This is a genomic window from Microbulbifer sp. MI-G (assembly GCF_030440425.1).
GTDB classification, from domain to species: domain Bacteria; phylum Pseudomonadota; class Gammaproteobacteria; order Pseudomonadales; family Cellvibrionaceae; genus Microbulbifer; species Microbulbifer spongiae.
Window position 1 is genome coordinate 288,357 of the sequence record NZ_CP098023.1, and the last position, 57,671, is coordinate 346,027.

The 57,671-nt window shown below is 57.3% G+C and carries 48 protein-coding genes and 1 riboswitch (2 of these 49 cut by a window edge); of the genes, 34 read left to right on the forward strand and 14 right to left on the reverse strand.

The genetic code is table 11. The annotated features are described in order from the left end of the window. The 11 genes from M8T91_RS01225 to M8T91_RS01275 all read left to right on the forward strand — a co-directional run. Window positions 1-1,024, forward strand: the 3' portion of a protein-coding gene (locus M8T91_RS01225) for an alginate export family protein (protein ID WP_301416035.1). It extends 185 nt beyond the left edge of the window; the window shows 1,024 of its 1,209 coding nt (coding positions 186-1,209); its start codon lies beyond the left edge, outside the window; it ends in the stop codon at window positions 1,022-1,024. 140 nt (window positions 1,025-1,164) lie between these two features. After that, window positions 1,165-1,315, forward strand: a riboswitch (molybdenum cofactor riboswitch). Beyond that, a complete protein-coding gene (gene moaA / locus M8T91_RS01230) occupies window positions 1,304-2,281 on the forward strand; it encodes a GTP 3',8-cyclase MoaA (protein ID WP_301416037.1) in 978 nt (325 codons plus the stop codon). It overlaps the preceding riboswitch by 12 nt. Before the next feature lie 5 nt (window positions 2,282-2,286). Beyond that, window positions 2,287-2,886, forward strand: coding sequence for a molybdenum cofactor guanylyltransferase (gene mobA / locus M8T91_RS01235; protein ID WP_301416039.1), 600 nt, complete (start codon window positions 2,287-2,289; stop codon window positions 2,884-2,886). Further along, entirely contained in the window at window positions 2,886-3,431 is a 546-nt protein-coding gene (moaB, locus tag M8T91_RS01240; RefSeq protein ID WP_301416042.1) for a molybdenum cofactor biosynthesis protein B, read from the forward strand. Before mobA ends, moaB begins: the two co-directional genes overlap by 1 nt. Window positions 3,432-3,434: 3 nt before the next feature. Next, window positions 3,435-3,926: a cyclic pyranopterin monophosphate synthase MoaC gene (gene moaC / locus M8T91_RS01245; protein ID WP_301416044.1), complete on the forward strand. Its 492-nt coding sequence runs from the start codon at window positions 3,435-3,437 to the stop codon at window positions 3,924-3,926. Between the two features lie 20 nt (window positions 3,927-3,946). Next, complete coding sequence (gene moaD, locus M8T91_RS01250; RefSeq protein ID WP_301416046.1) at window positions 3,947-4,192, forward strand: molybdopterin converting factor subunit 1; 246 nt, start codon at window positions 3,947-3,949, stop codon at window positions 4,190-4,192. Window positions 4,193-4,202: 10 nt separating this feature from the next. Next, window positions 4,203-4,682, forward strand: a complete 480-nt coding sequence (gene moaE / locus M8T91_RS01255; RefSeq protein WP_301416048.1) for a molybdopterin synthase catalytic subunit MoaE — start codon at window positions 4,203-4,205, stop codon at window positions 4,680-4,682. Further along, window positions 4,667-5,449 (forward strand): molybdate ABC transporter substrate-binding protein, encoded by a 783-nt coding sequence (modA, locus tag M8T91_RS01260; protein WP_301416050.1) that lies wholly within the window; start codon window positions 4,667-4,669, stop codon window positions 5,447-5,449. Before moaE ends, modA begins: the two co-directional genes overlap by 16 nt. Further along, window positions 5,446-6,168, forward strand: coding sequence for a molybdate ABC transporter permease subunit (gene modB, locus M8T91_RS01265; protein ID WP_301416051.1), 723 nt, complete (start codon window positions 5,446-5,448; stop codon window positions 6,166-6,168). The genes modA and modB overlap by 4 nt, the downstream gene beginning before the upstream one ends. Further along, a complete protein-coding gene (locus tag M8T91_RS01270) occupies window positions 6,168-7,286 on the forward strand; it encodes an ATP-binding cassette domain-containing protein (RefSeq protein WP_301416052.1) in 1,119 nt (372 codons plus the stop codon). The genes modB and M8T91_RS01270 overlap by 1 nt, the downstream gene beginning before the upstream one ends. A 100-nt stretch (window positions 7,287-7,386) precedes the next feature. Next, window positions 7,387-8,577, forward strand: coding sequence for a hypothetical protein (locus M8T91_RS01275; RefSeq protein ID WP_301416055.1), 1,191 nt, complete (start codon window positions 7,387-7,389; stop codon window positions 8,575-8,577). Window positions 8,578-8,632: 55 nt separating this feature from the next. On the opposite strand, the gene M8T91_RS01280 is transcribed toward M8T91_RS01275, so the two are convergent. Next, window positions 8,633-10,246 (reverse strand): MFS transporter, encoded by a 1,614-nt coding sequence (locus M8T91_RS01280; protein WP_301416057.1) that lies wholly within the window; start codon window positions 10,244-10,246, stop codon window positions 8,633-8,635. Window positions 10,247-10,444: 198 nt separating this feature from the next. On the opposite strand from M8T91_RS01280, the gene narL reads away from it, so the two are divergent. From narL to M8T91_RS01295, 3 genes are read left to right on the forward strand one after another with little or no spacing between them, the layout of a single operon-like run. Beyond that, the gene (narL, locus tag M8T91_RS01285; RefSeq protein WP_301416059.1) at window positions 10,445-11,110 is read left to right on the forward strand and encodes a two-component system response regulator NarL; all 666 of its coding nucleotides are present in this window, start codon (window positions 10,445-10,447) and stop codon (window positions 11,108-11,110) included. Between the two features lie 46 nt (window positions 11,111-11,156). After that, window positions 11,157-12,386, forward strand: coding sequence for a molybdopterin molybdotransferase MoeA (gene moeA, locus M8T91_RS01290; RefSeq protein ID WP_301416061.1), 1,230 nt, complete (start codon window positions 11,157-11,159; stop codon window positions 12,384-12,386). A 48-nt stretch (window positions 12,387-12,434) separates the two neighbouring features. After that, window positions 12,435-12,935 carry a GrpB family protein gene (locus M8T91_RS01295; RefSeq protein ID WP_301416063.1) on the forward strand — a complete coding sequence of 167 codons (501 nt, stop codon included), beginning with the start codon at window positions 12,435-12,437 and terminating at the stop codon, window positions 12,933-12,935. 128 nt (window positions 12,936-13,063) lie between these two features. On the opposite strand, the gene M8T91_RS01300 is transcribed toward M8T91_RS01295, so the two are convergent. Both M8T91_RS01300 and M8T91_RS01305 read right to left on the reverse strand, forming a co-directional pair. Next, complete coding sequence (locus M8T91_RS01300) at window positions 13,064-14,209, reverse strand: beta-ketoacyl-ACP synthase III (protein WP_301416065.1); 1,146 nt, start codon at window positions 14,207-14,209, stop codon at window positions 13,064-13,066. A 159-nt stretch (window positions 14,210-14,368) separates the two neighbouring features. Continuing rightward, a complete protein-coding gene (locus M8T91_RS01305; RefSeq protein WP_301416067.1) occupies window positions 14,369-15,058 on the reverse strand; it encodes a ComFC family protein in 690 nt (229 codons plus the stop codon). Window positions 15,059-15,225: 167 nt separating this feature from the next. On the opposite strand from M8T91_RS01305, the gene bioB reads away from it, so the two are divergent. The 3 genes from bioB to bioC are packed head-to-tail and all read left to right on the forward strand — an operon-like array spanning window position 15,226 to window position 19,009. Further along, a complete protein-coding gene (gene bioB / locus M8T91_RS01310) occupies window positions 15,226-16,275 on the forward strand; it encodes a biotin synthase BioB (RefSeq protein ID WP_301418981.1) in 1,050 nt (349 codons plus the stop codon). Then, complete coding sequence (gene bioF / locus M8T91_RS01315; protein WP_301416069.1) at window positions 16,272-17,465, forward strand: 8-amino-7-oxononanoate synthase; 1,194 nt, start codon at window positions 16,272-16,274, stop codon at window positions 17,463-17,465. The genes bioB and bioF overlap by 4 nt, the downstream gene beginning before the upstream one ends. Further along, window positions 17,462-19,009 carry a malonyl-ACP O-methyltransferase BioC gene (bioC, locus tag M8T91_RS01320; protein ID WP_301416071.1) on the forward strand — a complete coding sequence of 516 codons (1,548 nt, stop codon included), beginning with the start codon at window positions 17,462-17,464 and terminating at the stop codon, window positions 19,007-19,009. The genes bioF and bioC overlap by 4 nt, the downstream gene beginning before the upstream one ends. Here bioC and M8T91_RS01325 read toward each other — a convergent pair. Next, window positions 19,000-19,488, reverse strand: coding sequence for a L,D-transpeptidase family protein (locus M8T91_RS01325; RefSeq protein ID WP_301416074.1), 489 nt, complete (start codon window positions 19,486-19,488; stop codon window positions 19,000-19,002). The genes bioC and M8T91_RS01325 overlap by 10 nt on opposite strands. A gap of 236 nt (window positions 19,489-19,724) precedes the next feature. On the opposite strand from M8T91_RS01325, the gene bioD reads away from it, so the two are divergent. The 7 genes from bioD (at window position 19,725) to creD (ending at window position 26,967) form a co-directional block, all read left to right on the forward strand. Then, on the forward strand, window positions 19,725-20,411 hold the full coding sequence (gene bioD / locus M8T91_RS01330; protein WP_301416076.1) for a dethiobiotin synthase: 687 nt from the start codon (window positions 19,725-19,727) through the stop codon (window positions 20,409-20,411). Window positions 20,412-20,517: 106 nt separating this feature from the next. Continuing rightward, window positions 20,518-22,299: an acyl-CoA dehydrogenase C-terminal domain-containing protein gene (locus M8T91_RS01335; RefSeq protein WP_301416078.1), complete on the forward strand. Its 1,782-nt coding sequence runs from the start codon at window positions 20,518-20,520 to the stop codon at window positions 22,297-22,299. Between the two features lie 108 nt (window positions 22,300-22,407). Beyond that, window positions 22,408-22,599 carry a DUF3094 family protein gene (locus tag M8T91_RS01340; RefSeq protein WP_301416079.1) on the forward strand — a complete coding sequence of 64 codons (192 nt, stop codon included), beginning with the start codon at window positions 22,408-22,410 and terminating at the stop codon, window positions 22,597-22,599. Window positions 22,600-22,607: 8 nt separating this feature from the next. Beyond that, window positions 22,608-23,276, forward strand: coding sequence for a nitroreductase family protein (locus M8T91_RS01345; protein ID WP_301416081.1), 669 nt, complete (start codon window positions 22,608-22,610; stop codon window positions 23,274-23,276). 107 nt (window positions 23,277-23,383) lie between these two features. After that, window positions 23,384-24,070, forward strand: coding sequence for a two-component system response regulator CreB (gene creB, locus M8T91_RS01350; RefSeq protein WP_301416083.1), 687 nt, complete (start codon window positions 23,384-23,386; stop codon window positions 24,068-24,070). Window position 24,071: 1 nt separating this feature from the next. Next, window positions 24,072-25,496 carry a two-component system sensor histidine kinase CreC gene (gene creC / locus M8T91_RS01355; RefSeq protein ID WP_301416085.1) on the forward strand — a complete coding sequence of 475 codons (1,425 nt, stop codon included), beginning with the start codon at window positions 24,072-24,074 and terminating at the stop codon, window positions 25,494-25,496. 118 nt (window positions 25,497-25,614) lie between these two features. Then, complete coding sequence (creD, locus tag M8T91_RS01360; protein WP_301416087.1) at window positions 25,615-26,967, forward strand: cell envelope integrity protein CreD; 1,353 nt, start codon at window positions 25,615-25,617, stop codon at window positions 26,965-26,967. A gap of 52 nt (window positions 26,968-27,019) precedes the next feature. On the opposite strand, the gene M8T91_RS01365 is transcribed toward creD, so the two are convergent. Beyond that, window positions 27,020-27,481: an EVE domain-containing protein gene (locus M8T91_RS01365; RefSeq protein WP_301416089.1), complete on the reverse strand. Its 462-nt coding sequence runs from the start codon at window positions 27,479-27,481 to the stop codon at window positions 27,020-27,022. Window positions 27,482-27,597: 116 nt separating this feature from the next. Here M8T91_RS01365 and M8T91_RS01370 point away from each other — a divergent pair, with 116 nt between their 5' ends. From M8T91_RS01370 to M8T91_RS01390, 5 genes are all read left to right on the forward strand, one after another. Then, window positions 27,598-28,686: a sensor histidine kinase gene (locus M8T91_RS01370; RefSeq protein WP_301416091.1), complete on the forward strand. Its 1,089-nt coding sequence runs from the start codon at window positions 27,598-27,600 to the stop codon at window positions 28,684-28,686. A gap of 4 nt (window positions 28,687-28,690) precedes the next feature. Beyond that, window positions 28,691-29,509 (forward strand): LytR/AlgR family response regulator transcription factor, encoded by an 819-nt coding sequence (locus tag M8T91_RS01375; protein WP_301416093.1) that lies wholly within the window; start codon window positions 28,691-28,693, stop codon window positions 29,507-29,509. 130 nt (window positions 29,510-29,639) lie between these two features. Further along, entirely contained in the window at window positions 29,640-32,735 is a 3,096-nt protein-coding gene (locus M8T91_RS01380; protein WP_301416095.1) for an efflux RND transporter permease subunit, read from the forward strand. Next, window positions 32,732-33,856, forward strand: coding sequence for an efflux RND transporter periplasmic adaptor subunit (locus tag M8T91_RS01385; protein WP_301416098.1), 1,125 nt, complete (start codon window positions 32,732-32,734; stop codon window positions 33,854-33,856). The genes M8T91_RS01380 and M8T91_RS01385 overlap by 4 nt, the downstream gene beginning before the upstream one ends. A gap of 308 nt (window positions 33,857-34,164) precedes the next feature. Beyond that, complete coding sequence (locus M8T91_RS01390) at window positions 34,165-34,713, forward strand: hypothetical protein (RefSeq protein ID WP_301416100.1); 549 nt, start codon at window positions 34,165-34,167, stop codon at window positions 34,711-34,713. 517 nt (window positions 34,714-35,230) lie between these two features. Here the strand turns inward: M8T91_RS01390 and map are convergent. Together map and M8T91_RS01400 are read right to left on the reverse strand one after the other, a co-directional pair. Beyond that, a complete protein-coding gene (gene map / locus M8T91_RS01395) occupies window positions 35,231-36,025 on the reverse strand; it encodes a type I methionyl aminopeptidase (protein ID WP_301416102.1) in 795 nt (264 codons plus the stop codon). After that, window positions 36,018-36,224, reverse strand: coding sequence for a ParD-like family protein (locus M8T91_RS01400; protein ID WP_301416104.1), 207 nt, complete (start codon window positions 36,222-36,224; stop codon window positions 36,018-36,020). The genes map and M8T91_RS01400 overlap by 8 nt, the downstream gene beginning before the upstream one ends. Before the next feature lie 150 nt (window positions 36,225-36,374). Between M8T91_RS01400 and M8T91_RS01405 the strand changes: the two genes are divergently transcribed. Beyond that, a complete protein-coding gene (locus M8T91_RS01405; RefSeq protein ID WP_301416106.1) occupies window positions 36,375-38,078 on the forward strand; it encodes a phytoene desaturase family protein in 1,704 nt (567 codons plus the stop codon). Between the two features lie 91 nt (window positions 38,079-38,169). Here M8T91_RS01405 and M8T91_RS01410 read toward each other — a convergent pair whose 3' ends face one another. The 4 genes from M8T91_RS01410 to M8T91_RS01425 form a co-directional block, all read right to left on the reverse strand. Next, a complete protein-coding gene (locus M8T91_RS01410; RefSeq protein WP_301416108.1) occupies window positions 38,170-38,739 on the reverse strand; it encodes an OmpA family protein in 570 nt (189 codons plus the stop codon). Window positions 38,740-38,884: 145 nt separating this feature from the next. Then, window positions 38,885-39,529 carry an HAD family hydrolase gene (locus tag M8T91_RS01415; protein WP_301416110.1) on the reverse strand — a complete coding sequence of 215 codons (645 nt, stop codon included), beginning with the start codon at window positions 39,527-39,529 and terminating at the stop codon, window positions 38,885-38,887. 15 nt (window positions 39,530-39,544) lie between these two features. Continuing rightward, window positions 39,545-39,910, reverse strand: a complete 366-nt coding sequence (locus M8T91_RS01420) for a hypothetical protein (protein WP_301416112.1) — start codon at window positions 39,908-39,910, stop codon at window positions 39,545-39,547. A gap of 183 nt (window positions 39,911-40,093) precedes the next feature. After that, on the reverse strand, window positions 40,094-40,840 hold the full coding sequence (locus M8T91_RS01425) for a 16S rRNA (uracil(1498)-N(3))-methyltransferase (protein WP_301416113.1): 747 nt from the start codon (window positions 40,838-40,840) through the stop codon (window positions 40,094-40,096). Between the two features lie 1,334 nt (window positions 40,841-42,174). Between M8T91_RS01425 and M8T91_RS01430 the strand changes: the two genes are divergently transcribed. Next, a complete protein-coding gene (locus M8T91_RS01430; protein WP_301416115.1) occupies window positions 42,175-43,461 on the forward strand; it encodes a M12 family metallo-peptidase in 1,287 nt (428 codons plus the stop codon). A gap of 472 nt (window positions 43,462-43,933) precedes the next feature. On the opposite strand, the gene M8T91_RS01435 is transcribed toward M8T91_RS01430, so the two are convergent. After that, window positions 43,934-47,065: an efflux RND transporter permease subunit gene (locus M8T91_RS01435; protein ID WP_301416117.1), complete on the reverse strand. Its 3,132-nt coding sequence runs from the start codon at window positions 47,063-47,065 to the stop codon at window positions 43,934-43,936. Further along, on the reverse strand, window positions 47,065-48,309 hold the full coding sequence (locus M8T91_RS01440; RefSeq protein WP_301416119.1) for an efflux RND transporter periplasmic adaptor subunit: 1,245 nt from the start codon (window positions 48,307-48,309) through the stop codon (window positions 47,065-47,067). Before M8T91_RS01440 ends, M8T91_RS01435 begins: the two co-directional genes overlap by 1 nt. 293 nt (window positions 48,310-48,602) lie before the next feature. On the opposite strand from M8T91_RS01440, the gene M8T91_RS01445 reads away from it, so the two are divergent. From M8T91_RS01445 to M8T91_RS01455, 3 genes are all read left to right on the forward strand, one after another. Next, window positions 48,603-50,942, forward strand: a complete 2,340-nt coding sequence (locus tag M8T91_RS01445) for a Tex family protein (RefSeq protein ID WP_301416121.1) — start codon at window positions 48,603-48,605, stop codon at window positions 50,940-50,942. 578 nt (window positions 50,943-51,520) lie between these two features. Further along, entirely contained in the window at window positions 51,521-54,778 is a 3,258-nt protein-coding gene (locus M8T91_RS01450) for a TonB-dependent receptor (RefSeq protein ID WP_301416123.1), read from the forward strand. A 61-nt stretch (window positions 54,779-54,839) separates the two neighbouring features. After that, window positions 54,840-56,804, forward strand: a complete 1,965-nt coding sequence (locus M8T91_RS01455; protein WP_301416125.1) for an alpha/beta hydrolase family protein — start codon at window positions 54,840-54,842, stop codon at window positions 56,802-56,804. Window positions 56,805-56,934: 130 nt separating this feature from the next. Here M8T91_RS01455 and ptsP read toward each other — a convergent pair whose 3' ends face one another. Then, window positions 56,935-57,671, reverse strand: the 3' portion of a protein-coding gene (gene ptsP / locus M8T91_RS01460) for a phosphoenolpyruvate--protein phosphotransferase (RefSeq protein ID WP_301416127.1). The gene runs 1,531 nt beyond the window's last position; only the last 737 of its 2,268 coding nucleotides appear in the window; its start codon lies beyond the right edge, outside the window; its stop codon occupies window positions 56,935-56,937.

Sequence of the window (57,671 nt, forward strand, 5' to 3'; positions counted from 1 at the left end):
GGATGCCACGGCATCCACCCTGAGAACCCGTTTGAACTGGAGAAGCGGCAGCTATCGCGGTTTTGACGCTTTTCTCGAAATGGATGATGTCACCGATATCGGGAATGATAATTTCAACTCCACGGTCAATGGCAAAGGCCAGTACCCGGTGATTGCCGATCCAAGCGGTACCGAAGTCAATCAGGCTTACCTGCGCTACCGGGGAGACAACTCGGTGGTTACCGCCGGGCGTCAGCGCATCAATTTGGATAATCAACGCTTTGTCGGCGGTGTCGCCTGGCGCCAGAATGAGCAGACCTACGATGGGGTGCGCTACCAGTATGGCAGTGCCGACAGTCTGCAACTGGACTACAGCTACATTTACAAAGTCAATCGTATTTTTGGCGAGGACAGCGTCAATGGGGACTTTGAGGGGGATATCCAACTGTTCCACGCCGCCTACCCGGTGGCCGATGGCCACAGCCTGACCGGTTTTCTCTACAACCTGGACTTGGAAGATGCGGTGAATAATTCCAGCCGCACTTACGGCCTGGATTACAAGGGGACATTTGGCCCGGTGAAGGCGAAGTTGAGTTACGCGCGCCAGACCGATATCGGTGACAGCCCTCTCGACTACAGCGCCAATTATTACCTGGTGGAGCTGGCCACGGCGCTGGGCCCGGTTGACACCAAACTCGGCTACGAGGTGCTGGGTTCCGATAACGGTGTCGGATTCAAAACGCCACTGGCCACCCTGCATAAATTTCAGGGCTTTACCGACCAGTTTCTGGCAACACCGGGCGAGGGGATCGAGGACCTGTATATCGGCGGTGCCACAAAAATTGGCGAGGGCAAGTTGAGTGTGAACTTCCACAATTTTAAAGCCCACGATGCCTCGCTGGATTACGGCAACGAGTGGAATATCACCTACAGCCGCAAAATCACCAAGGAGGTCTCTGCGCTGATCAAGTACGCCACCTATGATGCCGATGAATACAGGGTGGATACCGACAAGGTCTGGTTGATGCTGACCGCCAATTTCTAGCGTGTGCAACAACCCGGGCCGGGCGTACCCGGCCCTGCGCCCCGCAGGCACCGGCCTTTCCCTCCCCGGTGTCGCGGCGGCAAGGGCGAAAGGGGTACCACCTTTGCCCCATGCATAAATTGACCACCTTGATACACTGACACCAGTTTAAACACCGAGTCCCGCCGCCTAACCAGCGCAGAGCTTTGATACCGCTGCAGGGTGTCGGGACCGTGGCCGTAACGGCCACCAGGGTCGGGCGGGAAACTGCACGGCCTCCCTTATTTGGAAAGGCGTTTAATGTTACAAGACCGCTTTGGCCGCAGGTTTTACTACCTGCGCCTGTCCGTCACGGACATCTGCAATTACCGCTGCAACTACTGCCTGCCCGAGGGCATCGGCTGCGGTCGTTCCCTCATGGGTGAAAACCCCCTGTCGGTGCCGGAAGTGGCCACCCTGGTGCGCGCTTTTGCCTCCCTGGGCACAGAGAAGGTGCGCCTCACCGGTGGCGAGCCCTCCCTGCGCAAGGACCTGGTGCCGCTGCTGGAAGCGGTGCGGGCCAGTGAGCGCATTCGCCGCCTCGCCATCACCACCAATGGCTACCGCCTGCCCAGCCAGATCGATGCCTGGCACCGCGCCGGCCTGGACCAGATCAATATCAGTATCGACAGTCTGGACCCGGCCCAATTCCGCCATATCACCGGCCACAACCGCCTCGGGACCACCCTGCAGGGCCTGGAACGCGCCCTTACACTGGGTATGACTACCAAGGTCAATGCGGTGCTGCTGCGCCAGTACAACCTGGCCGAGCTGGATAACTTCCTCGCCTGGATTCGCGAGACTCCGGTGACCCTGCGTTTTATCGAACTGATGCGCACCGGTGACAACCGCGCATTTTTCGCCAGCAACCATGTAGCCGGCAGCGATATTGAAACCCTCCTGCTGCGCGAAGGCTGGGAGCAGGTGATCCGCAGCCGCGATGCCGGCCCGGCGCGGGAGTACTTTCACGCGGATTACGCCGGGCGTATTGGCCTGATTACCCCCTACGGCAAAGACTTCTGTGCCAGCTGTAACCGCCTGCGGGTATCGGCCCAGGGCAAGCTGCACCTGTGCCTGTTCGCCGATCAGGGCTTCGAGATGCGCGAGACGATCGCCGCCGGCGACAGTGAGGCCCTGGCCGCGCACATCCGCGTACTGATCGGCGGCAAGGCCGCCGGCCACCAACTGCACGAGGGCTTCACCGGCGCCACCCGCAACCTGGCGATGCTGGGGGGCTAGGGGAAATGGCCAGGGCTGTTGTTGGTCAAGCGACAATCGGCGTGGTGCTGGCCGGCGGCCGCTCCCGCCGCATGGGCCGCGACAAGGCCCTGCTGGCACACCCCGAGTGCGGCAGTTTCCTGGAGCACGCCGAGGCGTTGTTGCGTACACTGCCACTGGCGCAAGTAGTGACCAGCGGCGCGCGCCCCGGAGGTATCGAAGACCTGGTGCCAGAGCGCGGCCCCTTGGGCGGCCTCTATTCTGTGGCGCTGGCCACCGGTGCCGATGCCGCTTTGGTGATCCCGGTGGATATGCCACTGCTGAGGCGGGCGCATCTCGCAGAATTGTTGCTGGAGGGACAGCGCAGGGGCTGCCCCTGTTATTTTGAAAACTGCTTTTTTCCCCTGTGGCTGCCGCTCAACCAGCCGTGTCTGGACTATTTGTGCCGTGCAGTGGCGGGGAGTGCGCACAACTCTGTAGGTGCACTGCTACGCCACCTGGGCGCCAAATCCATTTCCCTGACAAATGACGGCAAGTGGCATCGCAATATCAATACGCCGGCGGATTATCTTGGCCTGGGAATGCCGGATAAAATTTCTGAAAACCGTTTTTTGAGAGACCACTGATGACATCCGCACATGCCAGTAAAGCATTTGTACCGCTCAATATCGCGGTGCTCACCGTATCCGATACACGCACTGCGCAGACCGATACCTCCGGCCAGTATCTGGAGCAAGCCCTGACTTCCGCCGGCCACCGGCTCGCCGACAAGCGCATTACCCCGGACGATATTTACCAGATGCGCGCGGTGGTTTCCGCCTGGATTGCGCACCCCGAAGTACAGGTGGTGCTGGTGACCGGCGGCACCGGCTTTACCGAGCGCGATTCCACCCCGGAGGCCCTGAGCCCGCTGTTCGATAAAACCGTCGATGGCTTCGGCGAGCTGTTCCGTCATATCTCCCTGGAGGAGATCGGCAGCTCCACCGTGCAGTCCCGCGCACTCGCCGGGCTTGCCAACCGCACACTGGTGTGCTGTATGCCCGGCTCCACCGGCGCCTGCCGCACGGCCTGGGAGGGGATACTGCTGGAGCAGCTGGATGCCCGCCATAAGCCCTGCAATTTTATTCCTCACGTGCGCTTTGCCAGCGCGCCCTGCGAGAGTCGGGGGTAATTGGTGAGCCGGTTAACCCACCTCAACCAGCGCGGTGAAGCCAGCATGGTGGATGTCACCGGGAAAGACATCACCGACCGCAGCGCTTTGGCCGAGAGCCGTATCTGCATGAGTGCGGAAGCTTTTGAACTGCTCAGCCAGGGGGCCCACAAGAAAGGCGATGTGTTATCGGTGGCCCGCATTGCCGGCATCCAGGCGGCCAAGAAAACCTCGGATTTAATTCCCCTGTGCCACCCCCTGGCGCTGACCAAGGTGGCACTGGAGTTTGAATTGCAGCCGCACCAGCACAGCGTACAGATCACCGCTTTCTGCCGCCTGGCCGGGCGCACCGGTGTGGAAATGGAGGCATTAACCGCAGCCTCGGTGGCGGCGCTGACCATTTACGATATGTGCAAGGCGGTAGACCCGTCTATGGCAATCGGTCCGACCCGGTTGCTGCAAAAAACCGGCGGCAAGCGCGGCCACTGGCGCGGCGCCGGGTCGGACAAAACGTAAAAATTCAGAGGTAAAAAGCGATGGTGAAGGTTCTGTTTTTCGCGCGCCTGCGCCAGCAATTGGGCAGGGGCGAGATGACTCTGGCAGATTTTTCCGGCAGCCTCGGTGACCTGCGTGAAACCTTATGTGAGCAACACCCGGATTGGCGTGCACACCTGCAACGGGAGGATATCCGTATGGCAGTGAACCAGGCGCTGGCGGACACCGGGGAACGGGTGCAGGCCGGGGATGAAGTCGCATTTTTCCCACCGGTCACTGGCGGTTAGTGGTGTCCGTATGAATGCCGTTGATCGTATTGCAGTGTGTGAAACACCGCTCGATGTGGCTGGCGAATATGCGGCTCTGCAGGGCAGCAGCGGCGATGGTGCCTGCGCCCTGTTTGTGGGCAGCGTACGCGATTTCAATGCCGGTCGAGATGTCTGCGGCCTGGCCCTGGAGCACTATCCGGGTATGACCGAAAAAAGCCTGCAAGGCATTATTGTTGATGCGCGCAGCCGCTGGCCCCTGGGTCGTGTGGCCATTGTTCACCGGGTTGGGCCCATGCAGATCAACGATGAGATTGTTTTTATCGGTGTCACCAGCCCCCATCGCCAGGCTGCCTTTGCCGCCTGCCAGTACATGATGGACCGCCTCAAAACCGAGGCGCCTTTCTGGAAGCGCGAAACCGTTTCAGATCAGTCCGGTAACACCTCGCAGCGCTGGATCGAGGCCCGCGCCAGCGATGCGGAGGAGATGGACAAGTGGTCCGCCGGCTGAGTCTGCTGCTGCCCGCGCTGCTGGTGGCAATGGCGCTGCCGGTGAATGCCGATAATTGCACCTTGCGAGTGGCGGTAGCGGCCAGCTTCCGCCCGGCGCTGGAGCAGGTGTTGCCGGAATTTGGCCGTCGCCATGCCTGCCCGGTCCAGCTCAGCAGTGGCAGTTCCGGCGTGCTCTACCAACAGATAGCACACCGCGCCCCCTTCGACTTATTCCTCTCCGCCGACCGCGAGCGGCCCGAGTTGCTGGAAAAACAGGGCGGTGTGCTGGGAAACAGTCGCCAGACTTACGCCCTGGGATTGCTGGCGCTCTGGCACCCGAAGTCAGAATCGAATATCGAACAGCTAATGCAAACGTGGCCCGATACAATCGTCTTGGCGGATCCCAGGGTGGCGCCTTTTGGCAATGCTGCCCGGCAGGTATTGGAAGGCCTGGGCTTATGGGAGAAAAAGCAAACCCAGCTGGCGCGAGCCCACAACGCCGGTCAGGCCTACTTAATGCTGGATTCCGGCAATGCCCAGTTGGGCTTTGTCGCAGCCAGCCAGATGCGCGCAGCCGGGCGCACTAACTTCTGGTTGCTGCCGCAGCATTGGTATCACCCGATTGAACAGCAACTGGTGATTCCCATTCAGAGCCGTCGTCCCCAAAAAGCACAGGCTCTCGCCGATTATTTGCGTTCGCCGGAAGTGCAGGCGCAACTGCGTCGCCTGGGTTATGGCGTTTTACCGGCAGCAGATCGGGGGAGAGAGGGAGGGCGCGGGCTATGACGATCACCGCTGCCGACTGGCAGGCCCTGTGGCTGACCTTAAAGCTGGCCGGGCTGACGACCTTACTGCTGTTTGTGATTGGTGTGCCCCTGGCCTGGCAGTTGAGTCAATGGCAGAGCCGCTGGCGTCACGGTATCGAGGTCTTGATTACCCTGCCACTGGTGTTGCCGCCGACGGTGCTGGGTTTTTATTTGCTGTTGTTATTTTCCCCCAATTTCGCCCCCGGTCAGTGGTTGTCACAGCTTTTTGGTGGCCCCCTGGTATTTTCTTTCACCGGCCTGGTGTTTGCCTCGGTGATTTATTCCCTGCCGTTTATGGTACAACCGCTGCTGGCCGCGTTTCACGCCAACGGCCAGCGCCTGACCCATGCCGCTGCTGCACTGGGTATTCCACCCTGGGTGGCGTTATGGAAAGTACTCTTGCCCGCAAGCCGCGCCGCAATTGTGAGCGCCTGCGCGCTGACTTTTGCCCACACCCTGGGTGAGTTTGGCGTGGTGCTGATGATCGGCGGCGCTATTCCCGGTGAGACCCAGGTGGTTTCTATCGCGCTCTACCAGCATGTGGAAACGATGGAGTATGGTGCGGCGCACCGGCTGGCCCTGATGTTAATGGGGCTGACCACCGTACTCTTGCTGGTGGCTCGTTGGTTGGGATATGTCCTGGCGCCGCGCAGCTCGAATGCAGCGCCTGCCAGGCCGGTAGTGGGGGTATTGGGCTAATGGAAATCACCCTGTCCCTGTTCGGTACCGCCACCACCGTCTCTGACTCTACCGGGCTCAGCGTCGAAGGGCTGGTGACCTCCTTCAATGCTGCTACCCCCTGGCAATTAAGCCTGCCGGCCAGTGGTGTTTTCGGCCTGACCGGCCCCTCCGGCAGCGGCAAGAGTACATTGCTGGCGGCCCTGGCCGGCCAGCGCCGCTGCCGCGGTAAAATCTCTTTTGCCAATACCGTCTGGCAATGTGGGCGCCGCGCGCTGTCTACCCACAAGCGCGCGCTCTCTCTGGGTTTCCAGGACAGTTGCCTGTTTGCCGGGCAGTCGGTGGCAGATAACCTGGCGCTGGCCCGCCGCTACAGCCGCAGGCCCGTGCCCGGGGAAGAGTGTGACCAGCTTTTGAAGGCTTTTGGTATTGCGCCACTGCTACATCAGCCGGTAGAGCTATTATCCGGTGGCGAGGCCCAGCGCGTGGCGCTGTTGCGCCAGCTTTTCCACAATGCACCGCTGCAGTTGTTCGATGAACCGCTGTCAGCAGTGCAGCGGACCCAGGTGTTGCGCTGTCTGTTGCCGACCCTGCGGGATTTCTGGGCCCGCTACCCGGCACTGGTGATCTGGACCAGTCACGACTTTGACGAGATACAATTGCTGGCCCAGCGCTGTTTATGGATGGACGCTGCCGATTTATCTGCGCCGCTCACCCTGCCTGAAGTTGCTCGGCACCTGGATACTCAGGGTGTGGGGGATAGCTGCCGCAGCCGCATAGAGGCGCGGGTGGAATCCCTGCAGGAGAGCCTGCTCACCCTGGATTTGGGGGGGATTGCCCTCTATGCAGACAGAGTCGCTGGCCATTACCGCAAAGGCGATACGGCGGCTTTTCTGCTGGAAGCCGGCGATATCAGCCTCAGTGCAGAGAGGCCGGGCCTGTCCAGTATGCTCAACTGCCTGCCGGTAATGCTGGCTGCAAAACTGCATCTGGCCGATGGCCGCATACGACTGCAATTAACTGCCGCAGGGCAGGTGTTGTACGCGGATATTTCCCGCCTCTCCTGCGAGCGCCTGCAACTGCGCGATGGCGCAACCTACTTTGCCCAATTCAAGGCCGGCAGTCTTGCCGGTTTGTAAGTGATCTTTGAGAAAATGGTTGTGCGAAAAATAGTAACTAGCTAAAACCCCGGATGATTTTTTGCTATGTTTGAATGCCAGCTAACTAGATGGTACTCATATGGGCGTTTTAATAGGAATTTCCCTCTTTAACGAGGGCGATAAGTGTTACAGGGAAAAAGCACAGCATGAGGGCATACCCATAGCGAAAGCGGTGCGTGTTGAGGATTTATATCCGGTCCTGGCCCGCTGTATTAAAGAGAATGGCCACCATTATCGCTTAAACCGCTCGGGACCGGATACCCTGGAAATAGAGGAGGAGGTTCAGGATTGTGAGCCCTACCGGATCAATTATTTCCAGTACCATATTTGCCGAAAGGACGATACTGTCGTTATTCGCTCTACCTACAAAGACGATGGCCTGTACTTTTACCTGGCTTGCCGCGCCGCCAGCGGGCAAAAGGTCAAGATCGCTTTTCATGGTGAACACCCGTTTTATAACCAAGACTCTATTGCTGAATATCAGGGAGCGGGTAACTACCACCTGGCCTCCTTCTTCGATCTTGAATACTTGCCCGGTTATATCGAAGCGCACTGCCAGCGTTTCAGTCATTATTCAGAATACTGGTCTTATCATTTCTTTATTCCGAATTTGGGCAGGGTTGGATTGAATAATCACACATCCGATCCAACACAAGCTGTCTACAATCTCGATTTCGATCACCCGGAACGAAAGTTGAAAATATTCCAGTCGGCTATTGAAAAGGATGGCTGTTACTATTTTCGCAACACCCTCACGACAGAAAGACTTGTGGAAGTACTTGAGGAAATGAAGGCAGAGTTACAGCCGAAAGGCGTTACGACGATCTTGGGTTGTTTTGAGGCTGTCCACCAGAATTATTTTGACATTGAAAGCACCATCGAGACTGATACCAGTCTGGCCTCGGTTGTGCAAGAGCTTACCGCGTACCGACAAATTGTCCGTGAAGGCCCCGTTCAATTTGCGGTAACGGAAAACGCAGATGGGTCTTTTACCGTGCATGCTTACTATTTCCAGGAGCCTGAGGGTTACAGTTATACGATCAGTGATGAGGATATCTCTGACGGCCATATTTCTCTGGATAAGTTCCACGATATGGATTTTTACGAGGATATGTGCCGCGCCATTGCCAGGCATCTATGCCCGACGATGCCAACGGTAGAAGATTTGGACGAGGTGGCAATCTATTATCACAGGGATTCAGATCGAAAGCTGATCGCCAGCCTTTTTGAGGAAACGGATATCACTCCGATGTTGACTCAGGTGAAATAAAAAAGGGGAGGTGAAGACCTCCCCGAATTTACGTTATCCCGTGAGTGAAACCGAATTACGGATTATAGAATTCGCCGTTCTTGCGCAGGTAGAACCAGTAGTTAATCACCAGGCATACCGCATAGAAGATGGCGAAGCCTGCCAGTGCGTATTCCGGGGTGGTGGCCTTGATTTGCTCACCGAAGACCTTGGGAATATAGAAGGCACCGTAGGCGGCGACCGCTGAGGTCCATCCCAGCACCGGGCCTGCCTGCTCCTTGGGAAACACCATGGCAATGGTGCGGAAAGTGGAGCCGTTGCCGATACCGGTGGCGGCAAACAGGATCAAAAACAGCAGGAAGAAGGGCAGGAAGAATGTTTCCGGAGTGGCTGAAGCGTAGGCGGCTTTCATATAGTAGGCCACACCCAAAGCGCTCGCCACCATAATGACCGCGCAGATCTGGGTGACCAGGGCTCCGCCGATACGGTCGGAAATCCAGCCACCCACCGGGCGGATCAGGGCGCCGATAAAGGGACCCATCCAGGCGTACATCAGGGCACTGGGGCCGTTGTTATTGATGGTATCATGGGTCATTACCCCATCCACCATGACATGGCTGTAACCGAAGATGACCTTGATGGCCAGCGGGAAAGCGGCGGCGAAGCCGATAAAGCTGCCGAAGGTCATGGTGTAGATCACACTCATCACCCAGGTGTGCTTGTTGTTGAAGATGCGGTACTGGCGCTGCAGGCTGGTTTTGATCTCGCCGGGCAGGAATTTGAGGCCCAGCACCGTAGCGGCAATCACCAGCACCAGTACCACTTCCTTGGGCACCCCCCAGCCGGAACCGTTGGCTGCCTCCGGCAGCAGCAGCCACAGACCCACCACGGCGGTAAACAGGCCGATGCCCAGCATCATGGTCATCTTGACCATAGCGCCGAGGGCGCTGCCCACATCCGGGGAGACCTCTTCGGTGCGCAGGTTGTTCATACCGAACCAGCCGATAAAGGCCAGGGGGAGCAAAAACAGCAGCCACACAAAGCCGGCATTCTGAATCCATGCCTCGGAGCCCGCCGGTACCTTGCCGATCAGGGAGCCGGAGCTGCTCACCAGGGTCATGGGATCGCCGCCGGCAGCGCCGAAGGCACCGAAGGTCATAAACAGCGGTACCAGGATCTGCATGGTGGTAACACCGAAGTTGCCCAGGCCTGCATTCAGGCCCAGGGCCAGGCCCTGTTTTTCCCTGGGGAAAAAGAAACTGATGTTGGACATGGAAGAGGCGAAGTTACCACCGCCGATACCGGACAGCAGCGCCAACAGCTGGAATGTCCACAGCGGGGTTTCCTTATTCTGCAGGGCGATGCCGGCGCCGAGGGCGGGAATCATCAGCAGCGCAGTGGTAAACACGATGGTGTTGCGCCCGCCAAACAACCGGATAAAGAAGCTGCTGGGAATGCGCAGGGTCGCTCCGGTGAGCCCGGCGATCGCCATCAGGGTAAACAGGTCGGCCTTGGCAAAGGGAAAGCCGAGGTTGAGCATTTGTACGGTGATAATGCCCCAGTAGAGCCACACAGCGAAGCCGCACAGGAGACTGGGAATAGATATCCACAGGTTGCGGTTTGCGATTTTTTTGCCCTTGGACTGCCAGAATTTGCTGTCCTCCGGGGCCCATTCGTAGATGTCAGACACAGCGGCCACTCCTCCTAGAAATGATTCTTGCAGCCACTATGGGCCGGGGGCCCTGTGTGCTCAATTACCCTCAGTAAGTAATCCCTTTGCCCTGTGCGCGTATTGACTACCTCTTTGGGGGTAGCCGCAGCCGCTGGGCGCTATGGTAAAGTCACTGTTCAGATTTAATACAAATCGCACCACAAAGCAGGATTCTCCATGACCCAGTCCGCCACCGTCATGATGGTCGATGACCACCCCCTGTTCCGCAAGGGGCTCAAGCAACTGTTTGCCATGGAGCCCGGCCTGGAACTGGTGGCCGAGGCCAGCAGCGGGGAGGAAGCGCTGCAACTGGCCAAGCAACACGAACCGGACCTTATTCTGCTGGACCTGAATATGCGCGGCATGGACGGGCTGGACACCCTGCGCGCGATGCGTGCCGCCGATGTGACCTCGCGCATCGTCATTCTCACGGTGTCCGACAATAATGCCGATGTTGTATCCTGCATTCGCGCTGGTGCCGACGGCTATCTGCTCAAGGATATGGAGCCCGAAGACATTCTCGAGCAGGTGATCCAGGCCACCCACGGCAAGCTCGCTATCAGCCAGCGCCTCACCGAAATCCTCGCCTCGGCTTTGCGCAAACCGGACAACTCCGGCGCAGACACCCTCTCCAGTCTCACCAGTCGCGAATACCAGATACTGCAGCTGATTGCCGACGGCCTCAGCAATAAACTGATCGCCCGTGAGCTGGATATCAGTGATGCCACCGTCAAGGTACACGTGAAACACCTGTTGAAGAAGCTGGGAATGCGCTCCCGTGTGGAGGCCGCCGTGTGGATGGTCAACCAGAAGCGCCCGGAGTCCCAGGACCGGGCCCACTGACGCGCGCCGCGCCCAGCGGCAAGGAATACAGTGAGAGAGGTTTCCCATGCCCACCATTGACTGCTGTGCCCAGCCGGGCCTGATGCCCCTCGAAAGCGCCCGTGAAAAACTGCTGCAGGTGCTGAGCCCCATTGCAGGAACCGAGACACTGCCACTGGTGCGTGCGAGTGGCCGGATACTGGCTGAGGAGATCCGTTCCGGTGTGCATCTGCCGCCCTGTGACAACTCTGCCATGGATGGTTATGCCCTGCGCTTTGAAGACCTGGCCAGCGGCCTGCCGCTGGAACTGATCGGCAAGTCCTTCGCCGGAGCCCCCTTCGATGGGGTGGTGAATCCGGGCACCTGTGTGCGCATTATGACTGGTGCCGCCCTGCCCGCCGGGGCCGACACCGTCGTTATGCAGGAAAATGTCAATGCCCGGGGCGAGTCGATTCGCATTACCTGCCAGGTCTGTCCCGGTGACCATATCCGCCGCTGCGGCGAGGATGTGGCTGAAGGCGCTGCCCTGCTGGAGCGCGGCGAGTGTATCAGCATTGCCCATATCGCCCTGCTGGCAGCCGCCGGTGTGGAGAGGGTGACGGTGCTGCGCAAACCGGTTATCGCACTCTTCTCCACTGGCGACGAGTTACGCCAGCCGGGAGAGGCCCTTGGTAAAGGGGATATTTACGACAGCAATCGTATCGCCCTGCTGGCGGCTCTGGCGCAGATGAACCTGGAAGTGCTGGATCTGGGAGTACTGCCGGATAACGAACAGGCCATCAGTGAGGCTCTGCAGCGCGCTGCGCGGGATGCCGATGCCATTATCACCTCCGGTGGTGTCTCCGTCGGCGAGGCGGACTATACCCGCGAGGTGCTGGAAGCGCTGGGTGAAATCAGCTTTTGGAAAGTGGCCATCAAACCCGGCAAACCCTTCGCCTTTGGTAACCTGCAGGGCACCCCCTTCTTCGGTCTGCCCGGCAATCCGGTCTCCGCACTGGTCACTTTCTACCAGCTCACCGTGCCCGCCCTCACCGTATTGAAAGGGGGCCGATGGCATGGCCCGCAGGCACTCACCGCACGCTTGTTAACCTCCCTGAAAAAGAAACCCGGGCGCACCGATTTCCAGCGCGGTATCTATCGCACCGGTGACTGCGGTGAACTGGTGGTGGAGCCGGTGGGTAGCCAGGGCAGCCATATTCTTACCGGTCTTGCCGTTGCCAATTGCTTTATAGTGCTGGCCCGAGAGAGTGGGGGTGTTGAAGCCGGAGACCGGGTAGTAATTGAGCCTTTGCCTTGAGGGTGCCGCCGGGCACAGGGTTGGCACGATTCATGAAAGTAAAGACAGATGACAGCACCGGTAATACTCAAAGCATACGATGCATCCTGGGCTTCAATATTCGAGCGGGAAAAGCGACACTTGATGGCCATAGCCGGGGAGTGGAATCACGGCGGTATTGAGCATGTGGGGAGCACGGCTGTTCCGGGAATGGTAGCTAAACCTGTGGTCGATATCATGTTTGGTGTCAGGTCACTGGCGGGCTCAGCACCCGCTATCGATGTGCTTGTGGAGTCCGGTTATCAATACTGGCCCTACAAAGCGGAGGTCATGCACTGGTTTTGCAAACCGTCTGATACCTTCCGCACCCATCACCTCCATTTAATCCCCTTTGAGAGCCCGCTGTGGCGGGAACGCATCCAATTCCGTGACTTGTTGCGCTCCAACCGGGACGTGGCAATCCAATATGCACAGCTGAAACGCAAACTGGCAGCCACCCACAAAGAAGACCGCGAAGCCTATACCGAGAAAAAGTGGCCGTTTATCCGCCAGGCATTGCAGAATGCGTAGTGTCAACAAATGCATCAAGCGCGGTTTTTTTATTGCTAATGCCGCTCTGTGGCAATGCTAAAGTGCAGGAAGAGCGGAAGGGCTCTCTGGCTGCAGCGCCATCAATCAATCCCGGGCTCGGTCGTCAATCAGACAGCGACTTTCTCCACTACCAGGCTGCCAATTGAGTAGCCGGCACCAAATGAGCAGATAATGCCGCGCTCACCCGGTGTCAGGTCATCACTGTACAGGTTGAAGGCAATCACTGAACCGGCACTGGCTGTGTTGGCATAGCGGTCCAATACCACTGGGGCGCGTTCTACGCTGGCATCGTCGCCCATTAACTTCTTGGTAATCAGGTTGTTCATATTGATATTGGCCTGGTGCAGCCAGTAGCGGCTTACTTCCCGCGGATCTGTGCCGGTTTCGCCCAGGTGTTTTTCGATATGCGCCGCAGCCATTGGGCAGACTTCTTTGAAGACTTTACGTCCGTTCTGGCGGAACAGTTTGTCGGGTCCAAAGGGGTCGACATCGGCGGCGCGCGCCGTATAGCCGAAATTCGAGCGGATATTGTTGGAGTAAAGGGTTTTCGCCTTGGTGCCCAGCACCTCCCAGGCACTGTCCACGGCGCAGGTCTCGCGGCGCTCCACCACACTGGCAACCGCCACGTCACCAAAAATAAAGTGGCTGTCGCGGTCGGTGAAATCCACCTGCGGCGAGGCCAGCTCGGCGTTGATCACCAGTGCCGTATGCGCGGCGCCGGAGCTGATTGCGTCCACGGCGCGCTGCAGGGAAAAGGTGGCGGAGGAGCAGGCCACTTCCATATCGAAGGCAAAGCCGTCGATGCCGAGCGCACCCTGGATTTCTATCGCAATGGCCGGGTAGGCGCGCTGCATATAGGAGGCACCGACAATCACCATATCCACATCGGAGGCGTGCTTGCCGGCTTTTGCCAGCGCCAGCCTGGCGGCATTGACACCCATTTCGGCCTGTACACACAGCTCGTCGTCCTTGCGCTCGGGAATAAAGGGACGCATGCGCTCCGGATCGAGGATACCTTCACGGGTGACCACGTAGCGGCTCTTGATGCCGGAGGCGTTTTCAATAAATGCCGCCGAGGACTGGGGCTTTGGCTGCATCGCCCCGGCGTCGATCTCTTGCGCGTTCACGCGGTTGTAGTGTCGGGCGTAGGTGTTATAGGCATCCACCAGTTCTTCGTTGCTGATCGCTTCCGGTGGGGTCCACAGGCCTGTGCCGCTGATGACTATGCCCTCTGGCAATTTGTATGCACTCATCGCTGAATCCCCGGCCCACACCAGGCGGCATGCGGGCAATTACTCACTGAATAGAACCTTAGCAGTGTTGTTTCGACTGGCCCCGAGGCACCAGTTGAACAAGACAGTTTATTTTTGCGCCAATAGCAGGGCGGGTCCATCTGTGGTCGCGCCGAAGAGTCAGGGTGTTCTGGCCAAAACGAAGGCGCTGACCTTCCCAGCCCCGGCAAGCAGCAGTTTTTGTGCCGCTGCCTCCAGGGTGGCGCCGGTGGTCAGTACATCGTCCACCAGCCCCACATGGCAGCCCCCGACATTTTCGCGCAGGGCGAAACTCTGCAGCAAATTGCGCAGGCGCTGGGGGCGCCGCAACTGCGACTGGGTCTGGGTGGCGACAACCTTGCGCAGCAGGCGCGGGCGTACCGGCAATTGCCAGTGCCGCCCCAGCCCCGCGGCAATCAGCTGCGCCTGGTTGTATCCCCGCCGCCAGTAGCGACGCCAGTGCAGGGGGATAGGGGCGAGCAGGTCCGGGCGCTCAGCTGCGGGCTCCATCACCTGTGCCGCCAGTTGCACGAGGCTGTGGCCGGCGGCCAGATCGCCGCGGTATTTAAAGCGCTGGATCAGTTGGTTCACAGGATAGGCGTACTGCCAGGCCGCCCGCACGCCCGAGAGATGGGGCGGCTGCCGGAGGCAGTCGGGGCAATACCGTGCGGCGGAGGGCAGGGGCTGGGCACAGGTTTCACAGGCATTGCCCAGCCGGGGCAGCTCCGCTGCACAGGGCGTGCAGAGGCCGCTCTCACCCGCTCTGTCTCCACACAACAGGCACTGTGCCAGGTTGTGTGAGAGCAGAGCGGATAAAGAGTGGTAAACCATAATCAGGCAATTGAGTTGACAGCGATTGGGCCGCGGCTAAACTGGCCAGCTTGTCCGGTCGTGTGCGCCAGTGGCATTAGAGCCTGCCGACCGGTCCCGTGCGGATCGCACCAGCACACATCATGCCAGCAACAGAGAGAGTAAGCCCTGTGACCGCCGCTCAGCAAATGCCCGCCGCCGAGATTCGCCACGATTGGACCCGTCAGCAGGTTCTGGATCTGTTCGCGATGCCGTTTAGCGATCTGATGTTCACCGCTCAGCAGGTGCACAGGGTACACTTTGATGCCAACCGGGTGCAGGTGAGCACCCTCTGTTCCATCAAGACCGGCGCCTGCCCGGAAGACTGCGCCTACTGCCCGCAAAGTGCCCGCTACGATACCGGCCTTGCGCGGGAAACGCTGATGCAGGTGGAGAAGGTGCTGGAAGAGGCCCGCGCGGCCAAGGCCGGTGGTGCCACCCGCTTTTGCATGGGTGCAGCCTGGCGTTCGCCCAAGAAAAAAGACATGCCCTATATCACTCAGATGGTGCGCGATGTGAAAGCGCTGGGTATGGAAACCTGTATGACCCTGGGTATGCTGAGCGATGAGCAGGCCCAGGCACTGGCCGATGCAGGACTGGATTACTACAACCACAATCTGGATACCTCGCCAGAATATTATGGCGAGATCATCACCACCCGCACCTATCGGGATCGTCTGGAGACCCTGGGCCGGGTGCGCGCAGCCGGTATGAAAGTCTGTGCCGGTGGTATTGTCGGCATGGGCGAGGGCGACAGGGATCGCGCCGGTCTGCTGATGCAGCTGGCCAACCTGCCCGAACACCCGGAGTCGGTGCCGATCAATATGCTGGTACGGGTGGCCGGTACCCCCCTGGAAAAACAGAAAGACCTGGACCCCTTCGAGTTTATTCGCTGTATCGCCGTGGCCAGAATCATGATGCCAAGGTCCCATGTGCGCCTGTCGGCGGGACGCGAACAGATGAGCGACGAGATGCAGTCAATGGCCTTCCTGGCCGGAGCCAACTCTATTTTCTATGGGGAAAAACTGCTGACCACCGCCAACCCCGAAGCCAACAGGGATATGCAGCTGTTCAGCCGCCTGGGAATTCAGCCGGAGGAATACCGTCAGTACAGCGATGAGTCTGAGGTGGAAGCGGAGTTGAGTGCTCAAATCAGCGAGCGGCAACATGATGCGTTTTTCTACGACGCGGCTAAATGACCCTGGATCAAACCCTGCGCCAGCGTCTCGATGCGCGGTGCCGGCACAATCTCTATCGGGAAGTCAAAACCCTGGATTCGGTGCCGGGCCCCCTGGCCAGGGTGAATGGTCGCGAACTGCTCGCCTTCTGCAGTAACGATTACCTGGGGCTGGCAACCCGTCCCGAAGTTATCCGTGCCCAGCAGACCGGTGCCGAACTGGGCACCGGCGCCACCGCTTCCCACCTGGTCAACGGCCACTTGCAGATCCACCAGCAGTTGCAACACAAACTCGCCGAAGTCACCGGGCGCGAGGCGGCGCTGGTGTTTTCCAGTGGCTATATGGCCAACCTGGGTACACTCTGTGCACTGTTGGGGCGCGCCGATAATATCATTTCCGACAAGTTCAACCACGCTTCCCTGATTGATGGTGCGCGCCTGTGCGGTGCCTACAGCCTGCGTTTTCCACACAATGACCTGGAGGGACTGCATCGCCAGTTACAGCGCGCCGCCGGGCGCGGTGGCAATACCCTGGTGGCGGTGGATGGTGTGTACAGCATGGATGGCGACCTCGCGCCAATGGCGGAAATTGCCGGCCTGTGCCGGGCATATGGTGCCTGGTTGATGGTGGATGAAGCGCACGGATTCGGGGTGATGGGCAGTGAACAATGGCCCCTGGCGGGCAGCTGCGCTGCGGTGGGCCTCGGCCAGTCTGAAGTGCAGGCCATTATGGGCACCCTGGGCAAGGCCGCCGGTAATGCCGGGGCCTTTGTGGCCGGTTCCCGCACACTGATTGATTACCTGGTGCAGTTTGCCCGCCCCTATATCTATACCACCGGCATGCCGCCGGCGGTGGCCGCCGGTTGTGTCGCCGCCATTGATCTGATGCGCAGCGAGCCCCAACTGGCCCGGCGACTGGAGGAAAATATTGCGTATTTCCGCCGGCGTGCCGCCCAGCAGCAGTTACCCCTGACAGACGCTCCCGGCGCTATCCAGCCACTGCCGATCGGCTGTGCAGAAACCGTTATGACGGTGTCAGCGGCGTTGGAACGGCGCGGTTTTATGGTGGGTGCCATACGCCCGCCCACGGTGCCCGCGGGCACCGCCCGCCTGCGTATTACCCTGAGTGCCTGCCACAGCCACTGCCAGATTGATGCGCTACTCGATGCCCTTAGCGCAGTGCTGCGGGAAAATCACGCGGTGTGCCGGTGAGCCAGGTTGAAAACCTGGTGTTTCTGCACGGCTGGGATGGGGATTCGCATCCGTGGCAGCCGCTGCTTGCGGCTGTGCGCGAACAGCTGGAGCTGCCCCTTTACTGTATCGGCCTGCCGGGTTTTGGCGAGCGCAGTGCCGAGCCCTGGCCGCAGGAGGAAGCCCTTTTACAACAGCTCTACCAGTCACTGCCACGAAACTGTGTGTTGGTGGGACATTCCCTCGGCGGTATGCTGGCTTTGCGCTTGGCAGCCAGGCCGGGACAGAAAAAAATCCGCGGGATGATCACTATCTCTGCCAATGCCTGTTTCGTGGCGCGGGATAACTGGCCGGGTATGCCGCGGTGTACCTTTGAGAGTTTTCGCGCGGCCTTTGAGCGAGACCCCCACGGCACCTGGGAGCGCTTTTGTGGCCTGCAGTCCCAGGGTGACAAAGCCATGCGCGCCCTGCTCAAACACCTCAGGGGGCGCAGGCCCGATATCCACCCGGAGGCCTGGTTGCAGTCCCTGGATTGCCTGGCCGAACTGGATAATCGCGCGCTATTGCAGGACCTGGCAATTCCGGCCCTGTACCTGTTTGGCAGGAATGATGCCCTGGTGCCCCGAGCGGCGGTGGAGGAAATCCGGGCCAGTGGTGCCCCGGTGGTGGTAATGGCGGGTTGCGGTCACAAGCCGCACCTGTCGCAGCCGGGCCAGGTGGCCGGGCAGTTGCGGCAGTTTGTGCATGGCCTGTCTTCTCCTGGTGCCCCGGGAGCGGCGCCCTTCGACAAGTCCGCGGTGGCGCGCTCTTTCGGTCGTGCCGCCGGCAGCTATGACGATTGTGCCCACCTGCAGCGGGCGGTGTGCCGCCAGCTGGCGAACATGGCAGAGTATCACTGGGTGCCGCGCACCATTGTCGATTTGGGCAGTGGTACTGGTTTTGGCACCACACTGTTGCGCCAGCACTTTCCGCAAGCACATATTGTCGCTTTGGATCTGGCCGAGGCCATGCTGCGCTTCGCGCGCAGTGAGCGGCCGCACGCGGGCGGTTATATCGCCGCGGATGCGGAGCAGCTGCCCCTTGCAGACGGCAGTGTGGATCTGGTGTTTTCCAGTTTGGCGCTGCAATGGTGCTACCGGCTGCCGCAGTTGTTTGCGGAATTCGGCAGAGTGCTGGCGCCGCAGGGCCATTGCCTGGTGGCCACGCTGGGACCCGGCACCCTGGCGGAACTGCGCAATAGTTGGGCCCGGGTGGACACCGGTGTACACGTCAACCGCTTTCTGCCCCTGGCCGATTGGCGCGATGCCGTGCGGCATGGCGGGTTGCAGGGAGAGGTGCGGCGGGAGCAGCGCCTGTTGTACTTCGACAGCCTGCGCCGGCTGATGCAGGAGTTGAAAGGGGTGGGGGCGCACAATATCAACCGCGCCGCCAGGCGGGGAATGACCGGGCGCGCCAGACTGCAGCGCCTGGGTGTGGCCTATGAGAGCCTCAGGCAGCCCCGGGGGCTGCCGGTGAGCTACGAGGTCATTTACCTGAAGCTTGCGCGGGGGGGCGATCAGGGGTAGATATCGATGGGCGTGGGTGTCTTGACCAGGGCCCAGATCTCGTCCATCTCCCGGTTCGAGGCCACTGCGATACAGCCGTCGGTCCAGTTGTTGCGGCGCAGGTGTCTCTCCATATGGGACCACTCCGGTTTGATGCCGTGGACCATGATATCGCCGCCGGGGTTGACCCCCAGCCTGGCTGCGCGTGCGCGGTCCTGTTTATTCGGGTAAGACACGTGGATGGAGCGGTAAAAGCGGCTGTTGGGGTTCTTCCAGTCCAGGGTGTAGCGGCCCTCGGGGGTGCGCTCATCCCCCTGGCGGACCTTGTGTCCCCTGGGGTTATCGCCGAAGGAAACGGTGTAGCTTTTCACCACCCGGCCGTTGCGCATCAGCTGCATCAGCTTCTTGGATTTGTACACTACAACATGGTCGACAGGGGTCACTTTCGCTGAGGCGAGCAGGGGCACCGCCAGCAGCAGGGCAATGGTCAGGTATCGCATGGTCTTAAGCTGTTTGAGTATTTTCAGTTATTTCTGGAGTTACCGCGTCCCTGCAGAACAGTTTCCCCATTTAAAAGGGGGTTATTTTGTCAGCGCAACCCCGTGTCTTTGTTATCAGTACCCGGTTTGAATTGTTCAAAATTTGCGCTACATGGATAAATTACCATCAAGTTGGTGGCGTGAAAAGCCACTATAAGAAAAAATGTGCATATTCTTGGTCAGGGGAGGCGAAGGCCTTGGGCAGAACCTATTTTGTTGCCGGTACCGATACCGAAGTGGGCAAGACCTTTGTGAGCGCAGCCCTGCTCACCGCAGCCGCGAATGCGGGCCTTCAGACCGCGGCGGTAAAGCCCGTGGCCTCTGGCTGCGCGCGTACCGAAGCTGGACTGCGCAACGGAGATGCCTTGCTGCTGCAGGGGGCCATGACCCTGGAACTGGACTACCAGCAGGTGAATCCATTTGCCCTGGAACCCCCCATCGCCCCTCATATTGCCGCCATTGAAGCGGGCAAGCAGTTGAGCGTGTCGCGTATGGCCGGCATCTGTCGCGGTGTGATGTCCGCCGGTGCCGACCTGGTACTGATCGAGGGCGCCGGTGGCTGGCGCACGCCGCTGGGGCCCAGGGTCCTCCTGTCGCAGCTGCCACGGGAGTTGAATACCCCGGTGATCCTGGTGGTGGGGATGCGGCTCGGCTGCATCAACCACGCCCTGCTGAGCGCCGAAGCCATCTGCCGCGACGGCCTGCCGCTGGCTGGCTGGGTGGCCAACTTTGCCCGCGAGGGGATGGCACGCGCAGAGGAGAACCTCGCCACTCTGGAAGCGCTGCTGCCGGCGTCCCTGCTCGGCGTGGTGCCCCACAGCGAGACACGGGATTACCGCGAGGCGGCCCGACATCTGGATATCCGCCCGCTGCTGCCCGCCTGATCCACGGCTCCACAGGGGCTCGCGGGATTCCAAACCGGTTGACTTTGAACGCCTGCAGACCTAGATTCAAACAAGCGTTTGAAACACTGGAATGAGGACCGGGAGCATGGCCGACTACAAGGCACCACTGCGGGAGATGCACTTCCTGTTGCACGAGGTATTTGCCGCGGAAAAACTCTGGGCGGAACTGCCCCAACTGTCCGGGGTCGTGGATCGCGAGACCGCCGACGCGATTCTCGAGGAAATGGCCAAGCTGGCCGCCAATACCCTGGACCCGATCAACCGCAGCGGCGACGAGGAGGGTTGCCACTGGCGTGATGGTGAGGTGACCACACCGGCGGGCTTTAAGGAGGCCTATGCCACGTTTTGCGCGGGTGGCTGGGGCGCACTGCTGGGCAATCCCGAATACGGCGGCATGGGGATGCCGAAGATGCTGGGTGCCCAGGTCGAGGAAATGCTCAATGCGGCGAATATCTCCTTTGCCCTCTACCCGGTATTGACCAATGGCGCCTGCCTGGCGATCGACGCCCATGCCAGCGAAACGCTGAAGCGGAAATATCTGCCCAGGATGTACGAGGGCACCTGGGCCGGTGCTATGGACCTGACCGAGCCCCACGCGGGCACCGACCTGGGTATTATCCGCACCAGGGCCGAGCCCTGCGAGGATGGCAGCTATTGCATAACCGGCAGCAAGATTTTTATTACCGGCGGCGACCAGGATCTGTCCGAAAATATTATTCACCTGGTGCTGGCCAAGCTGCCGGACGCGCCCAAGGGCCCCAGAGGCATCTCCCTTTTTCTGGTGCCGAAATACACAGTGAACGAGGATGGCAGCGTCGGTGGGAGCAACAATGTGCGTTGCGGCTCTATCGAGCACAAGATGGGCATCAAAGCCTCCGCCACCTGCGCGATGAACTTCGATGGCGCCCAGGGCTGGCTGGTGGGCGAGGTGAACAAGGGGCTCGCGGCCATGTTCACCATGATGAACTACGAGCGCCTGGGGGTGGGTATCCAGGGGCTCGGTGCCTCTGAGCGCTCCTACCAGAATGCCCTGGCGTATGCCCGCGAGCGTATCCAGAGCCGCTCGCCCGCCGGTGCCCAACAACCCGGGCAAGTGGCTGATCCGATTATTGTGCACCCGGATGTGCGCCGGATGCTGCTGACCCAGAAAGCCCTGGTGGGTGGCGGTCGCGCCCTCTCCACCTATGTGGCCCAGTGGCTGGACATCGCCAAGTTTGGCGAGGGTGACGCCAGAAAAAATGCCGAGGCCATGGTGGCCCTGCTGACGCCGGTAGCCAAAGCCTTTACCACCGATATGGGTCTCGACTGCACCGTGCTCGGCCAGCAGGTGCTGGGCGGCCATGGCTATATCCGCGAGTGGGGCCAGGAGCAACTGGTGCGCGATGTGCGTATTACCCAGATCTACGAGGGCACCAACGGCATCCAGGCCCTGGACCTGGTGGGCCGCAAGACCGTTGCCAATGGCGGCGCGCTGTTCGAGGTGTTTGCGACGGATGTGCAGAATTTTATCGATAGCGAGGTGGATTGCGAGGCAATGGCGGAGTTTATCCAGCCCCTTGCGGCGGCGTTGCAGCGCCTGCGTGAAGCCACCGGGAACATGATTGCGGCCACCCGGGAAGACCCCTGCGCACCGGGTGCGGCTTCGGTGGAATACCTGCACCTGTTCGGCTATGTGGCCTACGCCTTTATGTGGGCGAAAGTGGTTTCCGTGGCGCAGGCCAGGCAGGAGGAGGACAGTTTTTACCGCGCCCAGGTGAAAACCGCGCGCTTCTATTTTGCCCGCCTGCTACCGCGTACCCAGGGTTTGGCTGCCAGCGTCAATGCCGGCAGCGCAGCCCTGATGGATATGGAGGAGGCGCTGTTCTAGGTGCTGCCAAACGCCGGCCGGAACGCCCCGCAACGCGGGGCTTTTTGCTAGAGTCGCCGGTGGCTTTCCCCTACAATCGGGGCGCAATAAGAATGCGGGAAAGTACCCATGTCCGATACTCCACCGAAAAAGCTGTCCGACGAGGACCAGGCCCGGGTTGAGCAGTACCTCAACAGCGGCGTCAACCGGGTTGATCGCCGCCCGTTTCGCCCCTGGCTGCTGCTGTTGGTTATCCTGGTGGTATTGACACTGCTGTCCCTGCTCAGCCTGTTGATCGCCCGCGCCAAGGGTGTTGTTTAGGGGGGCCTATGAGTACAGAAAAATCCTTTCGGCCATTGGATTTCACGCAACTGGATGAAGCGGAAATGTGCCGCCGTGCCGCTGCGTTTTACCAATTGATGCGCCGGCGTCGCTCGGTGCGGGATTTCTCCAGCAGGCCGGTGCCCCGTGCCGTGATTGAGCATGCGTTGTGTGCGGCGGGCAGCGCGCCCAGTGGTGCCAATATGCAGCCCTGGCACTTCGTGGTGGTGGAGAGCGCCGACATCAAGCGCCGTATCCGCCTGGCCGCGGAGGAGGAGGAGCGCGAGTTCTACCAGCGCCGCGCCTCGGAGGAGTGGCTCAATGCCCTGGAGCCCCTGGGTACCGATGCCCACAAACCTTTCCTGGAGTCAGCCCCCTACCTGATTGCGATATTCCTGAAAAAGTTTTCCAGTGATGCTTGCGGTGCGCGCCGGAAGAACTATTACACGGCGGAATCGGTGGGTATTGCCACAGGGATGTTAATTGCGGCCCTGCACGATGCCGGCGTGGCCACCTTGACCCACACTCCCAGCCCGATGAAGTTTCTCAATGATATCCTCGCCCGCCCCGCCACGGAAAAGCCCTATATGCTGCTGGTGGCCGGGCTGCCGGCGGAGGGGGCCGAGGTGCCGGCAATCGACAAGAAGCCGCTGGAAGACATTGCAGACTTTGTGTGAGGTGCCCGGGGTACGGCTTTGGGATTGGGTGTGACCCTGGGTACTGTGCGCCAGGTGAGGGGGTACAGCGCCTGTAAAAAACCGGGAGTGTTTGAGCGCGGGGTCCCATGTCAAAAATACTGATCGTCGAAGACGAAGCCGCAATCGCCGACACCCTGATTTACGCCCTGCAGGCCGAGGGCTTTGCCACCCACTGGCTGACCGTGGCCGCTGAAGCGCTGGCGCTGCTCGAGCGCGAACCGTTTGACCTGGTCATCCTGGATGTCGGGCTGCCGGATATCAGCGGCTTTGAGGCCTGCAAGCGCCTGCGACGTTTTTCCGAGGTGCCGGTTATCTTTCTCACCGCACGCAACGCGGAGATAGACCGGGTGGTGGGTCTGGAGATCGGCGCCGACGACTATGTGGTAAAGCCCTTCAGTCCGCGCGAGCTGGCGGCGCGGGTCAAGGTCATCCTCAGGCGCATGGCACCGCACACCGACAAGCCCACTGCGGAGGTGCCCCTGGGGCCGTTTCGCATCGATCTGCTGTGCTACCAGATTCATTTCCATGGCCAGTTGCTGCCCCTGACCCGCCACGAATTCCGCCTGCTCGAGACCCTGCTGGGCCAACCCGGGCGGGTATTCTCCCGCGAGCAACTGCTGGACGCCCTGGGGGTGGCTGCGGAGGCCGGTTACGAGCGCAATATCGACAGCCATATCAAGGGATTACGCGCCAAATTGCGGGTGGTGTCCCCTGTTGCCAAACCGATCCAGACGCACCGCGGACTGGGTTACAGTTGTTCCCCGGCGCGCTGAGATGCCACTGGGCATCCGCATCTTTGCGGTCTATTTCCTGTTCGTTGGCCTGGCCGGCTGGTTCGTGCTGAGTACCGTGACAGATGAAATCCGACCCGGTGTGCGCCAGTCCACCGAGGAAACCCTGGTGGACACCGCCAACCTGTTGGCGGAGATTCTGCGCGAGGAGGTCAAGGCCGGTCACCTGGCCCAGAGCCATTTGCCCGAGTTGCTCGAAGCCTATGGCCGGCGCCAGCCGCAGGCGAATATCTGGGGATTGACCAAGCGCGCCGTCAACCACCGCATCTATGTCACCGATGCTTCCGGCAGGGTCCTGCTGGATTCCAGCGGCCGGGCGCTGGGCCAGGACTACTCGCGCTGGAACGATGTTTACCTGACCCTGCGCGGAGACTATGGCGCGCGCACTACCCGCGAAGACCCGGATAATCCGGAATCCTCGGTGATGTATGTGGCAGCCCCGATCCTTGATGGCGAGCAGATCATCGGTGTCGTCTCGGTAGCCAAGCCCAACCGCACCCTGCAACCCTATATCGAGCGATCGCAGCGGCGCCTGCGCTGGTTTGGTGTGGGATTGATCGCCCTCGGTCTGCTGGTCGGCGCGCTGCTGTCCTGGTGGCTCAGCAGCGCCCTGGGTAAACTGACCCGCTATGCACAGGCTGTCAGTGCGGGTCGTCGCGCCGAGCTGCCGCGGCTACCCGGTGGCGAACTGGGGCAGCTGGCCAGTGCGGTTGAGCATATGCGCGTTGAGCTCGAGGGCAAGGATTATGTGGAGCGCTATGTGCATACCCTGACCCATGAATTAAAAAGTCCTTTGGCAGCCATTCGCGGTGCTGCTGAATTACTGGATGGAGAAATGCCAAAGGCGCAGCGGCAGCGCTTTGTAAGCAATATCCAGCAGGAAGCCGGGCGCCTGCAGCAGTTGAGCGAGCGGCTTTTGCACCTGGCCCAAGTGGAGCAACGCCACGGCCTGGAGGAACAGGAAGCGGTGCCACTGGCCTTTTTGCTGGAGGAGTTGTTAGAAGCCCAGCAATCGCGTATTACTGCTGCAGGGTTGAAGCTTGAGGTTGTATTTGATCACGCATTAGAGCTTTATGGAGAGCGTTTCCTGTTGCGCCAGGCACTGGCCAACTTACTGGATAATGCCCTGGATTTCACCCCGCAAGAGGGGTTGATTCGCTTTACCGCCAAGCGCAAACAGGCGCATATCGAATTGTGCCTGTTCAATCAGGGAGAGGCGATTCCCGACTACGCTCTGGAGCGTTTGACCGAGCGCTTCTACTCCTTACCCCGGCCAGGCAGCGGGCGTAAAAGTACCGGTCTTGGCCTCAACTTTGTGCAGGAGGTGGCCGGGCTGCATGGTGGTGCTCTGTCTGTCAGCAATGTGGAAGGCGGTGTGGAGGTGCGCCTGAATCTGCCGAGTGCCTGAGTGCAGGTGCCTACTGGTTTACACACAATCGCCATACAGTCTCCATGCTCTCTCCACAAGCATCCCATATTCACTCTTCAGACTTACTGTATCGAAATTCGACAGTGAGGTCTGAAGCATGAACCGGGTCCTGGCTTTTAAATTGGGTGCAATCGCCCTTCTCATTCTGCTGCTACTGATACCCCTGCATATGATTGGGGGAATGATCGATGAGCGACAGCAATACCAGCGGGGTGTGCTGCAGGATATTGCACGCAGCTCCAGTTACAGCCAGCAGATCCTCGGGCCCATTCTGGTGCAGCCTTACGTAAAAACCGTTAAGCAGTGGAAGACCAATGAGCAAACCGGCAAGCGCTACGAAGAGGAGCGCGAGGTGAGTGGACACCTGTATTTCCTGCCCGAGCGTTTTGCTTTTGATGCTGATATGACTACCGAGCGTCGCGCCAGGGGTATTTATGAAGCGCTTCTCTACCACAGCGATAGCAAAGTGAGCGGTATGTTTCAGATACCGCCGCGGTTGGGGTTGGGAGATGATTTGGATACATATCGGCTCGGGGTTCCGTTCCTTTCCGTGGGGATCAGTGATATCCGGGGTATTCGCAATGGTTTACAGCTGCAACTGAATGGCCAGACCCTGCCATTTGCGCCGGGTAGCGGGGCACCGATTGTTGGTAGCGGGATACATGCAAAGCTGCCAGCATTGGATCGCGAGGGAGGGCAACCTCTGGAGTTTGCTTTCGACCTGAAACTGCAGGGCACAGAGCATCTGCGCTTGGTCCCGGTTGGCCGCGACAGCCAGGTGATGCTGAGTGGCGACTGGCCCCATCCAAGCTTCTTCGGAGAATTTTTGCCCAATCGTCGCCAGGTGGATACAAGCGGTTTTACCGCAGAGTGGCAGACCAGCTTCTTCGCCACCAACCTGGAGGAGGTGTTGCAGCAGTGTGGTTATAGCAGTGAGTGTCAAGCGCTGTTACAACGCAGCTTTGGAGTCAGCTTCCTTGATCCGGTGAATCAATACCTGAAAACTGATCGCGCGATCAAGTACGCACTGTTGTTTTTAGCCCTGACATTCGCCACCTTCTTCTTGTTTGAAATCCTCAAGCGCCTGGCGGTACACCCGGTACAGTATGCGCTGGTGGGGTTGGCATTAGCCTTGTTTTACCTGCTGTTACTGTCACTGTCTGAGCATATCGCTTTTGCAAAAGCCTATGTATTGTCGGCAGCGGCATGTGTGGGACTGATTGGCTTCTATACCAGCTCAGTACTGCACAGCTGGCGCCGGGGGTTGGGCTTTGCCTTGCTGCTGGCAGCGCTTTACGGCCTTCTTTACGGATTGCTCAGCGCCGAGGACTATGCCTTATTAATGGGATCGCTGTTGGTGTTCGGGGTTCTCGGCTGCACCATGGTGCTCACCCGCAAGCTGAATTGGTATAGCGTTGGACGCAGTGCTTCGCAAGATAAAAAGTCATAGCCTGTTAAGACTCTGCTTCTTCTATAAAACCGGGGCCTTGTATCGGTCCCGGTTACCTTTCCCCCAAGCGCACTATGGTGTGCCACTCCTCGACCGCCACAGGTTGTATTGATAATCGTCCCTGCTTAACCAGCATCATGTTTTCAAGTTCAGAGGTCTGCTTGATTTCAGCCAGGGGAACCGGCCGTGCAAATTCACTGCGCCAGCTTAAATCGACGCAGTGCCAGCGCGGCTCATCCGCGCTTGCCTTGGGATCGAAGTATTGACTGTCCGGGTCGAACTGGGCCGGGTCCGGATAGGCAGCGCGGGTCACCTCGGCGGTGCCTACCACCGCGGGTACCTTGCAGGCGCTGTGGTAAAACAGCACTTCATCGCCTGGTGAGACCTGGTCACGCAAAAAGTTGCGAGCCTGGTAGTTACGAATACCATCCCAGCGGCCGCAGCCACCTGGCTCGGCGGCGAGGTCCTGCAGGCTGTATTCGTCGGGTTCGGATTTGAATAGCCAGAATGCCATGCGGCAGTTTGTCCCTGTGCTGCGCCGGGTGGTGTTTCGCCGGCGATCAGTGCCATTTAGTATGAACCTATACTACGGTGTCAAATCGACGTCTTTTTTCATGCCAGCGGGAGATTATGGGAAACAAAGCATTCCAGTGGCTTTCACAGTGCCTGTCCAGCCACCGGTCCAAGTACTGGGCCCTGCAGTTCAGCGGTTGGGGCGGCTATACCCTGCTGACGTTTGTGGGCAGCTTTTTCTGGGTTCAGGACCACTGGTTACACACGGGATATATCGCTGTAGCCACGGTCACCGGGGTGCTCCTGAGCGAGGCCATGCACGCGGGTTTCCGGCGTCTCTGGAGCAGGCCACCGACCACCCGCTTTCTGGGCTCTCTGCTACTAGTGCTGGTGGTGGCGGCGGTGTGGGCGGCGATCAAGTTCACGGGTTCCCTGTGGCTGTATGGCAATAAGAGTGAAGAGCATCCGGCGGTGCTGGCCACCTATTGGTTTTCCTATTCGGTCCTGATTCTCACTACCTGGGCGGCACTCTATTACGGCATCAAGTATTACCGTGCTTCCCAGACCCAGCAGGCCAAGGCCCTGCGCGCGGAGGCGATGGCGCACCAGGCCCAGTTGAAAATGCTGCGCTACCAGTTGAATCCCCATTTTCTGTTTAACACCCTGAACGCCATTTCCACACTGATCCTCGATAGCGAAGGGCGCACCGCCAACACGATGGTGACGCGCCTGTCCCAGTTTCTGCGCCACTCCCTGGACAATGACCCTATGCAGAAGGTTACCCTGGCCAAGGAAGTAGAGGCGCTGATGCTCTACCTGGATATCGAAAAGGTGCGCTTTGGCGACCGCTTGGGTGTGCGCCTGGAGTTGCAGGGGGAATCGCCCCGCGCCCTGGTGCCGAGTCTGCTGCTGCAGCCATTGGTGGAAAACGCGATCAAGTACGGGATTTCGCAGCTGGAGTGGGGCGGTGAGATCAGTATCAAAGCGCGGGTTTTTGCCGGGGAGCTATTACTGGAAGTCAGCGACAATGGCCCCGGTATGTCGGAGGAGGCACTGCGCCGGACCGGCAAGGGCGGTGGCGTGGGTATTCGCAACACCTGTGAGCGCCTGCGGGCACTGTATGGAGACGATCAGAGAGTGCGTTTCGGCAACCAGCCCGGAGGCGGTCTGTCGGTGAATATACGCATCCCCTATGAACAGGAATAGTGAGATGAGTGCAGCTGATGAAAGCCTGAGCGCAATTATTGTCGACGACGAGCCCCTGGCGCGGCGCGGGTTGCGCCTGCGCCTGGCGCAGATGCCCGGTGTAGAGGTGATCGCTGAGTGTAGCAATGGGCGCGAGGCCCTGGAGCAGATCCTCACACTGAAACCGGATGTGGCTTTTGTGGATATTCAGATGCCGGGGATCAACGGTTTGCAGCTGGTGCAGCAGATTCCCATGGAACAGCTGCCGCAGGTGGTGTTCGTGACCGCTTACGATCAGTATGCGGTGAAGGCCTTCGAAATCAATGCTGTGGACTATGTGTTAAAACCCATTGAGGAGGAGCGCCTGGAATTGGCACTGAGCCGCGTGCAGGAAAAAATTGCCACGGCGGATATCGCCCAGCAGCGCGAGCAGCTGCTGGAGGCGGTGGCGGATTTGACCAGGCAATCTCCCGAAGTGCTGGAGCAGAAGCTGGCGAGTGGTCAGATCGCCGGCAGCGCCTATCCGGATAAGATCGCGGTGAAGGATTCCGGCAAGATCACCCTGGTGCCGGCGCGCGAGATCGACTGGATTGATGCCGCCGGGGACTACATGTGCGTGCACGCTTGCGGTGAAACCCACGTGATGCGCATTACCATGAAAGAACTGGAACAGCAGCTGGACCCAACATGGTTCCAGCGTATCCACCGCTCCACGATTGTAAACCTGAGCCGCGTGCGGGAAATTCGCGCACACATTAACGGTGAATACCATCTGGTCCTGGAGAATGGTGAGTGCCTGAAAATGAGTCGCAGTTATAAAAGCAAGGTGCAGCACTTTTTGTAGCCCAGGCGCAGTGCAGTCACCATGTTATCGATGACTTGACCGATAATTCCGGGCGATTAGCCGCAAAGCCCTTGTCTGCACTTATTCACGCATTAGCCTTTGCGGCCAATAACAAAAAAGGGTCACAGGAATGGCACTGACGAGGGCTGCGCTGAACAATCCCGCCGCCGCCGGTGTGGCCGTCGTATTGGCCGTCTTGCTGGGTGTCTTTCTCGCCGGCCGCCTGCCGGTGCAACTTTTCCCCGATATTGAAAATCCGCGTATTACCATCCAGGCCAGCTGGCGCGCCGCGGCGCCCAAGGAAGTGGAGGCGGAAATTGTCGAGCCGATAGAATCGGTACTGCAGGGCCTCGCCGGCCTGGAGAGGATGCAGGTGAACGCCGGTCGGGGTGGTGCCTCGGTAAACCTGGAATTCAGCATGAGCACCGATATGGACAAGGTGCTGATTGATGTAATCAACCGCATGAGCAGCCTGCCACCGCTGCCGCGGGATGCGGAGCCGCCGCGGGTGATGCTCGGTGGCTGGGGGGGCGATGCCACCGCGCTCACCTACTTCTTTTTGCAGAAACTGCCCGGCAATCCCAATCACCTGGATGATTACGCCGGCCTGATCGAGGATATGTTGCGCCCGGAACTGGAGTCCGTACCCGGCGTTGCCAGTGTACAGGCCCAGTCCGGCCGTGCTGCGCAGGAAGAATTACAGGTGATTTTCGATCCCTGGAAAGCGGCGGAACTGGGTATCCAGTTACCGGCGATCAGCCGCCAGCTGGCCTCTGCGCGGGATGTCTCCGGTGGCTTTACGGATGTGGGGCGACGCCGCTATACCCTGCGTTTTGTGGGCGAGTACCAGCCCGATGAGTTATCCGAACTGGTGCTGGAGTGGCGCGATGGCCAGCCGGTGCGTCTCGGCGATATCGCCGAAGTGCACGTGGGCCAGTCCGAATCCCGCGGGGTGACCACACAAAACGGCAACCCGGCGGTGTCCATGCGAATCAATCGCACCAATGACGCCAATATGCTCGCTACCCTGGAGCGGGTAAAACAGAAAGTCGCCGAGCTGAATACCACCAAGTTGAAGGCCGAGCAGCTGGTACTGGTGCAGTCCTTCGACGCCTCGGTTTTTGTCTACCGTGCCCTGAACCTGCTCGGCGGCAATCTGGTACTGGGCGTGCTGCTGGCAGTGGGCGTACTCTGGTGGTTTATGCGGCGCATGGGCGCGACCTTGATTGTGGCCGCCACCATCCCTATCTCGCTGCTCTCCACCTTTGTGATTCTATCTGCCGCCGGGCGCAGTGTGAATGTGATTTCCCTAGCCGGTCTCGCCTTTGCCACCGGCATGGTGCTCGATGCCGCTATTGTTGTGCTGGAAAATATTGTGCGCCTGCGGGAAAAAGGGCTCGCGCCCCGGGAAGCCTCGGAACAGGGCGCATCCCAGGTGTGGGGTGCCCTGCTGGCCAGCACGGCGACGACCGTGGCGATCTTCCTGCCGGTATTTTTCCTCGACAGTGTCGAGGGGCAGGTGTTCGGTGACCTGGCTCTGACCATCGCCGTGGCTGTAGTGTTCTCCCTGCTGGCGGCCGTGGCCATAGTGCCGCTCGCAGCCAAGCTGTGGCTGCCACCGGTGGCCAGCGAGGACCGTCTGGCGCGTGTGTGGGGAAAAATCACCGCGCGGGTAATGGCGCTGACCAGCACCCGCGGGCGTCGCTGGCAGGTAATCGGCGGTTTCCTGATGGTGCCTATTGCCGCCACTTACCTGCTGCTGCCCAAACTGGATTACCTGCCGCCGGTCAAACGGGACGCGGTGGATGTGTGGATGAATTTTCCTTCGTCCACCAATACCCAAACCATTGAAAGGGAAATTGTCAATGAGCTGGACCGGCGCATGGCGCCTTATATGCGTGGTGAGCGCGAACCGGCCCTGAAGAACTATTACATTATTTCCTGGCCCAACGGGGGCACCATGGGGGTGCGCGTACAGGATCTGGGGCAGGCCAAGGAGATGGAGCGCCTGTTGCGCGAAGAAATCCTGGTGGATATTCCCGACTTCCAGGGCTTTGCCGCGCGCGGCAACCTGTTCGGCCAGTTTGGCGGCGACCGGCGCATCGCCCTGCATCTGCAGTCCCGCGATGCAGATGGCCTGATGCGCGCTGCTACCCGCGGTGTGGCGGTGTTGGAAGAGATCATGCCGGGTACGCCGGTGCAGACCAATCCGGGTCTGTCCCTGTCGGAACCGGAGTTGACGGTGCGCCCCAATGACCGCGCCATGCTGGAGCAGGGCTGGAACCGCCAGGATATGGGCAGTTTGATCCGAACCCTCGGCAATGGTCTCTATGTGGGGGAGTATTTCGATGGCGAGAGGCGCCTGGATGTGATCTTCAAGGCACAATCCTGGCGTACCCCGGAGCAGTTACAGAACACTCCGCTGGTTACCCCGCGCGGTGAGGTGGTGGCTTTGAACCAGCTCGCCAGCGTGGAGCGCACCGTGGGCCCGGGCAGTCTGCGCCGGGTGGATGGCCGCCGTACCGTAACCTTGAATATCGTACCGCCGGACGATGTGTCACTGGAGGAGGTGCGCGCACAACTGGAGGCGGAAGTGCTGCCGCGGATTCGCGCAGCCCTGCCCGCTGATGGCAGCATCCTGGTGGGCGGCAACGCCAGTGACCTGGATAAGGCACTGGTGTCTCTCTCGCAGAATTTTGTCCTGGCGCTTCTGATCCTGTTCCTGTTGATGAGCGCACTGTTCCGCTCCCTGCGCGATGCCGGCCTGGTACTGCTAACGGTACCTCTCGCCACGGTTGGCGGCGTGCTGGCATTGCGACTGCTGAACCTGGTGAGCTTCCAGCCATTGGATCTGTTGACCATGATCGGCTTTGTGATTTTACTGGGCCTGGTGGTCAACAACGCTATCCTGCTGGTGCACCAGACACGCGCCGCGGAAGATAACGGCGCCACCCGTGTGGCGGCGGTGGAGCAGGCACTGCGCTTGCGCCTGCGTCCCATTTTTATGAGTACCCTGACCAGCGTATTCGGCATGCTGCCCTTGTTGGTCGCGCCCGGCGAGGGCAGTGTGATCTACCGCGGCCTGGCCGCGGTGATTGTCGGCGGTATGGCGGTCAGCACCCTGTTTACCCTGATTTTATTGCCGGCCCTGTTGCAGATCGGACAACTGCCCCTGCCGCAATTCACCCGTCTGCGCATGAAACTGGCCGTGAGGAGTTCCCGATGAAACCGTTTTTAGCCGCAGTGGCTCTGTCCCTGCTTGCAGCCGGCCCGGCGCTGGCCCAGCGCGGCGCTGTGGTGGTCACTGTGGACAGGGCGCAAACGCGCGAGATGGCGCCGAGCCAATGGTCTGCCGGCCAGGTGGTGAGCCGCCGCGATGTGCGCATCTCTTCGCAGTTGGATGGTGTGCTGGAGTTTGTGGCCGAGCCCGGCAGCCTGGTAAAAAAGGGCGAGCGCCTGGCGCAGCTGGAGGCCACGCACTGGCGGTTGCAGTTGCGCAACAGCGAGAGCCGCATCGCCCAGTTACAGGCCCGTCTCACCTATATGGATGCGCACTTGCAACGCCTGAGCAAGCTGGCGGAAACCAACAGCACCTCCCGTGCAGCGCTGGAGGAACAGCAGGCCGAGCGCGAGGCCATGGCACAGGACCTGCTGGCCGCGCAGATCGAGCGGGACAGGCGCGCCTTTGAAGGCTCCAAAACCACAATCGATGCACCATTCGACGCTTTGGTGGTAAGCCGGGAATTACAGGCGGGGGAATATGTGCGCACCGGCTCCGAACTGTTGCGCGCGCTGGATATGTCTCAACTGGAAGTGGAGGCAGATATTCCCCTGGCAGCGCTGCCGCTGATCAATGCCGGCGATACCATTGCCCTGCGCAGCGATGTGGTATCCCGCTCAGAAGAGGAACGCGCCAGGGCGCGGGTATTCACTGGCAAGGTGCGGCAGTTTGTGCCCGTGGCCAGCGACAATTCCCGCCGGGTCAAGCTGATGGTACAGCTGCCCCGGAGCGCGTCGCAACAGTGGGACTGGATTGTGGGTATGCCGGTACAGGTAGCCGTACCCCTGTCGGAGGTGCGCGCAATCCTGGCCGTACCGCGGGACGCGCTGGTATTGCGCAATGGCGATACCTTTGTCTACCGGGTGGGTAAGGATGACAAGGCAGAACGCCTGACTGTGCGTATCGGCAGTGGCGATGGCGAATGGATCGCCGTGCACGGCGATCTCGCCAGTGGTGACCGGGTCATCGTGCGTGGCGCCGAGCGTTTACAGCCGGGGCAGGCAGTGAAGATATTGGCGGAGGTTGTACGCGATGCGGAGGGGAACAACGATCACAGCGGCAGCTGATCAATTTCATTTTTTATATCAAACAGCCTTTCTTTCAATGCCTACTATTTGTCGCCTGTAAAAACCGGCAAAACGGCAGCGTTTTGTCAATATACCCTGAAGAATTTCAGATTTTGCGGTTACAGAATACTTCGAATTCTGGGACAGCGGGTGATGGCTTCTTGCAGGTGACACTAAAGCACTAAAAATGGTCGATAAATGATGTAAAGAGGCTGTTTTCTGGATTGGCAGGTCTTTGCTTTTTGGGGAATGTCCGGGATAATGATACAAAAATCATGTGTTTGTTAGGCAATTCCGGATAATTATTAATGAAAATAATGGCTTTAAAAAATTATATATTTACCCTGATAATTATCTTGAGTGGCTGCACCACAACAGAATTAAGTAATGCCTCCAAACCGATCGCAGTTGAAAAAGGGAAACTGCCGGCATCCAAAAGAATATATTATTTTCAGCATAAGCTAATCAGCAAATGGGTATTTGAATCCGAAGGCGCTTTTTTCTTTGATATCTATAATGGGCAGATTGGCCAATTGATTGAGGCGGCGTCTGAGATTGTGGATGGTGACTATGCCAGTGAAGTTACTGTTGTGCCTCTCTATGACAGGGATGCCGTGCTCATTAAATTTCCAGAACCAATAGCTTTGGCAAATTGCTTTTTTGCGCTGATTAAGAAAGAGGGGAATTCGTACTCTTATTATACTTATGAAAAGACGATGGATATTGAAGGTGAAGCAGTAGCTGGAGTGTTGGGTGGTTGGAATAGTGACGGAGGACACCGTAATTTTGGCCCGCGCGGATACAAGTCTGAAAATCAGTTTATTGCGGACGTTTTGGGCTTAGATATAAAAGATTAAAAAATACAGGAATTTTTCATCCGTCGCATAAAGTTTTCGAGTATCAAATATTTTTCAAATGCGATTAAATTAGTGGTTCACTTGCCTGGTCAATTACAAAATTAAAACAGTTCTCCATATCGCTTTTTGCAATCAATACAATTCAAATGGGGTTTAGGCGACAGCAAGTTTTGTTCCCCACCGGCTGGCGAAGCTGCTTGCAGTACACCATGGAATCCGCACTCCTTCCGGGCCTCCAGAACTTGTTTCGATAAGGGATATAGCGGGAAACCTATACTCCCTAAACGGAGCGTTTTCATCAATCCGGGTAGGCGCAAGCACAGGTATTGTTGTATGGTGGGCTGGACGTGATACGGGGTTCTGTTTTGAAACAGCACTGCCGCGTGTACAGTCAGGCTATCCCAATAGCCCCAGGGCTGTGAAAAGTTACATTAACAGGTAATCCGGATTCCAATGCAGACTCGGGGAAGCCGTGCACGTAGTTTTAGGCCCTGCATTAAACCGTTCCCGCAGGTGTTCATTCGCTGCTGGCGTGACTGTTAAATTTTTCTTCCTCTCTCAGGGTCAGTACTTCACAGCCACGGTCAGTGACCAGCAGGGTATGCTCCCACTGTGCCGATAATTTTCCGTCCCGGGTAACCACTGTCCAGCCGTCTTTCTTGATTTTGGTCTTGCGATTGCCCTGGTTGATCATGGGTTCAATGGTAAAGGTCATCCCTTCGCGCAGGACCAGTCCGCTGCCGGCACGGCCATAGTGCAGTACCTGGGGCTCCTCGTGCATTTCCCGGCCAATGCCGTGACCGCAGTATTCGCGGACCACACTGAATCCCCTGCGCTCTGCATGGTTCTGTATCGCACAGCCGATATCCCCCAGTGTTGCGCCGGGTTTGACCGCACGGATACCTGCCCAAAGGGCGTTATAGCAGCACTGCACCAGTTTTTTTGCACCCGGGGTGACACGGCCAATCATGTACATCTTACTGGCGTCGGCAATATAACCGGATTTTTCCAGGGTGATATCCACATTGAGGATATCGCCGGTGCGCAAGCACAGGGACTGGTGTGGCAGGCCGTGACAGACCGCGTTATTGACAGAGGTATTAAGCGCGTAGGGATAGTTGTACTGCCCCTTACTGGCCGGTCGTGCCCTCAATTGCCCGACAATAAACGCCTCGGCCCGGTCATTGATTTCCATCGTGGAGATGCCGGGTGCGATAACCTGATCGAGCAAGGCAAAGACACGGCTTAAAAGCCTGCCGGCATTGCGCATCAATGCCTGCTCCCGGGCAGTTTTGATCCTGATGTTATTCACGGGCCAGCGCTTCCAGGGTGAGTGGTTGTGTTTGTAGCAGCTTTTTGCACAACTGATTGTAATTCAGCTGCGGATTCAGCTCGGCCAGCAGGCCGATCTTGATCCAGTACTCGGCCTGGGCGTTGATTGAGCGGGTCCAAATGGCACTTGCCTTGCGAATCTCATTGTGCAGGTTGTCGGAAATCTTCACAATACCCATTTTATATATTCCATATATGTTTTGTTCTAAATTGTATATGAAATAATTTCCTGGAGACAAGATGAAGTCCATTATTCTTATGCAACTTATTGCATAGCAACAATCGGCACGCTATGGTGAGGAGATAACAACAAAAGTGAAGCTGCCACCATGACAGACACCGGCAATAAGAAACGCAGTGCCCCCAAGCCGAGTCGCCTGCGTATTGGCCGGCGCTACCGCACCAGCCGCCTGGCAGGGCCCTATGATGCCCTGGTGATTGGCTCAGGCATCGGCGGCCTGACCACCGCGGCCATGCTCAGTGCTGCCGGCAAGAAGGTTGTGGTGCTGGAACAGCACTATACAGCGGGGGGGTACACCCACGCCTACGACCGCAACGGCTACGAATGGGATGTGGGCGTGCACTATATCGGGGATGTGGGCGATCATCCCACCATGACCCGCAGGATTTTCGATTTTATTTCCAATCACCAGTTGCACTGGGCGCCCATGGACGACACCTATGACCGGATCTGTATCGGCAAGATGCAATGCGATTTGCGTGCCGGGCGCCGGGCCTTTGTGGATACCCTGGTAAAAGACTTCCCCGATGAGCGGGAAACGATAGAGCGGTATTTGCTGTACCTCAATACGGTGGCCAAGTCCATGCGGCGGGTGGCGATAGAAAAACTGCTGCCTTCCTGGTGTGGACCGGCGGTGCGCCTGTGGAGAAAGCTGCGCGATCCGGCCTGGCTGAACAAAACCACCCGCGAAGTGCTCAATACGCTGACCAAAAATGAAAAACTGATTGCAATTCTCACCGGTCAATGGGGTGACAATGGCATGCCCCCGGCCCAGAGCAGTTTTATTATTCACGCGTTGATTGCCAAGCACTACCTGTATGGCGGCTATTATCCGGTGGGTGGGGCCAGCAGGATCGCGGAAACAATTATTCCCCGAATCCAGGCCGGCGGCGGTGAAGTCTTCACCTATGCCGCGGTGGAAACCATTCTCCTGGACGGTCAGCGTGTGCGCGGTGTACGCATGGCGGATGGTACCGAGATCGAGGCTCCGCTGGTGATTTCAGGTGCCGGCGTTTTCAATACCTTCACCCGCTTGCTGCCCCAGAGTGCCAGCGAGCGCCTGGGTTACCTGCGTCGTCTGAACAGCGTGAAGCCCTCCATGGCGCATATCTGTTTGTACATAGGCCTGGAAAAAACGGCGGAAGAGTTGCAGCTGCCAAAAACCAACTACTGGCTCTACACCAGCGAGCACTATGAACGGGATATGGGCGATTTTCTCGAGGACAGCAACAGGAAGATACCGCTGACCTATATATCCTTCCCGTCGGCCAAGGATCCCACGTTCACCCAGCGTTATCCGGGGCGGGCCACGATAGAAATTGTGGCGCCGGCCAATTACGAATGGTTTGCCCAGTGGCGCGATAAACCCTGGGGCAAACGGGGCGATGGGTACGAGGCGCTCAAGGAGGCATTCAGCCAGCGTCTGCTGGAACGTCTGTTCGAGCACTTTCCCCACTTGCGGGGACAGATTGATTACTATGAACTGTCAACCCCGCTTTCCTCGGAGTACTTCTGCTTTTACCCGCGCGGGGAAATCTACGGCCTCGACCACGATCCAAGCCGTTTCGAGCAGCGCTGGTTGAGGCCCAAGACCCGGCTCAAGGGCCTGTATTTAACCGGTCAGGATGTGATGAGCTGTGGCGTAGCGGGTGCAATGATCTCGGGAACCCTGACTGCGCAGAGTGTTCTTGGCTGGCGCAAGGGCGCAAAGCTGATGCGCCAGGTACTGGGTACGACTTCGGGTGCACCAGGCGCCAAGCGCCTAGAAGCCTCCATCAAGGCCACCCCTTGAGGGCGGATTTGCCCAGGACGTCACCGGTAGCGATGCCGGGTAAACTTTTTCCTGGGTAAACGCGCGACTGTCAATTTGCCGTTGCACCAAATCAGCGCCGCGGCAGTTGACTGGGAATCCGGTCGAAATTCAAAACCCGGATCGCCAGGCGCCGGTTTTCTTTCTGGCCTGTTTTACTGCTGTTATCCGCGATGGGGTCTGTATCGCCATAGCCCTGGGCTTGCAGCCGCTCTTCGGATATGCCCCGCTCAATCAGAAAGTGTTGAACCCAGTCGGCGCGGCGCTGGGACAAATTCAGGTTTTTCTTCGGATCACCGGCATTGTCGGTATGGCCCTCAATGGCGATTTGCAGATCGGGGAAGTCGCGCATGATGACAAGCAGTGCCTCAAGGTCGGCGATGGTCTCCATGCGCGGGGCAAAGCCTCCCGGCTCGAATTCCAGGCGCAGAATAAAGGTGTCGCCCCTTTCCCGCGAATTGCCGCGTAAAAAGCGTACCAGTGCATCGGCAAAAGGGGCTGCCTGTCGTGCCGCCTGTTCACTTTCCCCCGATTGTATCCCGGTCACGGGTTGCAGTGCATACTGTTTGTCGGAGTCGTGGCAGCCTGTGAGGAACACTGCCGACAGGGCGAAATAGCACACGGATGGGAATTTGCCCACCATAACAGGAATACCGGTTTCTCGACGTCAATTCCAGTGTAGAACAACAGCCAGGGCCATTATCCCGTGCGCAGGAGTGCCGCTTGGGGGGAGCGGAATGGGCAGAGAAGGGCGGTTGCCGGGGCATCTCCTGCGGTTTGACGAAGTATTAAATAAAGTCCAACACAGCCATCATATTGTTGATCACTTGTGCGCCAGCCCGTTCCAGCAGGTGCGCGCGCGCCGGCTGGGCGAAGCCAACCACCCGCATCCCAGCCGCGGCGGCAGCCCGTACACCGGCTATGGAGTCCTCCACCACCAGGCAGTGATCGGGCGCAATCCCCATGGTGTCCGCCGCGTGGAGGAACAGCTCGGGCCAGGGTTTGCCGCGGGACACATCCTCGGCACTGAAAATCCTGCCCTGGAAGTACTCGTAGAGCCCGGTCTTGCGCAGGGTCAATTGCATTTTCTGGTGGGAGCCGGAGGAAGCCACGCAGCTGGGCAAACCCATCTGCACAAGCTGGTCAAGCAGGCCCTCTATGCCTGCTACAGGCTGTAACTCTGCGTGAAAGGCCTCGCGGATACGCCGCTCGGTATTGCCGAAATAGTGATCCGGCAAGGGTCCGCCGTAGCGCTTTTCGATTTCCAGCAGGCAATCCTCGGCGGGGCGGCCGCTGAACTGTTCGTCGAGTTCTTCTGCGCTGGTGGGCATACCCAGCTTGTTCATCTCTTCGGCCAGTATGCGACAGACGATATGCTCGCTGTCTACCAGCACACCGTCGCAATCGAAAATGACCAATTCTGTGGAGGGCATAATAGTTTGTGGGAATCAGCGTGCTGAGAGTAGCATCAGGCCCAGTACCACGCCAAGAATACCGCTGATGCGCAGGAAATTTTCATTGCCGCGAGAGAGTTTGATCGCCAGCGCCTTGCCGCGTTCGAAGCCGATCTGCAGCATATAGGCGCCACTGAGCAGTACCAGTACGCCCAGTGCATTGAACAGAATATACCAGTGTCGGGTATCGGCAATAAGCAGCAGGATCAGGCCAACCAGAATCCGGGCCCAGGCGGAAAAGGCGTATCCGGTTTTATTCAGTCGCTCACTGAGATTGCGCGCCAAATGTGGCCGCGCGATAATCGCCACGGACAGTGTGATGATGGCGATGCCCAGAAGCCATACAATCGCTTTAATCATGATTTTCCTTCCCTGTAGTGCCGGTCTTTATTTTCGCGGATATTGACCCTATAGCCAAGCTGTCCGCCGCAGGGGCGCAGGCTGTGAAAGCACAAGGCACTCTGCGCAGGGTAGCGGTATCCCCGGGGCGATGATCCGGTGCGCCGCGCGAGAGCGGTCTGATCACCGGTAAAATACCACTGCTTACAGATCGCCCCACAGGTACTGCAGGATGGAGAGTGCAGCAATGGGGGCGGTCTCTGTGCGCATAACCCGCGGCCCAAGGCGCAGCGGGATAAAGTCACAGGCCAGTGCTGTGGCAATTTCCGCCTGTGACAGGCCACCCTCGGGGCCCACCAGCAACAGGGCGGAATCGGGCTTTTCGTGCTCGGCCTGCCAGTGATGCAGGTCCAGCCGGGTGCGGTGGTGCAACACCAGTTTGGCTGCCGGGGTGGTGTCTTGCGCGAGGTTCTGCAGATAGTGCGCCAGTTTCACCGGTTCGGCAATGTCCGGCAGCAAATTCCGCCCGCACTGCTCACAGGCGCTGATGGCAATCTGGCGCCAGTGGGTGCATTTTTTCTGCAGGCGCTCACCGGTGAGTTTTACCTCGCAGCGTTCGGTCAGCAGTGGCTGGAGTACAGTGGCCCCCAGTTCGGTCGCCTTCTGCACCACCCAGTCGAAACGCTCCCCGCGGGAAATGCCAATGGCCAGTGACAGCCCCAGAGGGGACTGGCGGTCTCCTTCCTGAAACGTATCAATACACGCCCGCACACGTTTGCCGGTTGTAGCCAAGCTGGCACTGTATTCGCCGCCGCGACCATCAAACAGCGTGAGTGGATGACCGGTGCCCAGGCGCAGGACTTTCACCAGGTGCCGCGAGGCCGCCTCGCCCAGTTCAATGTCCCGGAGTCCTGAGAGTGGTTGCGCGGAGAAGATACGCGGGATGCGCATAGAGGGGAAATCCTGTGTTGACACTTTTCCAGCTTTCGGGGCGGGAATTCCTGCAGCCCCATGACGATACCCCACAGCAGGATTGGAAACCCTTATCCAAAGCCTGCAAATAGCATCTGGACAGGCCATGTTAAAACAGGATGAAAACAGGTTTTTCTTTGCCGGGTAACGCAATCGCTGGAAATGCTTGGTGCCGGGGAGGATATCAAAAAAGGTTTGCTTTGCAAACCACGCTCACAACCATGCCTGTCAGCCTGAGATTTTAAGGGGGTTCTATTACAATTTGTTTTTAAGTGGAGAGCAGAGTTGCGATCAATCGTGCCGTTTCTGGGAAAAGGGCACCGTGGTAACCGAAGGCTGGCTGGATTGGTGCGTACCATGGATGCCTGGAAAAACGCAGAAGAATTTTTTACAGAAGTATGCTTACAAAAGAGAGGCCAAGTATAGGATATTCATGGCGGCACGCTGTTTTTTGAATAAAATGAAATAGCTGAGTTGAACTCCGGGTAGTGGTAGACAGTTTTATAGGGTGCCCTGTAAGTATCGCGAATAGTGTATAGACTCCACCGCGATGCCGGCCTGTATAACAATTCTCGGATTACCCAATTAAGGTATACGGATCCGCTGTTGAATTGCCAGCGGACTAGAACCCGGGTAATTCACAATTTCAATAAGATGCCATTAATAGGGCGAGTAAAGCAGTGCTGGGTGTCATGATAAAAGATAACATGTGGTTTTGTTAGCGCTCTATTAAGTACTGTCTGTTTCCCTTTGAGCATCCATCATCCAGAGGTTGTGCTGCAGTCTGCAATGCAATTTTATCCTTCTAGAACTTTCGTTTTTCTCTCCCTGCAAACCTGTAATGAATAAAAAGTTATCCGGTAAGCCTTCTGTTGTACATATGTGCCAGTTTTGACAGGCTGCCATTCATCAGACTTTGGCAGAATTTCCAGTGAGCGCACTCTCTCTGTTTGTGTTGGTTTCAGGGCTGTAGAACTGCGTTGATACAAAGCATAAATCTGACACGCCATCGGGCACTGTCAGAAAGACAAAATGTCCAGGTGGGATTGCAGTCGCAGTCACAATCAGGATAGAAACTATCGATATTTCTTGAAGAGGGATTGATTTCTTGGCCTATCCCTTTCGAGCTGTTTGCGTCACTGTAACTGCCTGTTATTATGTTCGCGTATAGTATATGGAATATCAATTTTCTAAATGGCCCTCTTGCTTCTCTAGCTGTAATCTAGAAAAATTTCGAAGAAGAGCAAGGTCGTCTACTGTCTAGCAATACTCACGCATACCTGCTTAAAATCTGGTATTGGAACTCAGTTACCATGGGGAAAGAAATCATGAGAGGGATAACTTTATTTAAAATTTTTCTGTTAATGCTGCTACTCACAGATAATACGATTGCTGAAGAAGTGTATGATTTGTTTTCAAAGCCCGGCAATGGAAATGCTGTGAGCGAAAAGAGTGAAATCCAGGCATCTGAACAGGGAAAAAAAGGAATTATCAATATAGGAAGGTTCAATGAAAATGTAAAAAAAATCACTCATGATTCCAGGGTCGTATTTGATTTGAAAGATAAAAAAATCTTGTTCAAGGTTGACAGGGTCGTAAGAAAGGGGGTTGAAAGATTCTCTTTTTCTGCATCAAGTGCCGATAGGGGTAATATTCAGATTTCTGAAAACAATGGCCGTGTTGTTGGTTCCCTGAATTATGCCGGTAAATTATTTAAGATAAGGTCTGATGAGAATGGCGATACTGTGTTAATCGAGGTTCCAAAAGAAGATCTGATTGATCACGATGAAGCCTATCATGAGGATTATAATTACCTTCCCTTGATTGACCAAAGCCTGCTTGACTTCGGCAGTGTGGCTGAGGCAGGTGATTCAGGTTCAGAATTTACTGTTATCGTTGCCTATACATCCAGTTTTGCAAACAGTGCAGGGGATATTACTGCGTATATGGATTTGCTTGAACTAGAAACGAATATGTCTTATGAAAACAGCGAAGTCCAAACCAGGGTAAAAATTGTCCACGCATACCAGACTGGTTATTCAGATAGCGGAAATTTTGCGACAGACCTAAACAGCTTTTCAAACACCAGCAATGCACACACGCAACAATTATATGATTTAAGAAATCAATACAATGCCGATATTATGATGCTTCTTACCGGCAACAACTATAGTGGCTGTGGTCAAGCTAGATCCATTGGCGCTACAGAACAAAATGCACTGGCTGCGGCCAAGGAGAGTTGTGCAACAGGTAACTATTCATTTGGTCACGAAATTGGGCATTTATTTGGTGCGAGACACATTATCTCGCAAGACCCCTCCATGACACCCTTCCCGTATGGACACGGCTATTGTAATGTCACTGCAGGAACCTGGCGTACCGTGATGGCCTATAATTGCCCTCAGGGAACAGGGGGATCACGTATCCAGTATTGGTCTAATCCCGATGTGTATATACAGGGACAGGCCACAGGAACAAGAGATATCGAGTTCAATGCCAAGGTAATGAACGTGCGTGCTGTGGAGGTTGCCAATTTCAGGGTTTCCCCCACTCCAAATCTGGCATGGCTGATACCGGTTTTGCATATAATCCTTTTCTAGCAAATCTACAGGCACGTTTGCCTTCTGGTGCGGGAGGTAGCTATGACTGGGAGCTGAAAAGTGACGAGACAAAGCCATTTGGGGAAAGTTGTCAGGCCGCCTGTTGGCCCTTAAATAGCGATAAAAGGGTATTTGCGTCTTTTTCCCCTGCCCGCTGCTTGCAGCGAGTCGGTGAGGGGGCGTACATGCAATGGCCCAAAGCCGGTTTCCGGTTGGCGTGCCCATTATTTTTGGGTCCGCCTGCATAGCCGGGCACATAACCCCCCATCGGAAGTCGGCCGTGGTAAGTACCTCGCGCTGCGCGTTGGCCCTGCGAAGGATGCTATTCAACAACGCAATATCGCTGGCTGTATAGGCCACCTCGGTTCTTCACTGGGTGCCCAAGTAATACGATCAGGGGAATAGGTGCTGTCCCACCATGCCCCTGAACGCGAGGGTTTCGCCTGTGCGTCAAGTTCTGTTCGTTCCTGGGTCAAACCGTCTCCATGGATACCGGTACCCCGGGTCCCTCCAGGCCTTTGCGTTTGGGTCGGATCACTTCAATCACTTTGTACAGATTTGGCACCAGGATCAAAGTGACCGCAGTGGCGAAGAGGACACCAAAAGCGAGACTGATGACCATCGGGATCAGGAACTGTGCCTGGATGGAACGCTCGAACATAATCGGTACCAGCCCGATAAATGTGGTAATGGACGTCAGGATAATCGGGCGGAAGCGGTCGCGCCCCGATTGGATCACCGCCTCCATCACCGCCCACCCCTGGGCGCGCAGCTGGTTGATCCGATCCATCAATACCAGGTTATCGTTCACCACAACGCCCGCTGCGGCGAGAAATCCGAGCATGGACATAATGCTGATATCATGCCCCATCAGCAGGTGTCCCACCACCGCACCGAAGAAGCCAAAAGGTACCGCGGTGAGAATGAGCAGCGGCTGCGAATAGGAGCGGAAGGCAATCGCCAGCAGTGCGTAAATGGCGAACAAGGACAGCACAAAGAAAGCCAGGATAGCCCCGTTGAACTCCTCCTCCTCCTGCATCTCTCCCGCGGTTCTCAGGGAGAAGCCGGGGAAGCGGCGCTCCAGTTCTGGCACCAGACTTTCGCGCATATCCTTGAGGATTTCCTGCGCAGAGGACGTATTTGGTGTGATTTGTGCAGAGACCCGCACGGTGCGCTCGCGGTTATTGCGGCGGATAGTGGTATAACCGGGTACATAGACCGCTTCGGCCACCGCCGAAAAGGGCACCTCGCCCGCAGTGGTGCGGATACGGATGCGATCCATCTGCTCTTCGCTGGCGCGTTCGTCTTGGGGGTAGCGTACCATCACCCGCACATCTTCGCGGCCCCTGGGAATACGTTGCACCTCCTCACCGTAGAAACCCTGGCGCACCTGCCTGGCGATATCGGCGAGGTTGACCCCCAGGGTGGTGGCGTAGGGCTTCAACTGGATTTCGATATCGCGGCGGGCACTGGTGAGGTTGTCGCGTACATCGTAGATACCGGCGTAGGTATTCAGCTTTTCTTCCACCGCATCTGCAGCGGCGCGCAGTTCATCCATATTCCCCGATGCAGTGCTCAGGTTCAGGCTCAAGCCATTGCCGCCGTCATTGATGGTGGAGTCGATATTCAGGTCCTCGACACTGGCGGGAAGTTCGCCGATCAGTGTGCGCCAGCGCAGCGCCAGGGTCTTGGACGTCACATCGCGCAGCTCGCCATCCACCAGCTGCAGTATGACGTAGATATTGCCGCGCCAATTGAACACCAAGGTATTTTCCAGAAAAGGCTGGCCCTGGTTCAGTGCCAGCATCCTCTCGTCTACCGCGAGTTTGTCCGCCGCCGCGAGTATCTGTTCCATCACCCGCTCGGATTCGCGAAAAGGCTCGCCGGAGGCCATGGTGGCCTGCAGCTCCAGCAGGTCAGAGGGTACCTGGGGGGCGAAGGAAGAGCCCACATAGCCACTCAGGAATACCGTGATCGAGAGCCCCAGAGCCAGCAGGAAGCCCATAACAGTGGTGCGGCTGTTACCGAGGGACTTTTTCAGCAGTGGCAGGTAGTAGCGGTCCCCGGCGGTTTTCATCGCCCCGGCAAAGTGCCCGCGCAGCGTCTGCAGCTTGATACCCAGTGTGGACCTGGCAGGCTTTTCCGGTTTCATGCCCACCAGATGCGCCGGCAGGATCAGCAGCGATTCCACCAGGGAGAAGACCAGACACAGCAACACCACCACGGGCAAAGACAGCATCATCTGAGCGGTGTAGCCGGGCAGAAACAACATGGGGATAAAGAACACCATGGTGGAAGTCACGGCAAAGATCACCGGCGCAGAGACCTGTTTAACCCCCTCCTCCGCGGCCGCCAGGCCGGTAACCCCGCGATCGTGGGCGGCGTGCACTGCCTCCCCCACAATAATCGCATCGTCCACTACAATCCCCAGAATCAGCAGGAAAGCGAAGAGAGAGAGCATATTCAGGCTGACACCGGTGACCGGCAGCAGTGCGAAGGCACCGAGGAAAGCCACCACAATCCCCACGGTGACCCACAGGGCAAGCGCGGGGCGCAGGAACAGCATCAGTAGAATGAAAACCAGGGCGAAGCCACTCAGCGCGTTCTTGGTGAGCAGGTTCATACGGCCCTCAAAAGACTTGGAGAAGTCGAACCAGATATCGAACTCCATGCCCGGCGGCAGCTGTGCGCGGTTTTCCTCCATAAATGCTTTGATACGGTCCGCAGTGCCCACCACATCCAGGGGCTCGCCCTGGCTCACGCGCAGGTTCATGGCCGGATTGCCGTTAAAGCGGATGACGTTGTTGTACTCTTCGAAACCGTCGCGCACGGTGGCCACATCGCGCAGCAGCAGTACGGAGCCATCGGTGCGACTGACAACCGGGATACGCTCGAAGTCCTCTGCGTTATAGGCCTGGCCGCGGGTCTGCACCTGGATATCCCCGCGATCCGAACGCACCATGCCCGCGGGCAGGTCCAGGGAGGAGCGTCGCACGGCGTTGGCGACATCGCTGAAGCTCAGGTTATAGCGGCGCAAATCCAGTTCGGAGACCTCGATCGACAGTTCATCCGGGCGATCGCCCCAGACATCCACCCGGCGCACGCCGGGAATCAGCATCAATTTGTCGCGCAGATCCAGAGCGGTTTCCTTGAGCTGGTGTTCTGACACAGGCCCGCCCACAGCGATCATCATCAGCTGGGTATCCCATTCCTGCAGGTGGATAACCGGGCGCTCGATCCCCTCGGGAAAGGTGTTGATACTGTCTACTTGTGCCTTGATATCGTTCAGCAGGCGCAACTGGTCGTAGCCATCCACTGCCTGGATGTCCACCGAGGAGTGACTGCGGCGGGAGGCGGAATTGACCTCTTTGATCCCCTTGACCTCGGAGATAGCCTCTTCCACACGCACTGTCACCTGCTGTTCGACTTCTGCCGGGCCGGCGCCGGGGTAGGAAATGTCCACCTCAACGATGCCCGGCTGAATCGCCGGGAACACTTCCCGGTCTATACCGCTGATGCCGAAAATGCCGCCGATAATAATCATAATCATCAGCAGGTTGGCGGCCTTGCTGTTGCGTGCAAACCAGGAAATGATGCCGTTCATCAGTGACCCCCCGGATAGGTATTGTCCGTGGCGGCCCCGGTCACGGCAGTGGCCGGGGCCGCAGTCTTATCATCAACGCTGTCGGTCAGGTGTGCGGGTTTTTCGTTTAACGGGTTGGGCGTGAGGACCATCCCTTCGCGGGAGTAACCCAGGCTGGAGACGACCACGCGATCGCCAGTGGCGATATCGCCGCGCAGCCAGACCTTGTCGTCGACACTCTGCAGCAGTTCCACCGCTTTAAAGATCAGTTGATTCTCTTTATTCAACACCAGCAGGTGGTTTCCTTCATGCAGGGCCTGGCGCGGCAGTATCACGACGTCCTCGAAGGTTCTGCCGGCAATATCCGCCTCCACAAACAGGCCGTTCATCAGTGGCGCCGCGCCCTGGTAGGGATTTTCTACCTGCGCCACCGCGAAGATAAAGCGGCTGTTGGGATCGATGCTGGCTTCGGTGCGCACCAGCTGCGCGCGCCACTCCCGCTCGTGCCCGGCCACGACAGCCCTTAGGCGCACGGCAGGGCTGTTTTCGATTGATTGCCCCAGGGGCAGGTTCAAGAGCGCCAGCTGCTGATCGGTCAGGGGCAGGCGCACCTCGGCGATGCCGGTACTGTGAATTTTTGCCAGCCTGGTGCCCGGAGCGATGTATTGGCCCAGGTCGACATAGGTTTCTACCACGCGACCGGCGAAGGGGGCTGTGATGGTGGTGCGCTCCAGGTCCAGAGCGGCCTGATCGCGATCCGCCCGTGCGGCCGCCACTGCGGCTTCCGCCGCGGCCAGTTGGGGTTTGCGCAGGAACAGGGCGTTGGCGGCCTCACTGCCCAGGTCTCGCCACTCCCGCTTGGCCTGCTTTGCACGGCCCTGCTCCTGGGCAAATGTGGAGTTGGCGTTGGCCAGTTGGGACTCGGCGCGGGTGACATTGTGCACATAGTCCGCCTGCTCAAGCTGCAGCAGGGCCTCCCCTGCCGAGAAAAAGCCGCCGGGTACGAATGCTGCATTGACACTTTCAATCACACCGCCGACACGGGCTACTAACTCAATCTCATGGCGGGCATTGACTGTGCCCTGGCTGGGCACCAACAGGGTCTGGGGACCGGGCGCTATATAGAGGATATCCGCCACGGGCGGGACCACCGTCTCTGCTGGCTTTTCCTGGGGTTTTGGCTTGAGGAGTACCGCTGCAGTGATGGCAATCGCCCCAACGCCTAAAACAATCATTAACAGCTTGTTCTTCTTGGATACTTTCACCGGCTGCCTCTACTCCGCTTCATCATGGAAGTTGGTCAAATTTTGACTAGCGAGCATTTTACTGGAGTTTGATGCAGATACGAGGGGATTTCTCTGCAGGTCGCCGCACAAGCTGGCGCCCTGTCGCAAACCTTTCTCACCGCGCTCCTGTGGAGCATAATGCCGGCCCGATTTACCCTGATACCGGAGGGGCAGCGGGCCCGCTCACTGCCATCAAAACCGATGGGCTGTGATCCGGTTGAATGCCGCTCCCAGGGGTACGAGCCCTCTCGCAAAATGGATGTAAACATCACATGCTGGATATCAACGTTCGCATCGCCGAAGAACTCAATGTGCGCCCGCAACAGGTAGCCTCTGCAGTCTCCCTGCTGGATGAGGGGGCTACGGTGCCATTTATTGCCCGCTACCGGAAGGAGGTTACGGGTGCCCTGGATGACACCCAGTTGCGCACCCTGGAAGAGCGCCTGCGTTACCTGAGGGAACTGCAAGAGCGCCGCGGGAGTATCCTGAAAAGTATTGATGAGCAGGGCAAACTCACACCGGAATTGACTCGGCAAATCAACGACGCTGAGACCAAGAACCGCCTCGAAGACCTCTATCTCCCTTTTAAACCCAAGCGGCGCAGCAAAGGGCAAATCGCCATTGAGGCGGGCCTTGAGCCCCTGGCCGATGCCCTGATCAACGATCCCGGGCTCGACCCCGCCGCCGAAGCGCTGCAGTACCTCACCCCGGAGCACAAAGATGCCTCTCTGCAGGTAAAAGACAGCAAGGCGGCCCTCGACGGGGCCAAGTTTATCCTGATGGAGCGCTTTGCCGAGGACGCGGAACTCCTCGGGCGACTGCGGGATTTCCTCAAACGTGATGGCCAGGTCAGATCCAAGCTGCTGGATGGCAAAGAGGAAGAGGGCGCTAAATTCCGCGACTATTTCAACTACGCCGAGGACTGGTCCCAAGTGCCATCCCACCGCGCCCTGGCCATTTTCCGCGGTCGCAATGCGGGTATTCTGGCGGTCAGTATCGGCCTGCCGGAGGAATCGGGCGTACCTGCCACTACCGGCCACCCCTGTGAGGTAATGGTGGCCAAACATTTCGATATCCGCGATCAGGGCCGCCCAGCGGACAGCTGGCTCGGCGAGGTGGTGCGCTGGACCTGGCGTATCAAGCTGAGTACAGCGCTGGAAACAGACCTGCTCGGGGCCCTGCGCGAAAAGGCCGAGGAAGAGGCCATCCGGGTCTTCTCCCGCAACCTCAAGGACCTGCTGCTGGCCGCGCCCGCGGGGCAGAAATCCACCATCGGCCTGGACCCGGGCCTGCGCACCGGCGTCAAGGTCGCTGTAGTGGATGCCACCGGTAAACTGCTGGATCACACCGCCATATTCCCGAACCCGCCCCAGAACCGCTTGCAGGAATCCGCTGCGGTACTTGCCGCCCTGTGCAGCAAGTACCGGGTGGGCCTGATTGCCATCGGCAACGGCACCGCCAGCCGTGAGACTGACAAGTTTGTTGGCGAGACCATCAAACAGTACAAGCTTAGCGCCCAGAAAGTGCTGGTGAACGAGGCGGGCGCCTCCGTGTACTCGGCTTCGGCATTTGCCGCACGGGAATTCCCAGATTTGGATGTCACCATCCGCGGTGCCATTTCTATTGCCCGCCGCCTGCAGGACCCACTGGCCGAACTGGTGAAAATTGAACCCAAGTCCATCGGTGTCGGCCAATACCAGCACGACGTTTCCCAGATGCAGCTGGCGCGCTCCTTGGATGCGGTGGTGGAAGATTGTGTCAATGGGGTCGGTGCCGAGCTGAACTCTGCCTCTGCCCCGCTCTTGGCCAGGGTTTCCGGACTCACCGCCACCATCGCCGGCAATATCGTCAGCTATCGCGACCAGCACGGCGCCTTTAAAAACCGGCAGCAGCTGCTGAACGTGTCGCGCCTTGGGCCCAAGGCGTTCGAGCAGGCCGCGGGCTTTCTGCGCATCGGCAATGGTGAGAACCCGCTGGACAGGTCGGGGGTGCACCCGGAAGCCTACCAGGTAGTGAAGCGTATCGCCGAGCGGAACAACCGCGAGATCAATGCCCTGATCGGTGACGCTGCCTTCCTGCGCCGGCTCAAGCCTGCCGACTACACCGATGAGAAGTTCGGTGTTCCCACGGTGACCGATATCATTGCCGAACTGGAAAAACCCGGTCGCGACCCGCGCCCGGAGTTTCGCACCGCACGCTTAGAGGAGGGTGTAGAGGGTATTGGGGACCTGCGCATTGGCATGGTACTTGAGGGCACTGTTACCAATGTCACCAATTTTGGTGCTTTTGTGGATATCGGGGTACACCAGGATGGCCTCGCGCATATCTCTGCACTGTCGGAGAAGTTTGTGAAGGATCCCCGCGAAGTGGTCAAAGCCGGTGATATCGTCAAAGTGAAGGTGATGGATGTGGACGTGGCGCGCAAACGCATCGGCCTCTCCATGCGCCTGTCGGATGAGCCGGGGGAGCAGAGTGGTGCTATCCAACGGGGCGATCAGCGTGAGAACCGCCAGGCCCAGCGCTATAACAGGCAGCGGGGCCACCGACAGCAACCGGGTAGCCAGGGTAGTATGGGCGACCTGTTGAAGGCAGCGATGAAAAACAGGAAATAGGCCCCACAGGCCTTGTACAGGGCGATCTGCCAAGTGCTCTTTCCCTGGATCTTTTTATTTTCTTGGATATTGATGCAATAGACTGCGATCTGCCAATTTGATGAGTTTATTTTCTATCAAGGTGGAGGAAAGCAGCATTTTGTACCCCATTATCGAATTTTTTCAAGTACTAAAAAGCGGTCTGGTGCACTGGGAAAGTGAGTGCCCCGGGCCGCTTGGCAGCCGTCTTGTGACTATGAAATTCCTCTAATTGCTGGGGCCAGTGTGAATAATAATGGCCCCATTTAAGCCTCCTAAAAGTTGGCCGAGGCGCTCTTGGATTTATGATATGTATAATGCGCACTTCGTAAAATAAGTCATATATCACTAAAAAATGAATTTTAAAGAAATGGTTATCACTATTATGTCGTTTTTTGTGGGATAGTAGATTTTATTTCACTTGATTTTTGTTTCAGCGCTCGAGTCAAATATTCATTGGCGTTATTATCGCCAATATCCTGCAAAAATAAGTGACGCATAAAATAAATAAGTCACGTAGGAATATTTAATACACAAATATAAAATCCTCGGAGGGTTAGATGGAGCACAATTTCAAAAAGAGTTTTCTCAGTCTTGCAATAGCGGGCTCAATTTCTCTGATCTCTTACCAGGGTATTGCCCAGGAAAATGAAGAGGGGCTTACCGAGACAGATGTGGCGGCTGAGGCGGACTACTCGAGCAATGGGGCCGGTGGCTCTGATGTGGAAGAATCCGAAGTGGAAGAGGTCGTAGTGACCGGATCCCGTATAGCCCGGGATACTTTCTCCAGCATTTCACCACTGCAGATCATTGATACTGAGGGTACCCGTGAAGCGGGCGTTATTGATGCTTCTTCCATCCTGCAAAACAGTCAGGCGGCTTCCGGTCAGCAGATAGACCTGACCTTTTCCGGTTTCGTGGTGGACAACGGACCGGGGTCCTCCACTGTGAGCTTGCGCGGCTTGGGTGCCAACCGTACGCTGATCATGGTAAACGGCCGTCGCCTGGCCCCTGCCGGTGTGGGTGGTGCACCTACCGCCCCGGATCTGACCCTGATTCCATCAACGCTGGTGCAACAGTACGATCTGTTGCTGGATGGCGCTTCCTCCATTTACGGCTCCGATGCCGTTGCCGGGGTCACCAATGTGATCCTGAAAAAGGATTTTGATGGCTTTGATTTCGAGTTTTTCAGTGACAATCCCACCCAGGGCAATGGCGAGGAAAATACCTTCAGCCTGAGCTGGGGTAAAAACTTTGACCGCGGTTTTATCGGCATGGGTGCGGAGTATTACGAGAGCGCCGCCGTGACCCTGGATGATCGCGACTGGACCGCCGGCTGTGAACAAAATATAGAGGTTGGCACCGATGGAAATATTTATAAAGCTGATGCTTTTTATACTAATCGCTTAGGTATGGACTGGCGGGGTGGATGTGCTGTCGGGCTTCTTGCCGGTCGAGTAAGTGTTCCTCCTTCAGCGATAGGGAGTATCTACTATACCCCGGGGCAAAGTAACGGGGGCTGGAACGGGTTTTCAGAGTCCAGTCTCTTTGACATCGGTGTCGATGGCGATGGGGATGGCAGAACCGATATTTCCTTCCTGGACTACAGCCTCAACGGCCGGGAGGGCTTCGCACACCTGTTCCCGGAGCAGGATCGGGCCAGCTTTATGGCTTTCGGGGAATACACTTTCGAAGGGGAGATGAACCTGACCCCGTTCTTTGAAACCCTGTATTCAAAGCGTAACACTTTTATCAATACCGGCGCCGCTCAGCTGTTTCCAAGTGTTCCCGCAGACAACCCCTACAATATCTGTAACCCGGATGGGGTGAACGGTGTGGACTGCGGGCTGGCCTACGATGCCCTGCTCACAAACCCCAATTACCTTGAAGACTTCATTGCCCGCTATGGAGCACCGCCCAGTGCTTTCAATATTGTCCCAGGAGGGCCAATCGGGGCACAGGGTACCACCCCGATTGTGGCTGTACGTGGCGATCGCAATAGAACGGACGTCTCCCTGGAGAGTTTCCGCTTTGTTACCGGCCTGAGCGGGGATCTCCCCATGTTGAATTTTGGCTCACTGTCGGACTGGTCCTTTGAAACCTATTTCTCCTTCAGTAAGTCCGATGGGCGTTCAACCATCAGGGGTATTCGCGATGACAGGCTCAACCACTCCCTGAATACTACCCGCGAGGATCCAAATAACCCTGGAAGCTATATCTGTGGTAATGGCAGCGATGGCTGTGTGCCGGTCAATCTGTTTGCAGACTCCCTTTACCAGGGAGTTATCGGCGATTTTGCAACCCAGGCAGAGCGGGATTATCTATTTGGTTCCCGCAACTTCCGCACTGAGTATTATCAGAAAATTATCTCTGGATTTGCTTCAGGTAAGATTGCCAGTTTACCCGCAGGTGATGTAAGCCTCGTGCTGGGTGCGGAATTCCGCAACGACAGAATCAAGTCCATACCTAATGATGTTGCCCGGGATGGGCTGCTCTTCGGTTTCACCCAAGACGGGGGCGCTACCGGTCAAAAGGACACCCGGGAGGTCTACGGTGAAATTGAAATTCCCCTGTTAGGCGGAATGTTCTTGGCAGAAGAGCTGACTGCAAACCTGTCCACTCGCTACACCGATGATGAGTACTACGGTAGTGACCGGACTGAGTCCGTTAAAATTGGCTATCGCCCGTTCAACTCGCTGTTGTTGCGTGGAACCTATGGCACTTCCTATCGCGCGCCAAATCTGCGTGAGAACTTCCTGAAAGGCCAGACCGGATTCCTCAATGTCTCTGACCCCTGTGTGGTTCCGGAAGATGCGTTGGGCGGATTGGGAGGCGGTGGCTATGATCCGTCACTGGACCCCCGCTCGCCTGAAGTGTTGGCCAATTGCCTGGCAAATGGAGTGGATCCCACCCAGTTGGAGAACGGCAGCACGAGTGTTTACAATACTGAAGTAACCTCACGAGGGCTGTTGGATCTCAATCCTGAGACTTCGGAATCCTATACCTTTGGCTTCTCCTGGGAGCAACCGTTCTTCGATGCTTTCGGGTTGACCCTCGGTATGACTTACTATGATATTGAAATCGAGAATGCCATTGTTGAGCCCACTCCGCAGTTTTTGATCAATGACTGCTATAACAGTGTCAACCCAAGTGCTTTCTGTAATCTGGTTCAGCGAGATGCGGATGGATTTATAAACAATGTCAATGCTGAGTTCCTTAACCAGGACAAGGAAGTGTCACGTGGCTTTGACTACAATATCCGCTACGAGCAGCCGGTAACCCTCTTTGGTGCGCCAATTGAGCTGTCTGCACTGATCAATTTCAACCGTACACTGGAGCGGTCTGTAACCTTTATCGGTGATGACGGCACTGTGGATTTTGAGGAATTCAAGGGCGATTTTGGCAATGCAGAATGGATCGGGAACTCTCAGCTGAGAGTCGAGTATGATGATTTCCGCTTTACCTGGAGTTCGCGTTATGTAGGCTCTGTCGAGCAGGATGCGGATGAGGTGGACCCCTTCAGTGATATCTATGATACCCAGGAGACGGGTGTTGAGTCCCAGACCTGTGTTGGTTCAGCAAATGGCGGTGTCGATTGCCGGGATGTGGGCTATGCCGATGATTATTGGGTTCATAGCGCTTCTCTATATTACTATGCGGATACCTGGTTTGCCGGTATTGGGGTTAGCAATGTATTCGACGAAGATCCCCCCGAAGTGGATGGTAGCGAAATCCTTTCTGTAAATAATACGCCTATTGGTGCCGGCTATGATTTGCAGGGCCGCACCATATTTGTGAATTTGCAAAAGAATTTCTAATTTTGCGGATTTAAGGCCCGTTTTGCGGGCCTTTTTTCTTTGTGGATTGAAAGAGTTTGAGATGAAACCTAGAATTTTTATTCAAAAACTGCTGTTCTTTTTGGCGGTTTTCAGTCTCGCATTTTCTTATGAAGCTTCTGCGAGTTCTCCTTACCCACTGGAATACTGGGCTTTGCGCGACGTCATAAGGAATGTAGAGCTCTCACCAGATGGCAAGCATCTGGCATTGTTAAAAATCCCTACAAAGGATGGTGTGCCTATTATTGAAGTGTACAAAACGGATGCCATGGATCGGGAGCCATATCGCATTAATTCTGACCCGATGGAAATTCAGTATTTTTACTGGGCTACTGATGATGTCATCATAATGGGGCTTCGCCAAAAAGTTCGTGACAAGATTGATGGATTTAACCGGGGTGTTTATGAAGGGCTCCTTGCCTCTGTTGATATTAATCGTAAGAAACTAAAAAAATATGATGATCTGGGCGCGGGCATTGAGCATCTGCTGCCAAAGAAGAAAAATAAAATAATATATTCTTATATTCCGGGAGGGGGTGACGGTAAAATCAGAGCGGCCTTTCGCCCGAGAACCTATTATGAACTTAACTTGAAGACAGGCGCTAAGAAATTAATTTTGCGTGGAAAGTTGGAGCTTGGCGCTGTTGAATTCGATGGGGATGGCGTGCCTTGGCTGGCCAGGGGGTTTGATGCTGGAAAGGGAGAGTTTATTTGGTATGAGCGGGTTACCGATAAGAAGAAATGGCGTGAAATTTACCGATTAAGTGAAGACAGCTTCGAGACTTTCTCTGTATTAGGCTTTGACGAGAAAAACCCAAATGTCTTCTTTGTGCGCGCGCAAAATGGAAAGGATAAAATTGGATTGTGGGAATTCGATGTCCAAAAGAAAGCATTTTCCCAGCCAATTTATTTGCGCAATGATGTTGATGTTGCGGGCGTAAGCTTTCATAGTAACCGTTGGACAAATCCCGATACTGTGGTAGGTGTCAGATATTATAAGGATGGCGTTCAAACCGAATACTTTGATTCCACGACAGCAGCAATGGTGCAGCAACTGCAGGGAATTATACCGAATGCGGATTTAGTGCGTGTTGACAGTCGCGATAAATCCGGCAATTCTCTTGTGATTTTAAATGTTGGTGCCCGTGACCCGGGATCTTACTATCTGCTGCATAAAGGAAAATTGACGAATATTGGCAGCCGACAACCTCTGCTTGAAGCCGATCAACTGGCAGATGTGCGCTATATTGAATACAAGGCGCGCGATGGAAAAAAAATACCCGCCTATCTAACAGTGCCGAACGGGGAGCCGCCATTTCCTGCTGTGGTGATGCCGCATGGAGGCCCATTTGTTTCCGAGGTCGTCCTATATGACGAATGGGCGCAAATGCTGGCGAATAATGGCTATCTCGTACTTCAACCGCAGTACAGGGGATCATTGGGATACGGCTTGGAACATTATACTTCCGCATTTAAGAAAGGTGGCCAGGGCGGTTACAAAATGCAGGATGACAAAGATGATGGCATGCTGTATTTGGTTAAAGAGGGGCTTGCAGATCCCGAGCGCCTGGCAATGTTTGGCTGGTCTTACGGTGGTTATGCTGCACTGGTTGCTGCGAGCAGAAAGGAGCAGATATATCAATGTGCTATCGCGGGTGCCGCAGTTGCAGATCCATTAATGCAAGTAAACTACTACCGCTATCGTATGAGGGGGGCTCAAAAGGAAGAGCAGCTTTCTATGTGGGGTGATAGCGTTTCACCACTTGAAAAGGCATCAGAGGTGAATATCCCACTACTGTTGATCCACGGAAGTGTGGATCAGCGCGTTCCGCCGATTCATGCGGAAAAATACCGAAAGGCGTTGGACGCGCATGGAAAGGACTATAAATATGTCGAGCTCGAAGGGGCTGACCACTTTTCCAATACACTGTTTTTCAACCACCAAAAATTGTTATTTGAATCCATGATTGCTTATCTCAAGAATGATTGCGGCCCAAGTGGTTTGTAGGATTCCTGTAGAAGCTTAATAGAAAGCCCGGTACCCCTGCTGTGGGTACCGGGCTTTTTTATTGCCAACCCGGTCTGGCTGTAAGCTGCTTTTGCCAGTGACAAGGGTTTTGCCCCGAATGGCCTAGCTGTTACTGTATACCGGGCGGATGCAAAATCCCCTTCAGACCGAGACTCAGCAAATAGGCATTCACGGCTGACTCGATCTTCTCGGCGCAATCCATACAGATGACCTGCTGCAACAGCCGTTGCATATCCGCCTGTTGCACCGCGCGCAGCGTGGCTTTGACACGGGGCAGGTTGGTGGCATTCATCGACAGCATGTCGTAGCCCATGGCCACCAGCAGCAGGGCGCCGCCGGGTTCTCCGGCCAGCTCGCCGCAGATGCCTACTCGAGTACCCGCTGCGTGTGCAGCGTTAACGATTTCCTGCAGGGCTCGCAACACAGCCGGGTGCAGGGCGTGGTAAATATTGGCCACGCGGCTATTGCTGCGGTCCACCGCCAGAAGGTACTGGGTGAGGTCGTTACTGCCCACTGAGATAAAATCCGCATGCTCGGCCAACTCGCGCACCTGGTAGACCGCAGAGGGCACCTCCACCATAACGCCCAGGGGGGGCATATTGATAGCGTAGCCCTCTTCCAAAAGCTCCCGGTAGGCCCTCTCTATCAACTTGCGAGCGGCTTCGAGTTCGCTCAGTCCACTGATCATCGGCAGCATGATACGCAGGTTATCGAGTCCCTGGCTGGCTTTCATCATGGCGCGCACCTGTGCCAGGAATATTTCCGGGTGATCCAGGGTGACGCGGATGCCGCGCCATCCGAGGAAGGGGTTGGTCTCTTCTATAGGAAAGTAAGCCAAGGACTTGT

What these genes read in the sequence shown, in the direction of transcription:
- M8T91_RS01345 (WP_301416081.1), top strand. Translation starts at nt 22,608, where the DNA reads ATGAGTACAGAAAAATCCTTTCGGCCATTGGATTTCACGCAACTGGAT.
- M8T91_RS01365 (WP_301416089.1), bottom strand. Translation starts at nt 27,481, where the DNA reads ATGGCATTCTGGCTATTCAAATCCGAACCCGACGAATACAGCCTGCAG.
- moaB (WP_301416042.1), top strand. Translation starts at nt 2,886, where the DNA reads ATGACATCCGCACATGCCAGTAAAGCATTTGTACCGCTCAATATCGCG.
- M8T91_RS01410 (WP_301416108.1), bottom strand. Translation starts at nt 38,739, where the DNA reads ATGGTGGGCAAATTCCCATCCGTGTGCTATTTCGCCCTGTCGGCAGTG.
- M8T91_RS01430 (WP_301416115.1), top strand. Translation starts at nt 42,175, where the DNA reads ATGGGGAAAGAAATCATGAGAGGGATAACTTTATTTAAAATTTTTCTG.
- M8T91_RS01385 (WP_301416098.1), top strand. Translation starts at nt 32,732, where the DNA reads ATGAAACCGTTTTTAGCCGCAGTGGCTCTGTCCCTGCTTGCAGCCGGC.
- bioB (WP_301418981.1), top strand. Translation starts at nt 15,226, where the DNA reads ATGCCCGCCGCCGAGATTCGCCACGATTGGACCCGTCAGCAGGTTCTG.
- M8T91_RS01435 (WP_301416117.1), bottom strand. Translation starts at nt 47,065, where the DNA reads ATGAACGGCATCATTTCCTGGTTTGCACGCAACAGCAAGGCCGCCAAC.
- M8T91_RS01390 (WP_301416100.1), top strand. Translation starts at nt 34,165, where the DNA reads ATGAAAATAATGGCTTTAAAAAATTATATATTTACCCTGATAATTATC.
- creD (WP_301416087.1), top strand. Translation starts at nt 25,615, where the DNA reads ATGAACCGGGTCCTGGCTTTTAAATTGGGTGCAATCGCCCTTCTCATT.
- M8T91_RS01335 (WP_301416078.1), top strand. Translation starts at nt 20,518, where the DNA reads ATGGCCGACTACAAGGCACCACTGCGGGAGATGCACTTCCTGTTGCAC.
- creB (WP_301416083.1), top strand. Translation starts at nt 23,384, where the DNA reads ATGTCAAAAATACTGATCGTCGAAGACGAAGCCGCAATCGCCGACACC.
- M8T91_RS01380 (WP_301416095.1), top strand. Translation starts at nt 29,640, where the DNA reads ATGGCACTGACGAGGGCTGCGCTGAACAATCCCGCCGCCGCCGGTGTG.
- M8T91_RS01445 (WP_301416121.1), top strand. Translation starts at nt 48,603, where the DNA reads ATGCTGGATATCAACGTTCGCATCGCCGAAGAACTCAATGTGCGCCCG.
- moeA (WP_301416061.1), top strand. Translation starts at nt 11,157, where the DNA reads ATGCCCACCATTGACTGCTGTGCCCAGCCGGGCCTGATGCCCCTCGAA.
- M8T91_RS01425 (WP_301416113.1), bottom strand. Translation starts at nt 40,840, where the DNA reads ATGCGCATCCCGCGTATCTTCTCCGCGCAACCACTCTCAGGACTCCGG.
- moaE (WP_301416048.1), top strand. Translation starts at nt 4,203, where the DNA reads ATGAATGCCGTTGATCGTATTGCAGTGTGTGAAACACCGCTCGATGTG.
- M8T91_RS01325 (WP_301416074.1), bottom strand. Translation starts at nt 19,488, where the DNA reads ATGCGATACCTGACCATTGCCCTGCTGCTGGCGGTGCCCCTGCTCGCC.
- mobA (WP_301416039.1), top strand. Translation starts at nt 2,287, where the DNA reads ATGGCCAGGGCTGTTGTTGGTCAAGCGACAATCGGCGTGGTGCTGGCC.
- M8T91_RS01415 (WP_301416110.1), bottom strand. Translation starts at nt 39,529, where the DNA reads ATGCCCTCCACAGAATTGGTCATTTTCGATTGCGACGGTGTGCTGGTA.
- M8T91_RS01305 (WP_301416067.1), bottom strand. Translation starts at nt 15,058, where the DNA reads ATGGTTTACCACTCTTTATCCGCTCTGCTCTCACACAACCTGGCACAG.
- M8T91_RS01370 (WP_301416091.1), top strand. Translation starts at nt 27,598, where the DNA reads ATGGGAAACAAAGCATTCCAGTGGCTTTCACAGTGCCTGTCCAGCCAC.
- M8T91_RS01420 (WP_301416112.1), bottom strand. Translation starts at nt 39,910, where the DNA reads ATGATTAAAGCGATTGTATGGCTTCTGGGCATCGCCATCATCACACTG.
- narL (WP_301416059.1), top strand. Translation starts at nt 10,445, where the DNA reads ATGACCCAGTCCGCCACCGTCATGATGGTCGATGACCACCCCCTGTTC.
- M8T91_RS01455 (WP_301416125.1), top strand. Translation starts at nt 54,840, where the DNA reads ATGAAACCTAGAATTTTTATTCAAAAACTGCTGTTCTTTTTGGCGGTT.
- M8T91_RS01275 (WP_301416055.1), top strand. Translation starts at nt 7,387, where the DNA reads ATGGGCGTTTTAATAGGAATTTCCCTCTTTAACGAGGGCGATAAGTGT.
- M8T91_RS01340 (WP_301416079.1), top strand. Translation starts at nt 22,408, where the DNA reads ATGTCCGATACTCCACCGAAAAAGCTGTCCGACGAGGACCAGGCCCGG.
- M8T91_RS01295 (WP_301416063.1), top strand. Translation starts at nt 12,435, where the DNA reads ATGACAGCACCGGTAATACTCAAAGCATACGATGCATCCTGGGCTTCA.
- creC (WP_301416085.1), top strand. Translation starts at nt 24,072, where the DNA reads ATGCCACTGGGCATCCGCATCTTTGCGGTCTATTTCCTGTTCGTTGGC.
- M8T91_RS01270 (WP_301416052.1), top strand. Translation starts at nt 6,168, where the DNA reads ATGGAAATCACCCTGTCCCTGTTCGGTACCGCCACCACCGTCTCTGAC.
- M8T91_RS01300 (WP_301416065.1), bottom strand. Translation starts at nt 14,209, where the DNA reads ATGAGTGCATACAAATTGCCAGAGGGCATAGTCATCAGCGGCACAGGC.
- M8T91_RS01400 (WP_301416104.1), bottom strand. Translation starts at nt 36,224, where the DNA reads ATGGGTATTGTGAAGATTTCCGACAACCTGCACAATGAGATTCGCAAG.
- moaD (WP_301416046.1), top strand. Translation starts at nt 3,947, where the DNA reads ATGGTGAAGGTTCTGTTTTTCGCGCGCCTGCGCCAGCAATTGGGCAGG.
- M8T91_RS01405 (WP_301416106.1), top strand. Translation starts at nt 36,375, where the DNA reads ATGACAGACACCGGCAATAAGAAACGCAGTGCCCCCAAGCCGAGTCGC.
- M8T91_RS01450 (WP_301416123.1), top strand. Translation starts at nt 51,521, where the DNA reads ATGGAGCACAATTTCAAAAAGAGTTTTCTCAGTCTTGCAATAGCGGGC.
- modB (WP_301416051.1), top strand. Translation starts at nt 5,446, where the DNA reads ATGACGATCACCGCTGCCGACTGGCAGGCCCTGTGGCTGACCTTAAAG.
- moaA (WP_301416037.1), top strand. Translation starts at nt 1,304, where the DNA reads ATGTTACAAGACCGCTTTGGCCGCAGGTTTTACTACCTGCGCCTGTCC.
- M8T91_RS01375 (WP_301416093.1), top strand. Translation starts at nt 28,691, where the DNA reads ATGAGTGCAGCTGATGAAAGCCTGAGCGCAATTATTGTCGACGACGAG.
- bioF (WP_301416069.1), top strand. Translation starts at nt 16,272, where the DNA reads ATGACCCTGGATCAAACCCTGCGCCAGCGTCTCGATGCGCGGTGCCGG.